Annotated in this window: 40 protein-coding genes and 1 pseudogene (1 of these 41 running past the window's edge); 14 read left to right on the plus strand and 27 right to left on the minus strand. The window is 42.6% G+C overall.

Going from position 1 to position 57,671, the window contains the following annotated elements; genetic code table 11:
• A partial coding sequence (locus HWQ40_RS00005) for an S-layer family protein (RefSeq protein ID WP_292774047.1) occupies nucleotides 1–1,308 on the plus strand: 1,308 nt, incomplete at its 5' end.
• Nucleotides 1,309–1,716: 408 nt separating this feature from the next.
• Here the strand turns inward: HWQ40_RS00005 and HWQ40_RS00010 are convergent.
• The 8 genes from HWQ40_RS00010 to HWQ40_RS00045 all read right to left on the minus strand — a co-directional run bounded on the left by HWQ40_RS00010 (nucleotide 1,717) and on the right by HWQ40_RS00045 (nucleotide 19,655).
• Entirely contained in the window at nucleotides 1,717–3,090 is a 1,374-nt protein-coding gene (locus tag HWQ40_RS00010; RefSeq protein ID WP_292774049.1) for an alpha-amylase family glycosyl hydrolase, read from the minus strand.
• 154 nt (nucleotides 3,091–3,244) lie between these two features.
• A complete protein-coding gene (locus HWQ40_RS00015; RefSeq protein ID WP_292774051.1) occupies nucleotides 3,245–5,908 on the minus strand; it encodes a CHAT domain-containing protein in 2,664 nt (887 codons plus the stop codon).
• 709 nt (nucleotides 5,909–6,617) lie between these two features.
• A complete protein-coding gene (locus HWQ40_RS00020; protein WP_292774053.1) occupies nucleotides 6,618–7,589 on the minus strand; it encodes a calcium-binding protein in 972 nt (323 codons plus the stop codon).
• A gap of 702 nt (nucleotides 7,590–8,291) precedes the next feature.
• Nucleotides 8,292–11,681, minus strand: a complete 3,390-nt coding sequence (locus HWQ40_RS00025; RefSeq protein WP_292774055.1) for an S-layer family protein — start codon at nucleotides 11,679–11,681, stop codon at nucleotides 8,292–8,294.
• Nucleotides 11,682–11,926: 245 nt separating this feature from the next.
• The gene (locus HWQ40_RS00030; protein WP_292774057.1) at nucleotides 11,927–15,142 is read right to left on the minus strand and encodes an S-layer family protein; all 3,216 of its coding nucleotides are present in this window, start codon (nucleotides 15,140–15,142) and stop codon (nucleotides 11,927–11,929) included.
• Between the two features lie 201 nt (nucleotides 15,143–15,343).
• Nucleotides 15,344–16,846: an HlyD family efflux transporter periplasmic adaptor subunit gene (locus tag HWQ40_RS00035; RefSeq protein WP_292774059.1), complete on the minus strand. Its 1,503-nt coding sequence runs from the start codon at nucleotides 16,844–16,846 to the stop codon at nucleotides 15,344–15,346.
• A 25-nt stretch (nucleotides 16,847–16,871) separates the two neighbouring features.
• Complete coding sequence (locus tag HWQ40_RS00040; RefSeq protein ID WP_292774061.1) at nucleotides 16,872–19,091, minus strand: peptidase domain-containing ABC transporter; 2,220 nt, start codon at nucleotides 19,089–19,091, stop codon at nucleotides 16,872–16,874.
• A gap of 165 nt (nucleotides 19,092–19,256) precedes the next feature.
• Entirely contained in the window at nucleotides 19,257–19,655 is a 399-nt protein-coding gene (locus HWQ40_RS00045) for a hypothetical protein (protein WP_292774063.1), read from the minus strand.
• Nucleotides 19,656–19,993: 338 nt separating this feature from the next.
• Between HWQ40_RS00045 and HWQ40_RS00050 the strand changes: the two genes are divergently transcribed.
• The 4 genes from HWQ40_RS00050 to HWQ40_RS00065 all read left to right on the plus strand — a co-directional run bounded on the left by HWQ40_RS00050 (nucleotide 19,994) and on the right by HWQ40_RS00065 (nucleotide 26,188).
• Nucleotides 19,994–21,181 carry a sigma-70 family RNA polymerase sigma factor gene (locus HWQ40_RS00050; protein WP_292774065.1) on the plus strand — a complete coding sequence of 396 codons (1,188 nt, stop codon included), beginning with the start codon at nucleotides 19,994–19,996 and terminating at the stop codon, nucleotides 21,179–21,181.
• Nucleotides 21,182–21,254: 73 nt separating this feature from the next.
• Nucleotides 21,255–22,403 (plus strand): DUF1822 family protein, encoded by a 1,149-nt coding sequence (locus tag HWQ40_RS00055; RefSeq protein WP_292774067.1) that lies wholly within the window; start codon nucleotides 21,255–21,257, stop codon nucleotides 22,401–22,403.
• A gap of 551 nt (nucleotides 22,404–22,954) precedes the next feature.
• A complete protein-coding gene (locus HWQ40_RS00060) occupies nucleotides 22,955–25,312 on the plus strand; it encodes a CHASE2 domain-containing protein (protein ID WP_292774069.1) in 2,358 nt (785 codons plus the stop codon).
• Nucleotides 25,313–25,372: 60 nt separating this feature from the next.
• Nucleotides 25,373–26,188 carry a DUF928 domain-containing protein gene (locus HWQ40_RS00065; RefSeq protein WP_292774071.1) on the plus strand — a complete coding sequence of 272 codons (816 nt, stop codon included), beginning with the start codon at nucleotides 25,373–25,375 and terminating at the stop codon, nucleotides 26,186–26,188.
• Nucleotides 26,189–26,553: 365 nt separating this feature from the next.
• Here HWQ40_RS00065 and HWQ40_RS00070 read toward each other — a convergent pair.
• Nucleotides 26,554–26,829 (minus strand): annotated as a pseudogene (locus tag HWQ40_RS00070) (IS701 family transposase); the annotation flags it as partial.
• Between the two features lie 102 nt (nucleotides 26,830–26,931).
• Here HWQ40_RS00070 and HWQ40_RS00075 point away from each other — a divergent pair.
• Entirely contained in the window at nucleotides 26,932–27,963 is a 1,032-nt protein-coding gene (locus tag HWQ40_RS00075; RefSeq protein WP_292774073.1) for a 2-oxoglutarate and iron-dependent oxygenase domain-containing protein, read from the plus strand.
• 24 nt (nucleotides 27,964–27,987) lie between these two features.
• On the opposite strand, the gene HWQ40_RS00080 is transcribed toward HWQ40_RS00075, so the two are convergent.
• The 4 genes from HWQ40_RS00080 to HWQ40_RS00095 form a co-directional block, all read right to left on the minus strand.
• Complete coding sequence (locus HWQ40_RS00080) at nucleotides 27,988–28,329, minus strand: 4Fe-4S binding protein (protein WP_292774075.1); 342 nt, start codon at nucleotides 28,327–28,329, stop codon at nucleotides 27,988–27,990.
• Between the two features lie 12 nt (nucleotides 28,330–28,341).
• Entirely contained in the window at nucleotides 28,342–30,054 is a 1,713-nt protein-coding gene (locus HWQ40_RS00085; protein ID WP_292774077.1) for an FAD-binding protein, read from the minus strand.
• Between the two features lie 88 nt (nucleotides 30,055–30,142).
• Complete coding sequence (locus tag HWQ40_RS00090; protein WP_292774079.1) at nucleotides 30,143–31,366, minus strand: glutathione S-transferase family protein; 1,224 nt, start codon at nucleotides 31,364–31,366, stop codon at nucleotides 30,143–30,145.
• Between the two features lie 3 nt (nucleotides 31,367–31,369).
• A complete protein-coding gene (locus HWQ40_RS00095; RefSeq protein ID WP_292774081.1) occupies nucleotides 31,370–32,026 on the minus strand; it encodes a class I SAM-dependent methyltransferase family protein in 657 nt (218 codons plus the stop codon).
• A gap of 146 nt (nucleotides 32,027–32,172) precedes the next feature.
• Here HWQ40_RS00095 and HWQ40_RS00100 point away from each other — a divergent pair, with 146 nt between their 5' ends.
• From HWQ40_RS00100 to HWQ40_RS00120, 5 genes are all read left to right on the plus strand, one after another.
• On the plus strand, nucleotides 32,173–32,580 hold the full coding sequence (locus tag HWQ40_RS00100; RefSeq protein WP_292774083.1) for a type II toxin-antitoxin system VapC family toxin: 408 nt from the start codon (nucleotides 32,173–32,175) through the stop codon (nucleotides 32,578–32,580).
• Between the two features lie 120 nt (nucleotides 32,581–32,700).
• Nucleotides 32,701–32,865, plus strand: a complete 165-nt coding sequence (locus HWQ40_RS00105; RefSeq protein ID WP_292774085.1) for a hypothetical protein — start codon at nucleotides 32,701–32,703, stop codon at nucleotides 32,863–32,865.
• Nucleotides 32,858–33,463 (plus strand): GNAT family N-acetyltransferase, encoded by a 606-nt coding sequence (locus HWQ40_RS00110; protein ID WP_292774087.1) that lies wholly within the window; start codon nucleotides 32,858–32,860, stop codon nucleotides 33,461–33,463. Before HWQ40_RS00105 ends, HWQ40_RS00110 begins: the two co-directional genes overlap by 8 nt.
• Nucleotides 33,464–33,718: 255 nt before the next feature.
• On the plus strand, nucleotides 33,719–36,034 hold the full coding sequence (locus tag HWQ40_RS00115; protein WP_292774089.1) for an FAD/NAD(P)-binding protein: 2,316 nt from the start codon (nucleotides 33,719–33,721) through the stop codon (nucleotides 36,032–36,034).
• 255 nt (nucleotides 36,035–36,289) lie between these two features.
• On the plus strand, nucleotides 36,290–36,496 hold the full coding sequence (locus HWQ40_RS00120; protein ID WP_292774091.1) for a hypothetical protein: 207 nt from the start codon (nucleotides 36,290–36,292) through the stop codon (nucleotides 36,494–36,496).
• 68 nt (nucleotides 36,497–36,564) lie between these two features.
• On the opposite strand, the gene HWQ40_RS00125 is transcribed toward HWQ40_RS00120, so the two are convergent.
• The 13 genes from HWQ40_RS00125 to namA form a co-directional block, all read right to left on the minus strand.
• On the minus strand, nucleotides 36,565–37,254 hold the full coding sequence (locus HWQ40_RS00125; RefSeq protein ID WP_292774093.1) for an SDR family NAD(P)-dependent oxidoreductase: 690 nt from the start codon (nucleotides 37,252–37,254) through the stop codon (nucleotides 36,565–36,567).
• Between the two features lie 120 nt (nucleotides 37,255–37,374).
• Nucleotides 37,375–38,256 carry a class I SAM-dependent methyltransferase gene (locus HWQ40_RS00130; RefSeq protein WP_292774094.1) on the minus strand — a complete coding sequence of 294 codons (882 nt, stop codon included), beginning with the start codon at nucleotides 38,254–38,256 and terminating at the stop codon, nucleotides 37,375–37,377.
• Nucleotides 38,257–38,690: 434 nt separating this feature from the next.
• The gene (locus HWQ40_RS00135) at nucleotides 38,691–40,427 is read right to left on the minus strand and encodes an ABC transporter ATP-binding protein (RefSeq protein WP_292774095.1); all 1,737 of its coding nucleotides are present in this window, start codon (nucleotides 40,425–40,427) and stop codon (nucleotides 38,691–38,693) included.
• Nucleotides 40,428–41,147: 720 nt separating this feature from the next.
• Nucleotides 41,148–42,020 carry a bile acid:sodium symporter gene (locus HWQ40_RS00140; protein ID WP_292774097.1) on the minus strand — a complete coding sequence of 291 codons (873 nt, stop codon included), beginning with the start codon at nucleotides 42,018–42,020 and terminating at the stop codon, nucleotides 41,148–41,150.
• Nucleotides 42,021–42,247: 227 nt separating this feature from the next.
• Nucleotides 42,248–44,629, minus strand: a complete 2,382-nt coding sequence (locus tag HWQ40_RS00145; protein ID WP_292774099.1) for an arylsulfatase — start codon at nucleotides 44,627–44,629, stop codon at nucleotides 42,248–42,250.
• Nucleotides 44,622–45,704, minus strand: a complete 1,083-nt coding sequence (locus tag HWQ40_RS00150; RefSeq protein ID WP_292774101.1) for a formylglycine-generating enzyme family protein — start codon at nucleotides 45,702–45,704, stop codon at nucleotides 44,622–44,624. Before HWQ40_RS00150 ends, HWQ40_RS00145 begins: the two co-directional genes overlap by 8 nt.
• 326 nt (nucleotides 45,705–46,030) lie before the next feature.
• Nucleotides 46,031–46,246: a GNAT family N-acetyltransferase gene (locus tag HWQ40_RS00155; protein ID WP_292774103.1), complete on the minus strand. Its 216-nt coding sequence runs from the start codon at nucleotides 46,244–46,246 to the stop codon at nucleotides 46,031–46,033.
• Between the two features lie 484 nt (nucleotides 46,247–46,730).
• Entirely contained in the window at nucleotides 46,731–47,543 is an 813-nt protein-coding gene (locus tag HWQ40_RS00160; RefSeq protein ID WP_292774105.1) for a class I SAM-dependent methyltransferase, read from the minus strand.
• A 200-nt stretch (nucleotides 47,544–47,743) separates the two neighbouring features.
• On the minus strand, nucleotides 47,744–47,887 hold the full coding sequence (locus tag HWQ40_RS00165; protein ID WP_292774107.1) for a hypothetical protein: 144 nt from the start codon (nucleotides 47,885–47,887) through the stop codon (nucleotides 47,744–47,746).
• On the minus strand, nucleotides 47,880–48,944 hold the full coding sequence (locus HWQ40_RS00170) for a hypothetical protein (RefSeq protein WP_292774109.1): 1,065 nt from the start codon (nucleotides 48,942–48,944) through the stop codon (nucleotides 47,880–47,882). The genes HWQ40_RS00165 and HWQ40_RS00170 overlap by 8 nt, the downstream gene beginning before the upstream one ends.
• 85 nt (nucleotides 48,945–49,029) lie before the next feature.
• Complete coding sequence (locus HWQ40_RS00175) at nucleotides 49,030–50,871, minus strand: vanadium-dependent haloperoxidase (protein ID WP_292774111.1); 1,842 nt, start codon at nucleotides 50,869–50,871, stop codon at nucleotides 49,030–49,032.
• A gap of 829 nt (nucleotides 50,872–51,700) precedes the next feature.
• Nucleotides 51,701–53,017, minus strand: a complete 1,317-nt coding sequence (locus HWQ40_RS00180) for an MFS transporter (RefSeq protein ID WP_292774113.1) — start codon at nucleotides 53,015–53,017, stop codon at nucleotides 51,701–51,703.
• 628 nt (nucleotides 53,018–53,645) lie between these two features.
• Entirely contained in the window at nucleotides 53,646–54,713 is a 1,068-nt protein-coding gene (gene namA, locus HWQ40_RS00185) for an NADPH dehydrogenase NamA (protein ID WP_292774115.1), read from the minus strand.
• A gap of 450 nt (nucleotides 54,714–55,163) precedes the next feature.
• Here namA and HWQ40_RS00190 point away from each other — a divergent pair, with 450 nt between their 5' ends.
• The 3 genes from HWQ40_RS00190 (at nucleotide 55,164) to HWQ40_RS00200 (ending at nucleotide 57,547) form a co-directional block, all read left to right on the plus strand.
• On the plus strand, nucleotides 55,164–55,835 hold the full coding sequence (locus HWQ40_RS00190) for a glutathione S-transferase family protein (RefSeq protein WP_292774117.1): 672 nt from the start codon (nucleotides 55,164–55,166) through the stop codon (nucleotides 55,833–55,835).
• An 85-nt stretch (nucleotides 55,836–55,920) separates the two neighbouring features.
• Entirely contained in the window at nucleotides 55,921–56,787 is an 867-nt protein-coding gene (locus HWQ40_RS00195) for a CmcJ/NvfI family oxidoreductase (RefSeq protein ID WP_292774119.1), read from the plus strand.
• 178 nt (nucleotides 56,788–56,965) lie between these two features.
• Nucleotides 56,966–57,547 (plus strand): carbonic anhydrase, encoded by a 582-nt coding sequence (locus tag HWQ40_RS00200; RefSeq protein ID WP_292774121.1) that lies wholly within the window; start codon nucleotides 56,966–56,968, stop codon nucleotides 57,545–57,547.
• Here HWQ40_RS00200 and HWQ40_RS00205 read toward each other — a convergent pair.
• Nucleotides 57,525–57,671, minus strand: partial view of an Mrp/NBP35 family ATP-binding protein gene (locus HWQ40_RS00205; protein ID WP_292774123.1) — the final stretch only. Its footprint extends 936 nt past the window's final position; only the last 147 of its 1,083 coding nucleotides appear in the window; the start codon falls outside the window, past its right edge — the gene reads right to left on this strand; its stop codon occupies nucleotides 57,525–57,527. The two genes, HWQ40_RS00200 and HWQ40_RS00205, sit on opposite strands and share 23 nt — an antisense overlap.

Below are 57,671 nucleotides of genomic sequence, written 5' to 3' on the forward strand. Positions count from 1 at the left end.
GTAGAACTAATTGCAGGCATCCCCATTTCTCCTTTGCCAGATGGTAGTGATTTAATATCCAGTGGATTATTTAGTGCAACTTATGGCGCTGAAAATGCTGGCAGCATAATAATTAATACTGGAAAGTTACGTATCGAGGGAGGGGCAGCAATATCAACAAGTTCTGAGGGTATACTTGGGCGTTTTTCTAACCAATTTACACCATCTACTGGAAATGGAGGAGATTTGACAGTAAACGCCTCTGAGTCCGTAGAATTAATGGGAACCTCAGCAAATGGTTCTAGGCTCAGTAGCTTATTTGCTGGGACTCAAGGGTCTGGAAATGGCGGCAACTTGACCCTAACTACAGGGCGATTGATTATCAAAGATGGGGCGGCAATAAGTGTCAGCAGTGAAGCTCGAAAAAATGCTAACTATCAAGGGGGTGTACCCGATTTAGGTCTAGCAGGCGAACTCAATGTCAGCGCTCGTTCCATCCTGCTGGATAAAGGAAAACTTCTAGCTAATTCAGTAGTGGGTCGTGGAGGAAATATTACTTTATCAGTACGGTATTTACTGATGTTGCAGCGTAACAGTGAAATATCTACTGTCTCAGGCACTGAACAGGCTGGTGGAGACGGCGGCAATTTCACGCTTAATATGCCAGATGGCTTCATCGTCGCCACTCCCAATGAAAATAGCGATATCATTACTAACGCCTTCACTGGTAGGGGCGGTAAAATTACGATTACAGCCTTTGGGGTTTTTGGTATGGTAGTGCGTGATCGAGAAGAATTGGTGAGGTTGCTAGAAACTAACGATGCAAGCCAATTAGACCCACGTCGGCTGCCAACAAATGACATCACTTCATTTTCACAGACAGGCTCTTCCTTGGAAGGAACAACAGAACTACAGTTCACTAGAGTAGAACTACCCACAAACCTAGTAGATGCTTCCCAGCTATTTGACACTATCTGTAGCCCTAGAAGCAAGCAACAAGCTAATTCATTTATCATCACTGGACGCGGCGGTTTACCACCCAATCCCAAGGACATTCTCTCTCCTGACGCAGTGCAAGTAGATTGGGTAACTCTCAATCCCAGCACCAGAAACCGCAAGAGTCCACCTGTTACTATCAACCCTACCGCTACACCAAAACCCATTGTAGAGGCTACTGGGTGGGTGATAAATGCCAAAGGGGAGTTGGAACTTACAGCGAATGCACCCACCACGCCTCATGGTTCATGGCAGAACCCTGTATCTTGCCGTGCTGCTTCTTATCGCTCTCCTAAGAAGAGCGTTATGTCAAGTTCGGATGAACACTTATAATTAAGCTACCCTGGTTTTTGGCCACCAGTAGTAGCAAGTTAGACCAGAGATTAAATCATGTTGTTTCATCAGTTCTTGACAACGAAGCACTAACAAAGCTTCTGACTCATCTTGTTAAAAAACGTACTACTAATTCACGTAAAGCCGAGTAGAAACCTGCTTGATTTCTAATTTTTTTAATTTTTCTTTTTGCTTCTGCTCAACTTACACCAATTTGAAAAAAGAATGCAACAGATACATACTTCCAAACCTTTGTTCTGTCTGGCTTTCTTAATTTTGAATTTTGAATTTTGAATTGGTATTACCTTCCCTGAGTCATTTTGTGCTTTTTAGTCTAAAATCCAGATGATAGCGTTGACGCCGTTGCGAAAAAATGGATAAAGTCGAGCTAAGAGCAGGAGGGAACATCTACACTTGACATTGATTAAAAGGTTCTCGAATAAAATAGAGTGCATCGCGTTTTTGAACTTCCATACCGCCTCTATTCCAGCTTCCCCAACGAGTTATAAATTTTTTCCCGCGATCGCGACGTTCAATCGCAACAGTAAAATTATTACGGAGTTCCCGATAACATCCATCCAAATTCGTCAAGGTCAAATCCAGTGCTGGGATATTAAATTTATTCTCCCCTTTATTGACAACAAAAAATCCTTCACTGCCCCGCTCCATTAGTAATACAGTCGGACTATCAATGGCTGCTAAGACATTTTCTTTGATATTTTTTTTCTGATTTCCTCGTTGATGCATAATTTGGCGGAATTTGACACCATATTTAATAAAAGCAGCATCTCTATTATCCCAGTTCAGTATTAAAGGAGTGCCACTTTCTCTTGCCAGGATATATGCTGTTGCGAGGAAAGAGTCAGAAGGATCGCTATAGGGGTTAATGGCATTGGAATTAATCTCGCGGATAGTATCGTGGTTTCTGCCAAAAGTGACGCTACGCGGATCGTTTATGCCTGTGGGAACTCGCAGAGAACGCAAATCTCCACCAAAGCTGAAGGCATTTTTCATTGAATTGTAGAGAACAAAATCTGTGACAGCAGCAATCCAGTTATAATTTTCTGCACTGGTGTCGCTATCTGTGATTACCTCAAGATAATTCCATGCTTTTCCTTGACTTTGTTGATCCACATAGCTGATATACTCTTTGACAACATCTGCTGGGATATGCTTGGCAGCATCAAACCGAAATCCATCAATTCCTAAATCTAGCAATTTTTTTAAATGAGCTTTTTGGATTTTTTTAACATTATTAGTAAATCTCAATTCTGGAAGTCCACCTAACCAACAATTAATTTCTGAATCTCTGTTGCCATCACTATAATTAATGCTACAAGATTTTTTACCTGGACGGTTTAAATCCGAATTAAAGTCATTTATAGAAAGACCTGGAAATTTAGTTAAATCTTCAAAATCATCATTGCCATCTAAATTAGCCATGTGATTGAAAACAACATCAGCAATCACTTTGACATTACAACCGTGGGCTTGACTAATAAGTTTTTTTAAATTGAAGAGTGAACCTCTACCTTCGATAATGCTGTAGTCTATAGGCTGATAGCGTGCCCACCATTCTGGAGCAGGATTAGATTTTTGGGCTGGAGAAATTTGAATGTGAGAATATCCTTGCTTCCCTATTTCACATACAAACTTTTCGATATCAGTGTACTGCTGGTCAAATGCATGAAAAATCGCAGAAGGTTTTTTTCCTGCTAATGTCTTAATCGGGTAAATACAAGTTGTGCAGATTACAACTGCACAGATGAAGATAGTTTTCATCAAAGATATTACTCCTAAACCATATCGTGTTTTACTATTCCATAAAGTCTCCTGGGAAAACCTCAAATTCTTCTTTGTCGATTTCTGCGATCGCTTGTCGTGATAAAATATAAATCCATTCTTCCTCACAGTGGTGGGAAGTGGATAGAGTTTGTCAAAGCCAGTTACCAACTAAAACATAAGGTGCCCAGTAGCCAGGACGACTGTAATTAGGATAATCTTTTAACAACTTTACTTGGGCACGACGCAAGGCTTCAGCCTTTGTCACCTCAGTTTTAACTAACTCACGATAAAATTCACCAATTAAGATAGCAGTAGATTTATCATTGATATGCCATAGTGAAGCCAAGGTACTACGGGCGCCAGCTTTCACGGATGCTCCTGCTAGCCCTAGCGTGGCGCGATTGTCACCAGTAGCAGTTTGGCAAGCACTTAACACCAGCATTTCCAAAGCTTCTGAGCGAGTTTGATCCCGACGGCGCAGTAGGCTATCAAATTGCGTGACGTTGATCGGTCCATCATCTGCAAGTATAAAAGTATTCTCAACACTGGAGCTAAATTGACCGTGGGTTGCCAGATGTAACACATTAAATGCCACAGTATTTACCTTACTCTCTAGGTTTTTGCTGTTGAAGTCTCGATCTAGTAACTGGGTGGTAGACGCGATCGCTTGGGAAATAGAGTCGAATTCTGCTTTAATTTCTGGTAGCGGTGGAAATTGCTGTTTAAAGCCTTGTGGTGGTTGCACTAACCCGGCAGCTAGGACATTGAGTTTTGTTTGTGTTAAGGGTTTGAGTGCGAGTAACTGAAGTCCTAAGCTGAGTGCTACAGCATATTTTTCTACCAGATATTGCTGACCGTCATACAATATAGCCATTGGCACATTTCGCAATATTCCATCCAGTACAAATACAAGGGTTTTGACGCCACTATCTTTTAAATCTGACTCAATTTCTTTGATTAACCACCCATAGACTTCCTGTGATAACGCCTGCACTTCCTCAGCCCGATCGGGTTCTAATAGATACTCTCTGAGTTGTTTTATAGTACCTTCTACCTCATTCTGGGACTTATTTACTGTATAATTACGCAGTGGTTGTTTAGGAATTTTGACAATCACTTGGAGTTGATCGGGCAGAATAATTGGATAAATAATTGCGGCTGTGGGATTATCTTTATCTACCACTGTGTCAAGCAAAACAGTTTTGGTATTAATGCAAGCTTCCCGGAAAAAGTCGTCTAATTCCGCTAGTTGCAGTGCTTCAATCCTCTGTCTAGCTTTGTCTAGGGTTGGTTCGCTCGGATGAGTTTGCTGAAACTGCAACAATAATTCTACGGACTCTCGATATACAGGTTCTACACTTTCTTTAAAGGAAAACTGGACATCTCGATTCACAACTACTAAGTCATTACGGAGAGTCTGCAACTCACCGATCGCAGTATCATAGCTGGCAATAGCGCCCTCAATCTCTCCCTGCTTTTTTAACAGGCGTCCTAACTGCCAATGCCAACGATAAGCTATATCTGGGGCATTGATTGTTTGGGCTATGTTCAGTGCCTGTTGGGTGAGGTTCTGGGCTATGGACCATTGTTTAGTTTGTTCGTATACACTGCCCAGAGTCCCTTGGGCAAAGCTCTCGGCTCGTTTATCTGCCAAATCTTCAGCTTGTTGCAAGGCTCTCGCGCAGATTTGAGCGATCGCTTGCGGTGTAGTCCCGAATTTCATCAAGCTTTGAGCTAGATTAATCTGGGCATAAATAGTTGTCACAGAAGCAGGTAGTTGTGCAAGTTGAGTTTGGATTTGCGGCAATAGTGTCTGCACGGCGGCTGTTTGTCCCGTGTTTACTAGTAAGTTCAACTGATTAACTTCAGCCTGAACTTTGCTAATCGGGTTAGGAGCGATCGCAGCAGCTTGCTGATAAAACTGTATTGCACCCTTAAAATCTTGCTGTCCTTGTGCCGTGTTACCTAAACTGAACAAAGCCGCGCTGATATCCTGGGGAGAATCCAATTTTTGGGCAATTGACAAACTTTGCTGTAATACCTGACGGGATTGATTCAAATCTCCAGCTAGTTGCAGAGCATTCCCAAAAGACCGTAATTCTACTGCTTTACTGACTGAATTAGGTTTTGATTGTAACTGCTGCTGCAATTGAGTCAAGATTGTCAAACCCCGACGGTAAAATCCCAAAACTTGCCATGCTTGTGCTTGATTGATGCGATCGCGGGTAATGCCATTGCGATCGCCTAATTGCTTATAGCTGACTTCCGCACGTTGCCAGGTGTTAAGTGCCTGTTCAGCTTGTCCCAAGTCTAGTTGAATACTACCTTGAATATCTAGAATTGGAGCCAAAACCTGAAGATTTTCGGCAGGAGAGGATTTTTCGACCAACTTCAAGCTATCTGTAATTGCCTGTTTTGCTTGTATCAAATTACTCAGTTTTTGATATGCCAATGCCAAATTACTTAATGCTACAGCTTGCCGCAATTCATTGTCCTGGCTGCCATAACTTTTAACTGCTTGTTGCAAAACTTTAACAGCTTCTGCAAACTGTCCTGCCTCATACAGCACTTTCCCCTGTTGCAGCAAGTCTTGTGTTTGTGCAGGAGGATTTTGGATTGAGACTCCAAGAGTTGCGATATGTTTTGTCTCTAAAGTTGCAGCAACAGGAAAAGCAGTAACGCACAAAAAAGCTGTCACCAGAACCAAGAGTATGAAAACAGGCAACTTATGGATTTTAAAGGGAAGAGTGAACCATATATTACATCCGTTACATATCCGTTGCCACTGATTATTTTTATAACTCTTGAGTTTCATCGTAATTCCTCCTTTGATCTTGAAGTAACGAATTATTAACTACAAGACATGGCAGAGGGAATAAAAGAACTTTGCACAGATTGAGCCACAAGCATAATATCACCGTTACCATCAACGATCCATCCTTGAGTCTCCACAATCTGATTACTAGATCTGGTAAGAGATGGAGTAGATGGCGTTGCCTAATGTTTCATCGGGATAATTTGAGCATAAGACTGGTTTCCACAACAGAATATGGCAGAGGCAAACACAAGAGCAACACTGAAAACACCTACTAACCTTAAAAACCCAATCTTATCTTCTCTAGTTGCCATATCAAAGCCAGCCTTAGCAGCTACTTTTTGATACGCCCAACAGTGTTGCAACAGTTGAGTGAGTTCGATCTTTGGTTAATTTAATTTCATCAGAGATTGTGTCTAGATCGGAGTTAAATTTTATAAACTTAGAACAACAAGCTTAATATTGCTAGTAATATCTTGTCCTAAAAGACACGCTACGCGAACACTAATCTACGAAGTTTGATATAGAAAAACCTAAGATTTGACAGTACTATTTGATTTTTTGATTTTTGAAAAGATACGTAGGGGAGCCAGTAGCATGGATTTCCTGTTTGAGCAGAGTACTGGCGTTGCGTTAGCGTTTCGCGAAACGCACCCTACAAATACTTAATTTTGTTCAAAAATCAAACCGGATTGCTATAAGTCCTGTTTTAAACCAAAACGATGTCAACACTAGGAAGAAATCCGATCCCTAAGTTGGTTTGGAGAGAGGCAAATTGAACCGATGCGATCGCATCAAACGGAGATTTATCAAAAGACAAAGCACCTGTGCTGTTGTTATAACTAAACTGACTGGTAGAACTCGCACCAAATCCAACTTTAGAAATCTGAATTTTATCTCCTTCAAAGTACTTAAAGTCTGCAATGTAATCAATTCCATCAGACAGAGAGTCGAAGACAAATTTATCAGCTCCACTTCCTCCCACAAGGTAATCGTTGTCTTTACGACCATTTAAAATATCATTGCCATCGCCTCCGTAGAGAGAGTCACTCCCACTACCTCCGTCAAGATAGTCATCGAAAGCCCCGGCATCCAAGATATCATTGCCACCATTACCGTATAGGGTATCAGTGGTGTTGTTGAAGGTAAAATTATCAACTCCGTTACTGCCTTTGAAGGAAACTTTTTCGATATTATTGAAGGAGAAGCTGTAGGGATTGCTGACATTAGAGTAGTCGACTACGAGTAAATCAATCCCCGTGCCGCCATCTATATAATCATTAACTCCAGACCCAGGATTAAGGGTATCGTTACCATCGCCTCCATAGAGAGAGTCACTCCCACTACCTCCGTCAAGATAGTCATCGAAAGCCCCGGCATCCAAGATATCATTGCCACCATTACCGTATAGGGTATCAGTGGTGTTGTTGAAGGTAAAATTATCAACTCCGTTACTGCCTTTGAAGGAAACTTTTTCGATATTATTGAAGGAGAAGCTGTAGGGATTGCTGACATTAGAGTAGTCGACTACGAGTAAATCAATCCCCGTGCCGCCATCTATATAATCATTAAGTCCAGACCCAGGATTAAGGGTATCGTTTCCTCCAAACCCAAAGATACTATCAGTAAAAATACTACCGATAATATTGTCATCTCCGTTAGTTCCACTGTAGGTTGGCATTTTAATTATTCCTCTGAGTAGTAAAAGTAAAAGGTTTTAGTTTTTTGGTTTCAGTAAGGTCTATCTAGGGTGATATTTCATCATATAGAGACGCAATTGGAAGTCTGGTTTTAATTCGACTTTATCGGTTTTGTTGGTAACGAGATACCTATAACAAACCGCTAAATAGGGTCTACGCTATCCCTGAAACCTTTAAGAGACGGTAGTTTTACTTAAAAAGTATTTGCCCAAGAACCAGGGTTTTTGCTGAATAAAGTTGAGCTAAGTGAATCTCCCTGCTGAACTCATATACGATGAGTTTTATTTTTTATGCACCCCAAGCAAAAATTTTTTGTTATCGGTCGATAGACTTCTTGCAGAAGTAAGGAAAAAGGCTAATACCATTTCACTTTCAGGTTGATACAAATAGGGAGCAGGGGAGTAGGGAGAAAGAGTTAGAGACAAATCATTTGTATCAAGTATTTTATGAAATGGTATAAGAAAAAACCTTTTTCCCAAACCACCACAGAAGTTGTTGGCACGGTGATGCCAGTATTGCCCTGCCTCCTTTGACAGGTGTAAGTAGGTAGGCATAAAAAACCGAACTATGTGAAGATAAGTAAATACGGAGAATAAATCTGCCGAGGTGACTAAAATATATGAGCGCTCGTTTAAGAGTATTCCTGAGTTCGGAATTCCTCCCTTGAATCTTGGAGTAACGAATCATTGACTACAGGACATAGCAGAAGGAATAGAAGAACTTTGCAGAGAGTGAGCCACAAGAATAACATCACCATTAGCATCGACAATCCATCCTTGAGCCTCCACAATTTGATCGCTAGATTTGGTCATAGATGCAGTAGATAATTTATCCGTGACTCTGGCTGTTGCTTGTGCGGGCAAATCTACCCAATCAGTAATCACTGCTCGTCCCCGCAACGGTTCATTAGGACTTTGGGGTAATCCACCGCGTCCTGTAGCGATAAAACGACTGGCATTTTGTCCTCTTCTGGGACTGCAACCTTGGGCAATTTGTCGGGATGCATCCACGAGGTTGGAGGGTAGTTGAATTAAGCCGCGACTGGGGTCAGTATCTGGACTGTTAATAGTTACTTCTCCACTCACTCCCAATTCTGAACTCGCTGTAATGTCACTATTTTCGGTTGGGCTTTTTTGTGGGACAATACCGAAAATACCGTTTGTTGTAATGTCAACTCTACCACCAATCCCTGTAAAGGCATTAGCAGTGATATCGCTATTTTCTTTAGGAACGGCGACAATGAAAGGGCTATTAATGGTGATGTTACCGCCATCGCCACCGAATTCGCTACTGCCGGCAGTAGTAGAAATTTGACTATGATTGCGTAGTAATAATAAGTCTTGCAATTTCAGGGTAATATTACCACCATTCCCCGATCTGGTTATGGCAGCGATCGCTCCTTGATTATCCAGGCTCAGAGAACGAGCTTGGATCTCAAGGTCGCCTGCCGTCCCTGCACCGGTACTACTGACAGTGACTTCACCTCCATCCCGGACACTCATCTGCTCAGTTTCAACCTTTAAACTTCCCCCACTACCAGTACCTTCTGGCGTAACCGCAGCGCTGATTTGGCTGTTAAAGTTACCATTTGGTGATTTTCCAACGACTTCCACAGATTTCGACGCATGAATTCGCAATCTACCTGCATTGCCCTGTCCAGCAGTTCCAACCGATACTATTGCACCACCTCTCACACTCAAGCGATCGGTTTCAATTGTTAAATCGCCACCGTTGCCTCTGGGTGGAATCACTGTTTCGTCTGCGTCTACTTCAACACCTGCATTGATACCTGTAGCAAAGAGATTATCAATAGGTGTATCAAATACCTCTACCTCAGAAGCATGAATTGTGAGATTACCAGCGTCGCCTTGACCAAAAGTAGCGACTTGCACTTTGCCTCCATGACTGACACTCAAGCGTTTTGTCTCAATGGTCAAGTTGCCACCGCGACCCTCACCTTGAGTGTTTACCTGAGCAAATAAGCCAGCAGGATTTTCAATATTAGATGTAAACGCTTTGACTTTTCCACTGATTTCCACTGACTCGGCAGCGTGAATAGTCAAATTTCCTGCAAACCCTTTACGGTAAACACTGCTTCCCACTTGACTATCAATGATATTCATAGTGACAGTTTCAATGTTTATATTGCCAGCATTCCCTTGTCCAAAAGTACTGGCAGATAGTTGTCCATCTCGGACAATCAACTGATTGGTATTAATTGCCAAATCTCCTGCTGTTCCTGTACTCGATGTTTGAGTCAACAAGCTGCTGGGAAAGGGAAATAGACTATTACTATTAGTAGCAGGTCCAATCAGTTTAACTGATTGGGAGGCATTTACTGTCAAACTTCCTCCAGCCCCACTACCGTTAGTTCGAGCTGAAATCGCTGCTCCATCTTGGATTAACAACTGATTGGTATTAATCGTAATCTTTCCTGCGGACCCTGTGCCATAGGCGTTAGAACTTATTCTGCTAGGATACCATCTATTAGGAAACTGTGGAAGAATAGCAGTACCGACTAGCTGCACTGATTCGGCATTTACTGTTATACTCCCTCCAACCCCTTTACCTTCGTTATCGGTTATGATTCCGGCTCCATTTTGGATAAATAACTGTCTAGTGTTAATCGTGATGTTTCCGGCGTCTCCGACTCCATTAGATGCAGCAAACATACCGGTATAACCTAAAGAGGGATTATCTGGAATACCGATTATTTGCACTGATTCTGGGGCATTCACGGTCAAATTCCCTGCCACACCTTCACCGGAAGTAGAAACTGAGACTTGCCCCCCGTCTTCGACGAGCAACCTAGATGTATTAATTGTTAGTTTTCCTCCTTCTCCTGTGGCGTCAGAACTACTCTGAGTAAACAAGTCGCTGCCAAACTGGCCACTAACTGTCAGACCTGCCACTTGTACAGATTCTGAGGCATTTACTGTTAAATCTCCCGCCGCTCCTGCATTGTATGTACCAGATGAAATCTTTCCCCCTGCTAAGATTTGTAACTGCCTAGTGTTAATTGTCAGGTTTCCTGCATCTCCTGTCCCAAAAGTTTCAGCAAATAAACCACTGCGAATTCCAGTAGGTGATTCTCCAACGACTTGCACTGATTCGGAAGCATTTACACTCAATCCTTTTCCAGGTAATGCTCCTAAAGTGCTGGCTTCAATCTTGGAACCTCCATTGACTGTAACTCCTTTACCCCACACCTGAATAGCGCCGCCACCTTCGCCACTGGTACTAACCAAGGCTTGATTACTGAGTGAGATATCGGCTTTAGCTACACCATTAGGAACAATCAAACTCAAATTATTACCATCCACATTCAGTCCGACTGTCCCCTCACCTGCAATTCCTGCCAATTCTACTCGCCCACCCGGAGCATTCAATTGACCTTCGTTGAGGGCAATTTCTCCACCCACTAATAGCAAACTCCGAGCATCAGGTACTCGTAGACCAAAGATATTATCTCCTGCTGGTGCAATTGAACTGTTTTCAATTTTGCCAGCCTGAAGTTGATTGAACAACAACGCTGAAGGATTAACTGTTAGTAACGAGGAAGGAGTCTGAGGATTAGTTGCACTAAATTCTAACCCATTGCCAAACACAAAAGAATTCGCCGTAGTCCCTACAAAGGAACCCGCTACATCTAAGCGTGCATTGTTCCCAAATAAAATGCCATTGGGATTGATAAAAAACAAATTTGCGCCACCATCCACCCCCAATGTGCCGAGAATATTGGAGATATTACTTCCTGTCACCCGTGTGAGAATATTGGAGATTCCCGTGGGATTGGCAAAATAAACACGCTGCAACTCCCCCACATTGAATTCCTGGAAACTATGGAACAGGTTTGCACCGCGAATTGCGCCACCATCAATGCGGTCAGCCGGAAGTCCTTTAATATTGACATTGGGAGTGATTCTTGAAGAGTTATTACCCAATGTTCCATCAGGGGTAATCTGGGCTAAGGCGTGATTTTCATCACAAAATATGACATGAGCAAGCACTCCAATAATGCTAAAAACTCCTAATAAATCTGAGTGCCAATTCCTATCTTTACAGGTTGTCATATCAGAACTAGCCTCGCTTGCTCATTTCCTACCTGTGAATATGCAATTTTCTTACGCCACGACTTCGAGCCACATCTTTAAGGGTTTTCAGCTAGCCGTCCTGATACGTTTTTCTACAATTAATATCAGCAGATATTTTAACTAGATCGGAGTAAACTTTTTAAAACTTAAAATTAGGTAATGCATCTGATTGTTTTGATCGCTCTTGGTTTCATCGTAATTCCTCCCCCGATTGGAGTAACGAATTATTGACTACAAGACATGGCAGAGGAAATAGAAGAACTTTGTGCATATCGAGCCACAAGAATAACATCACCATTAGCATCGACAATCCATCCTTGAGCCTCCACAATTTGATCGGTAGATTTGGTTATAGATGCAGTAGATGATTTATCCGTGACTCTCTGTGTTGCTTGTGCAGGCAAATCTACCCAACCAGTAATCACTGCTCGTCCTCGCAACGGTTCATTAGGACTCTGGGGTAATCCACCGCGTCCGGTAGCGATAAAACGACTGGCGTTTTGTCTTCCTCTGGGTGTGCAACCTTGGGCAATTTGTTGGGATGCATCCACGAGGTTAGAAGGTAGTTGAATTAAACCGCGACTAGGGTCAGTATCTGGACTGTTGATAGTTACTTCCCCACTCACTCCCAATTGTGAACTCGCTGTAATGTCGCTGTTTTCGGTTGGGCTTTTTTGTGGGACAATACCGAAAATACCGTTTGTTGTAATGTCAACTCTACCACCTTTACCAGTGAAGGCATTAGCGCTGATGTCGCTGTTTTCTTTGGGAACAGCGACGATGAAGGGGGAGTTTATGGTAATGTTGCCGCCATCGCCTCCAGCTTGGGCAGTACCTGCTGTGGTTGAAATTTGACTGCCACGACGTAACAGTAAAAGGTCTTGCACATTCAGGTTGATATTTCCGCCATTACCTGAAGCAGTAGTAGCTTCAATGCTACTGTTGTTAAGACGAATCGAATCAGATGTAATTCCTATATCACCAGCTGTCCCCTGTCCAAAGTTGCTGGCAGTTATTTCAGCTTTATTCATCACAGATAATGAACCAGTAGTAATAGTAATATTGCCGCCCTTGCCTATTTCTTCAAATAGCACTTTGTTAAAAATGCTGAAGATACCAGTATCACTCCCAGCCAAGAAGACATGTTCATTCGCATCAATCATCACACTACCTGCATCTCCTTGACCAGCTGAACTGGTAATTATTTGAGCGCCGTTGGTGATATCAAGTGAGCCTGCTGCGATCAAAATCTCTCCTCCCTTGCCTACTCCTCTGATTCCGACAGCACTCACTGCGGCACTAAACAATCCATTTTCGTCCACACCATCAAACAAAACACGATCGCGAGCAGTTATTGTCACACTCCCTGCCTCTCCTTGCCCATAAGTAGCAGTGTCTAGTCGAGCGCCATTAACGACAGCAAGTGCGCCTGTAGTGATCTTGATGCTTCCTCCCTTACCCTTAGATCCAAATTCTACAGCACTAGCAACAGCACTACTCAATCCATTACTACCCAATCCATCAAGAAGGACAGTATCACCAGCAGTAATAGTTATATCGCCTGCATTCCCCTGTCCAAAAGTAATAGCATCTATTTGACCGCCATTTGTGACAGAGAGCGAACCTGTGGTAAAAGTGATGCTTCCTCCTTTACCTGAAGCATTAGCTTCCAAATTGCTTAGAGCACTCCCGCCATTGAAGGATACAGTATCACTGGCTGTAATTGTTAAACTTCCTGCAGATCCTTGCCCAAAGGAGCTAACAGATAGTCCAGCACCATTGGTAACAGAAAGCGCCCTAGTCTTAATATTGATATTGCCTCCATTACCGATTGCGCCAAATTCCACACTGCTGAAGGCACTACTGTTTGCTCCATTGCTACCTATCCCATCAAAGACAACGGTATCACGTGCAGTTATCGTTACACCTTTTGCATCTCCTTGACCACGAGTTAAAGATTGTAGTTGAGCACCATTGGTAACGAAAAGCGAACCAGTGGTGATACTGACGTTACCTGCTTTGCCCACTGCACCAGATTCTAGTGAGCTACCTGCACCACTATCTGTACCATCAAAAGAGACAGTATCACGCGCAGTTATATTGACATTACCTGTATTCCCTCGCCCAGAAGGATAAATACTAGAAAGTATTTGAGCGCCATTAGTGACAGAAAGCGATCCAGTGGTGATATTTATACTGCCTGAATTACCTTTAGCAAAAGGTGTCACAATACTAGCAACACCACTATCTGTACCATCAAAAGAGACAGTGTCACGGGCATTAATCGTTATACTGCCTGCATCTCCCAGCCCAAAGGTATTAGTTAATATCCGACCACGATTAGTTCCGAATACTGTTTTACTAGTAACATTAATACTACCTCCTCTACCTACAGATCCAGGTGTTACAGAATTAACAATAAAGCTGTCATCTTTGAGATTGACTGTTTCAGTAGCATTAATCTCAATATTTCCCGCTTTGCTGTTAACTGAAGCTAATCCTGGTGATATCCCGGCTCGTATACGGCTTTCTTCTGCAAGCCCTATGTTACTGGCATTAATCGCAATACTGCCACCGTTATCAGCACGAACGTTAACCTCAGCACTATTGAAGAGCGATACATCACTTCGCTTTAGTATATTTGGAAAACTCAAACTCAGTTTGCTACCATCTCCATTCAACTCAATCGTTCCTGCACTTGCTAATCCTCCTAACTCAACCCTCCCACCAAAAGCATTTAACCTTCCGCCATCCATGCTGACATTACCGCCCACTAGCAGCAAACTTTTACCATCTCCTACTCGTAAACCAGATGCATTAAAACCTGCGGGATCTATTCCTGCTGGTGCGACTGAGTTGTTTTGAATCGGTGCAGTAGCAATTTGATTGAAGAACAATGCCGAAGGATTAACTGTTAGTAATGGGGAAGGAGTCTGAGGATTAGTTGCACTAAATTCCAACCCATTGCCAAACACAAAAGAATTCGCCGTACTCCCTACAAACGAACCCGCCACATCCAGTCGTGCATTCTTCCCAAATAAAATGCCATTGGGATTGATAAAAAACAAATTTGCACCACCATTCACCCCCAGTGTGCCGAGAATATTGGAAATATTACTTCCCGTCACCCGTGTGAGAATATTTTTAATTCCCGTGGGATTAGCAAAATAAACTCGTTGGGATTCTCCGACATTGAATTCACGAAAACTATGGAACAGGTTTGCACCGCGAATTGCTCCACCATCAATCCGGTCAGCAGCACTACCTTTGATATTGACTTTGGGAGTGATTATTGAAAAGTTATTACCCAATGTTCCATCAGGGGTAATCTGGGCTAAGGCGTGATTTTCACAACAAAATATGACATGAGCAAGCACTCCAATAATACTAAAAACTTCTAATAAATCTGAGTGCCAATTTCTATTTTTACAGATTGCCATATTAGAACCAGCCCCGCTTGCTCATTTCCTATCTGTGAATATGCAATTTTATTACGCCACGGCTTCGAGCCACATATTCAAGGGTTTTCTGCTAGCCGTACTGATAAATTTTTCTACAATTAATTTCAGCAGATATTTTAATTCGATGAGAGGAAAGTTTTTAAAACTTAAAGTTTAGGTAATAGTTCCCCAAATAAAAAGTTATAAATCACTAATCAACCTCGCCTTACGGAGAAAGAATTGCAGCACAGTTTCTTCACGGGAAATAATATCAACCCTACCCTCCATACCCAATTGAATATGACACTGGTTTTTCCCTTTACCTAAAACTAGAGTTTCCGGTTCAATAGTCACTTCATAAAAAGCACCTGGTGCAGTAGCTTTTGGGCTAGTAGTCCCATTCATAGATGCATTTGTGCCATTCTTTTGAGGAGCGATCGCATCTGGAGAAATCGTCTGCACTTGACCATTCAGAGTACCATAATCTGGATAGGGGCAAGCGCTGACCCGCATTTGGACTTTTTGACCAATTTTTAACTTACTTTGATCTTCAGATGCCACGGCAGCTTTCAAAACTTGAGGTGCATCAGTGGGGACAATTTGCAATACTTCTTCGCCAGCCCGCACAGTTTGACCTGGGTTTCGCAGATTGAGTTGGGAGATGATACCATCGGCGGTAGCTGCGATCGTGGTTTGAGCTAAATCTATTTTGGCTTGTTTGAGTTCGCTAGTATCACGCTCTAACTGCTTTTCAATTTCAATCCGTTGGTTAACTAAGGCTTGGCGTTCCTTTTCTATTGTTGCTTTGTTGCTTTCCCCTCCGGCTTTTTCTTGAGCAATTCGCTCAGTAGCAACAGTTACTGCTGTATTACTTGGATTTACGGCAACTTGGGCGCGTTGTCTTCTGGCCATGACAGCAGATACCGCTTGTTGTAACCGTTCAATTGTCTGTTTTTGCGCCTCCACTGCTGCTGCTTGCGCCTTTACCGCTTGCTCTTGCTGTCTGGCAGATAATTGTGCTTCTTCCAATTGATCCTGAGATAGCGCCCCAAGGGCAGCTACACTCTCATATCGCTTCTGTTTTGACTGGGCTACACCTAATGCAGCTTCAGCAGCATGGAGATTTGCTTGTGCTGTTTTTAACTGTGCTTCCCCAGCCAGCAATTCTTTTTCAGCAATTCTGACGTTGGCATCAGCTTCTTGGAGTTCGGAAACAGTGGTAAGATTTTTATCTTGATATTCGCGACGGCGACCGCTCAATTCGGCTTGGGCGCCAGTAATAATCCGGTTGATGCGGTCAGTTTCGGCTTGAATCTGGCTATTAAGGGAACTAATCTGGGCATTGATTTGCACTAGTTGTAACTTAGATTGTTGAATACTAGTTTGCAATTGGCTCTTTTTGGTTTGCAGACGGGAGTCATCGATAGTTGCGATCGCATCTCCTTTTTTGATAAGTTGATTTTCTTTGACATAAATGTGCATAACCTGGCCTTCAGTCGCCGCTTGCACAATTCGCAATTCACCCGCCGGACGCACAACCGCCTGTGCTTGGACTGTAACCTTATACTTACAAATTGCAGCAAGTGGCACAGCTAATCCGAGAACGCAGAGAATAAACATTCCGCCCCATGTTGTCCAACGAGTAATTGGTGGGAGAAATTCGTTTGTTTGAATTGGGGGGAGAAAATTTGTGTTGCTAACCATGATGTCTTACGAATTACGAATTATCTTAATTAATGGTGGCAGTCTTGCCGTTATGATGAGCCGGGGAAGATATTAGCGCCAACCCATTATGAGAGGTAAAAATATCATCTAAGAAATCTAAATGTTCGCCAGGTAAAGAGCGCAATTCTTCTGGTGTACCTTGGATTTTTAAGCGTCCTTGTTCTAAAAATACAATTAAATCTGCTCTCTGTATCACCTTGGGACGGTGACTAATTAAAATAGTCGTTTGATTGTGACGATAGGATAAAAGTCTATCTAGTACTTGTCTTTCGCTTACTGGGTCGAGTGCGCCTGTGGATTCGTCTAAAATTAAGATTGGTGGCTGAGTAACTATGGCTCTGGCTATGGCTAATCTTTGGCGTTGTCCACCAGAAAGATTTGCCCCAAATTCTCCTAAAACAGTTTGATATTTATCAGGGAGTTTGCTAATAAATTCATCTGCACCTGCAATTTGACAAGCTTTGACAATTTCTTCAAAACTAATATGGGGATAGCTAAACTGGAAGTTATCAATAATCGAACGACTCCAAAAGTGGGGTTCTTGGGGAACTAATACCACTTGTTGACGTAGACATTCTAAGGATAGGTCTTGCTGATTATAAAGACCATAACGAATATTGCCAGACTCGACTTTATATAAGCCAGTCATCAGTTTTGCCAGGGTACTTTTACCACAGCCAGATTTGCCAATTAAAGCAATAACTTTACCGCCAGGAATAGTTAAGGAAAAATCTTGTAGGAGGTCAACTCTACCTGCATGATGAAAGTTAAGTTCAGTGCAAGTAATATCTGCATTTCCAGGAATTTGTGCCCAAGGCTTTTTAAAATCATTTTCGGATTCTGGGGTAGCGTCAATCACTTCTGTCATGCGTTGAAGGACTATCTGGGCTGTGATAAACTGCTCTACTAAGCCGATGGCAGCACCTAAGAAGCCAAGAAAGTTGCCACTCATGCCGTTATATGCCATTAATTGACCGATTGTTAAGCTGTGATTAATGACTAAATAGCTACCCATCCAAAGAATGCCAATACTAATGAAGGTGGAAAGAATACCAGTAACTGTACTGCTATACAGTCCCAGTTTCATCACACTCCAGCCCAAGTTGGCGAGACGACCATAATTCCCTTGGTATTCTGACCAAGCTTGGGGAGTGGCTTGGGTAGTTTTTAATACTTGGATACCGCGAAATGTTTCTACCAAAAAGCCTTGGTTTTCTGTACCTGAAACAATTAAATTTCGGGTTTTCCGCCGCATCACGGGTAAAAAAAGCAGGTTAACACCCGTGACAATCATAAACGCAACTATGGAAGCTAGAGTTAGTTCCCAACTGTAAAAGAGCATAAAACCCAAGGAAATTACAGCAATAAAGAATTGACTGGGTAATCCGAGGACAATTTGGGAAACTAAGTTATTAATGGCTTTGACATCGGCAATGCGGCTGACAACTTCCCCACTGCGTCGTCCTTCAAAGTAGGATAGAGGTAAATGTAAAAGTTTGCGTCCGTATTCTAGAATTAGTCCTAATTGTAATTTTTGACCGAAGTGACCGATGAGGTGAGATTGGACTAAACTAATGGCGCTTCTAATTAAGTTCATGGCGATAACGCCAATGGCGACGGTGGTTAGTAGTTGGGTATCACCTCGTACTAAGACATCATCGGTGAGGAGTTGCATCATAAAGGGAGATGCCAAAGAAAGCAGTCCAATGGCGATGTTAATGGCGATCGCTTGGGCGAGAATAGAGCGATAAGGCCAAACCCGTTGCAGATATCTTCCCAGTCCGCCAATTTTATCTGATTCTTGTTGATAAAAACGACTCTCGTCTGGAGTCAGCAGTAACATTACGCCATTATTCCAACCTGCCATTAACTCTTGACGGGTAAGATGACGAATACCAACACCAGGGTCGGCAATGACGTATTTTTTGCCTTTTTGTCCGTATAATACAACCCAATGGTAGCCTTTCCAGTGGATAATCGCTGGTAGGGGAGCTTGATCTAATTGGTCGATTAATTGGGGACTAGCTTTAACTTGGCGGGCATTGAATCCTAGTACTTCTGCACCCCGCTTCAATCCCAGCAAGGATGTTCCTCTAGAACCAGTACCTACGGCTTCTCGAACGCGGTTGAGGGTAAATGTGCGCCCGTAGTGTTTGGCAATGGTTGCAAGACTTGCAGCACCGCAGTCTTCTTCACTGTGTTGGAGGACTATTTGGTATTTCATCTTCTGGTGTGATGATTGGCGAGAAAATACAATCGAGTCCTGTGACCCGATTGTATTTAGTGTTTATTTTTTTTCATTCAGATTTTTGAGTAGTTGGCTCTTTGATCTGAACCGAGACAGGACAATATAACCTGGGAAATTCAAATCATTAAATCGACTTGATAATTACAAATCAGAGAGTGGCACTTGGAGCGAGAAAAGGCCAATGGTGCTTAGAGGTTTAGCAGCAAGTACAGTATCTCCTTGCAGAGTAAAACTTATTGTGTCTGTTGCACCCAGTTGCTGTGATAATGCTGGTTTAAATTGGGTTATTGAAGAATTATATAAAATATATTCTCCATTATAATTACCGCTTTGTCCAGGTTGTAAAACTTGCTGTTGTGGCACTACGTTCTGTCCAAAATTATAAAAACCTCTCGTACTACCTGAATTATTGGTAACTGTAAAACCTCCCATAATTTCAGAGGCTTCATCGTAGCTTAATTCAGATAATAAATTGTCATCCTGGTCATCAAAACTGATAGAAAAAGAATCTTTTCCTGCTTTAGAAGTTGTTTGTAGCATGATGCAAATCTCCTAACAATACTTCAATGTTAATTAGATGATGCAGAGATAATTAGGTAACTTTTAAGAAGTTGCATATTTGTGGGATAAATTTGCGGCTGTAACTATCGAAATTTTGTTCTGTATTTGACGAACTTATTCAATGATTCCGCTATTGCCCAAAGAAAGCATCTTTTTAAATGAACTTCTCTGCATATCACTCTCTACGATGACTTTTAGTCTTTATGCACTTGGATCGGAAAAATTTTGAAAAATCTGTAAAATACTTACGCAGCAAGGAATTAACTTTTGGCTGTATGGCTGTATTATAATTGAAATCAGCTATCGGCAAGTATTCCATGCAACCCCGACAGGGCATTGTTGAAATCTTTTCTACCTTTGTGCAATTTGATGTAGATCAATTTAGTGGTTGGGCAACAGATGCCAAACTGCGACGCAGTATGAAAGTTTGCCTGGAGGAGTCGTCAACTGAGAAATCAGATACCTTTTGGGCACTTTACTGGTATAAAGTTTGGCAGACTCAATCTAGTGCTGTGGCACTTGCACATATTTCTGCTTATTTACAAGAGGTGTGCTATTGGACTTCTAGAAAATTTACCCTTAACTTTCCCACGCAGTCGTCTGTAGCAGATTGTTTTCAGATGGCGATCGCTAATACTAACAAAATCCTCAAAAATTTCAATCCTCAATACAGTTCGCATTTAAAAGCTTACGCACAATTAACTTTTGAATCGATTATCAAAGATGCACTGCGCTTACAGCGGGAAGCAGACATTTGCTCAGACTGGGCATTATTGCATAAACTCAGCCGCAAACGACTAGTGCAGTCATTACAAAATGCCGGATTGAACGCCGAAAGCATCGAGAGTTATGTTTTAGCCTGGGAATGCTTTAAGGAACTCTACACAGGTGACAATACAAAAATTCGTCAGCTTCCCAAACCAGATGCTCGGACTTGGGAGGCTATTAGTAATCTTTATAATGCAGAACGTTTAAGCCGATTGAGTTCACCCACTGCCGCAGTCAATCAGCAAACCATAGAAACCTGGGTATTATCTGCTGCTAAAGCTGCCCGTACTTTCCTGTATCCTAAGTTTGTTTCCGCAGACGCTCCCCTCAAAGAAGACGATCGCAATTTATTAGATATATTGCCTGTAGATTTGCAAACATCTTTACTAACGGAAATTATTGAGCAGGAAGAAGCTGTGAATATGCGATCGCAGCAAACTCAGTTAAACCAAGTTTTGTACAAAGCGATCGCTGCACTCGATGCTGAGTCTCAAAAAGTACTACAAGCTTACTACGTTCAACAACTGACTCAACAAGAAATTGCTGCACAGTTAGAAATTAAGCAATATACTGTTTCCCGTCGCCTTAGCAGCATTAAAAAGTCATTGCTTTTGACTCTCACGCAATGGAGTCAAAACACCTTGCATATTTCCCCTAAATCCGACGTAGTAGATGCCATAAACACAAGTTTAGAGGAATGGCTGAAAGTCCAATATAGCCATACCCAGCTTCAATGAGCAGACAAGATATAATTTTGTCTCTCCCCTCTCCCTAATATGGTCTTTATATGAAGCCATTCTAAAATTATTTATGTTGAACCCACCTGCCCCATTCACCATTGACTCACAGCTATACTTGGAAATTACCCAATCTCCAGAGGCGCAAGAACAACCATACTCAACAGCTGGTGCTTGTCAACGTGGGTGGATAAATCAAAAATGCTTGCAAGCATTTTTGCCTTGGTTCAAGGAGGAAATTGCTCCCACCGCCAGGGTTTATCCTAACAGTGCGGCATTGCCGAGTTTTTGGGAAGTAGTCAATGGTACAGCTATTACTTTTGATCGCGATCGCCTTGTATTAATTCCCACCCTGGCGATGGATGACGATGAGTTACGCGTACCGCAAGAATGGGTAGATATTCCAGAGTGGGTTGCTGACTATTACGTAGCAGTACAAGTTAATCCCGATGATGGCTGGATGAAGATTTTCGGCTACACAACCCATCAAATTCTGAAAACAAAAGGGATTTATGATGCTGGCGATCGTACTTACAGCTTGGAAAGGGAAGATTTAATTCTAGATATTAATGTGCTGTGGGTTACACGCCAACTTAATCAGCCAGAAGCCTTACGTGCCGAGATTGCACCTTTAGATTCTATTGCCAAAATCCAGGCAGAAAACCTTTTAGAAAGATTGGGCGATCGCGATGTGAAATTTCCGCGTTTGGCAGTTCCATTTTCACTCTGGGGTGCGCTCTTGGCACATAGCGGTTGGCGAAAAAAGTTGTATGAACTGCGTCAGGGTTTACTCATACAGCGATCAATTCCGCAATGGTTACAGACAGGAGTAGCCAATTTAGCTCAACAGTGGGGATGGGAAAAAAGAGAATTCGTTGTGGTACTTACGGGAATGCGGAGTGCAGAACCAGTTCTAGGCTTGTCTCGGCAAATAAAAGTTGCAGAGCAAACATACGAGTTACGCATTTTCCCAAAAAGCGCTTCTGAGGACTATGTTTGGCGTTTTGAATTGCGAAATACAACTCTTGATAGTCAAATTCCGGCTGGGTTTAAGCTGCGACTACTAACGGAAGACTTACAAGCTTTTGAAAATAATCAAGATACGGCAACAACACCTGTAGATATGTTGTATTTGGAAGTAATTTTGGAACTAGGAGAAGGATTGGTTTGGGAAATAGAACCCACACCTGAAGACTATGACCGAGAGATTTTGCGGTTTTAAGTGTTACCTTCAAAAATCTTCACGTTTAGCCTCTATTATTTGCTCTTACACTGAATTTAACTACACACAGTAGGCAATTCATTTAGCAACCAAGATATATACAGCAGGGTGTAAGGGCACGGTAGTGCCCATTGGTGTCAACTTAATCTGAAACCCTTGTCAAGACGTGATATTGAGTTCATTCGCTTATGGTTACTCACAGCGTCACCCCACCTCGGTTTTGTCTAAAGCCAAAACCGCCCCTCCCCGATGCCTTGGGGCTACGGTGTACACACAAGTCAAATTACCCCCCTCAATCCCCCCTTGTAAAGGGGGGAAGCCGGAAATCGAGTTCCCTCTTAAAGGGGCTGGTGAATTGTCGCCCACTAACTAACCTTGCAAAGGGGAGAAGCCGGAAATCGAGTTCCCTCCCCTTTGCAAGGGGAGGGTTAGGGTGGGGTAAAGCGTATGTGGGACAAGCGTTTGAGCTTAAGTTGACACCAATGGGCAGTGCCCTGCCCCTACGGGTGTACTTCACATAGATACAACTCAACATCTAGGGAGAACTAGCTGTGGACAAGTTAATCATCTTAAAGTTAGGGGAGGGAAACTTTGAACAAGGGTTTACCGTGACTCTACAGATTGGCGATGAAAATGTCCGCCCGACTGTGGAAATCACAGGTGAACTTCCCTCCAACCCGGAAATTCTCCGCGTTTATCACCGTTGGCAATCTATTTATCGTAATTTAAAGTTGCCATCTCGTCCGATTGGTTTACCTAAAGAACTTAACCAATTTCCTAGCCTAGAATACTGCCAGCAAGTGAGTGAGGAATTTAAAGTAAGTTTTAATACTTGGCTTGCTTCCGATTCCTTTCGTTCCATCCGCGAGACATTGTTAGAAAAACTCATGCTTGCGGATAATATCCGTATGCTTTTACAAACCAAAGACCTGCGATTACAGAAATTCCCCTGGCATCTTTGGGATTTGCTAGAACGCTATCCCCAGGCAGAAATAGCCCTGAGCGCTCCTGCTTACGAACAAGTCAACCTTAACCGCATAGCAACTACATACGACAAAGTAAAAATCTTAGCGATTTTGGGTAACAGTCAAGGTATTGATACCAAAGCAGACCAGGCGCTACTTAATTTGTTACCCAATACAGATATTACTTTTTTAGTTGAACCACAATGCCTTGACCTTACTGACCAGCTATGGGAGCAGAATTGGCAGATTCTATTTTTCGCCGGACATAGTTCCACTCAAGAAACGAATCAAACAGGAAAAATCTACATCAATCAAACAGAAAGTCTAACAATTAGCCAGTTAAAGTATGCCTTGAAAAAGGCAGTAGAACGAGGTCTACAACTAGCGATTTTCAATTCCTGTGATGGCTTGGGATTGGCATGGGAGTTTGCAGATTTACATATTCCTCAAATTATCGTGATGCGAGAGCCTGTACCCGACCGGGTGGCACAGCAGTTTTTAAAGTATTTTTTGGAAGCCTTCGCGCGGGGAGGTTCGTTGTATTTAGCCGTAAGGGAAGCACGAGAAAGGTTACAGGGACTAGAAAACCAATTTCCCTGCGCTACATGGTTGCCTGTCATCTTTCAAAATCCGGCTGAGATGCCATTGAATTGGGGGAAATTGTTTAAAAATACACACAATCTTCCTGCATATTTGTCTCAAACCACGCCTGTTAGAGGAATCACAAATCGGCTTGGCTTCTCATTGATTTTACTGACGAGCATGGTAGTAACTGGAATATTAATCGGGATACGGTATTTGGGCGTACTGCAACCATTAGAGCTAAGTGCATTTGACCAATTAGTACGCTTGCGTCCTCCTGAAAAACCAGACTCACGCCTACTGATTGTCACTGTGACTGAAGAAGATGTGCAGGCGCAAAAACCGGAAAAACCTCAAGGTTCGTTGTCAGACAAATCACTTGCCCAACTGTTAGAAAAATTAGAGGCATATCAACCACAAGTTATTGGTTTGGATATATACCGAGATTATCCAGTGGGTAAGGATTATCCAGCATTGGCAGAAAGGATGCGAAAAAGCGATCGCTTTGTCGGGGTATGTCAACTCAGCGATTCTCAAGCAGGAAAACCAGGTGTGAAACCACCCCCAGAAGTTTTGCCAAAGAATCTAGGTTTTAGCGATATTGCCATAGATTCAGATAATGTCGTGCGTCGCCATCTGTTAGCGTTAAGTCCTGCGCCCTCATCTCCTTGTACTGCACCCTATGCCTTGAATGTTCAACTTGCGCTGCGTTACCTGTACACCAAGGGAATTCAGTTGCAATTTAACCCTGATGGCGCGTGGCAATTAGGGAAGGTGACATTTAAACCAATAGAAGCTCATACCGGAGGTTATCAAGGAGTTGATGCTTTTGGACACCAAATTTTATTAAATTATCGTTCTTTTGGTTCACCAGAAGCGATCGCACCAAGTATGACCTTACAACAAGTGCTAACGGGTAAGCTAAATGCCAATGCAGTCAAAGACAAAATAGTCATTATTGGCACAACAGCAGAAACTTTTGGTGATTACTGGTTAACTCCCTACATCACTCCTCAAGGAAAATTACAGGCAATACCAGGAGTATTTTTACAAGCCCAGAAGGTCAGTCAACTGCTCAGGGCTGCTTTGGAGGGACAACCTCTGTTGTGGACTTGGCCACTTTGGGGTGAGGTAATTTGGGTTTGGGGTTGGTCTTTTTTAGGCGGTTTGTTTACTGCTTATCTGCACCGATTCATTTACTTAAGCTTGGCAGGAGGAATAGCCATTATCAGTTTATACGTTAGCTGTTTTATATTTTTAATTGTATATAGTTGTTGGGTTCCCCTGATTCCTGCTATGTTGGCTTTAGTAGGTAATAGTTTAATAGCTACAACTTACTTAAATATGAAATTTAAAAATTAATAATAATGCCAATTTGAAGCATGAAAATCGCCGTTCAGCAGACAGGAGTTAGGAGGTTTTATGAAAAGCTATTGGCAAAAAATACAATTAATCGTGGTATTGGGAATAACTTTGTTAGGAATTATTGGCTATTCTCCAATGATTTGGATGACACCAGCTGCGGCCATTCCTAAAAAATTTTCGCCTCCTCCACCTCCTCCAGACAGGGGTGCAGCAGGCGATCGCGGCGGAGCTGCAAGTCGTGGTTGTGGTGTTAGTAATCAGTCTGTTATTGCACTTGTACCTATATACGAAGAGAGACTCAAACAAGGACAAACAGAAGCTGTTTCTGTTACTAAAGTTTGGGGCTTTACGGCTGAAAAATCTCCAACTTTTTGGTTTTTTGTCCCCTATAAAAAATCTACAATTGATTCCATCGAGTTTGTTCTCAAAGATGAGTCAATTAAACCAAGTCAAACTCTTTACCGAACAATAGTAACAATACCAGAAGTACCAGGAATTATTAGCATTCCCTTAAGCGCAAATACTCCCCCATTGCAAGTAAACAAGATGTATCACTGGTTTTTCAAGATAAAAGTTATTTGCAATCCACAACAACCCGTAGAACAAGAGTATGTAGAAGGATGGGTGCAACGGATCAATCTAAATCCTAAATTAGTAGATAGCTTGAAGCAAGCAACTCCTCAGCAACGGGTAAACCTTTATGCCGAGAATGGTATTTGGTACGATGCCTTGACTACTTTGGCTGAATTACGTCTTAGCAAACCTGAAGATCCAACTCTAGCCGTGGAGTGGATGAATTTGCTTAAATCTATAGATTTAGAGAATTTAGCTAAACAACCTCTGATAAAATGTTGCCAAGGCAATACAAAGTAGCACAGCAAAGCAATAGACCTCTTGCAAAAGTCGGTCCAGGTAAATAGACCACGCAGTAGGGGCACAGCATTGCTCATTGGTGTCAACTTAACGCGAAATGGGCGGTTAGAAACCGCACGCCAGGCGCTTCTCCCAAGGGGAGACGCTGCGCGAACAAGTCGGCGGAGCCGCCCAACGCACTGGCTCGTCTACACAAACAAAACCCACCTCCGTGGGTTTCAAAACTTTGATTTTCCGTTAGTCCGCGGCGGCAGACTTTGCCTGTGTAGCCGCGAATTCCATTCGCCAAGGCTTCAGTTGACACGTATGAGCAATGCTGTGCCCTTACGATAGATGTGGTTCAAATACTGGGACTTAAACAAAAATCAAGCCCAAATATAGCCTAAACTGGCTTTATAAGAAGCAAACAGGTCACGATTAAGAGTCAACCAATCAAAAAACCTGAAAGACATAGCTGTTCTGAAAGCCTCTAAAGCTTCAGTAAAAGTGGTCAAAGGTTTGTTAGCCCACCTGCGTCTTAAGCCACCAGTGAGTTGATGCCAAAGAATAAAAGTGTAGGCACAAAAAACTAAAATAAAATGTCGAAGTAGGCTTGTTTTATCTCGAACTTGATATTCTTTAAGTTCTAGCCATCCTTTGGCTCTGGCTAAAGTTAGCGATCGCCATACCCAAAATTATGATTATCGATATAATTTTCTGTGTAGCCTAGTTATTAGTCTACGCACAACTAGGAGAACCTGAGTATGACAATCTTGCAAGTTGTAGACAAAGAGTTTTCAAAAGTTCCCGTCATTGATATTAGTGCGCTGATTTCTCAAACCAACAACTCTTCTGATGTAGTTTCAGACCAAATCAGACAAGCTCTCCATGATTACGGTTTCTTCTATATCATCGGACATGGAGTTGATGAACAACTACAAGAGCAACTAGAACATCTCAGTCAACAGTTTTTCGCGCAGGATGTAAAAACTAAACTGAAGATTCGTATGGCTCTTAGTGGTAGAGCATGGCGAGGATATTTCCCCGTGGGTAAGGAATTGACATCAGGTAGACCTGACTTAAAAGAAGGTATTTACTTTGGTGCAGAACTAGAAGAAGACCACCCACTTGTGAAAGCTGGTACACCAATGCACGGTCGCAATCTTTTTCCATCCAACATTCCCCAATTTCGGGAAACAGTGCTGGATTATATAGACTCAATGACCAAACTCGGACATACCTTAATGGCTGGTATTGCTCTGAGTTTGGGATTAGAAAAGTCCTACTTTGTAGACCGTTATACACAAGATCCATTGATATTATTTCGGATTTTCAATTATCCTCCTCATTCATCATTATCTGAATCTAAATGGGGCGTTGGCGAACATACTGATTATGGTGTATTAACTATACTCAAGCAAGATAATGTCGGTGGATTACAAGTTAAATCAAAGTCTGGTTGGATAGATGCACCTTTTATTCCTGGCTCGTTTGTGTGCAACATTGGGGATATGCTTGATCGCATGACACAAGGACTGTATCGCTCAACACCCCACCGCGTTCAGAACCTATCAACAAGTCATCGCCTTTCGTTCCCGTTCTTTTTTGACCCCAATTTCAACGTTGAAGTCAAACCCATTGAACTGAAGGATGTAGTAGTGAATGATGATAAAAGCGATCGCTGGGATAAAGCCAGTGTTCACGAATTTGACGGAACTTATGGCGAATATCTCTTAAATAAAGTCTCCAAAGTATTTCCAGAACTACGTCAAAAAGTGCTTGAAAGTGCTGAATAAAAACCCACTCCCCAAACACCCAAATTAACTTTGATAAGGACGTGGCAGTTGACGCAGCTTATGAGCCGTATCCAATTCACTATTGTTTTTTTTGCCATATCCCCAACCCAAGAGGCTACGATATTCACCCATGATGCCACTTTCAATTAAATCATCCTCATTGACTGCAACATTAGTATGAGATTCAGGCGCAACATAGAGTGCATCCGCAGGACAATATGCCTCACACATGAAACAAGTTTGACAGTCTTCCTTGCGGGCGATCGCAGGTGGTTGGTTAGGTACGGAGTCAAAGACATTGGTAGGACACACTTGGACGCACAAATTGCAATTGATACAGAGTTTATGGCTGACAAGCTCGATCATGACATGCTCCTGCTACAACTTTGATACAGAGGGTGTGGTTTGAGTGGTTTGTACTGGTGGTGTAGCGTAGACGCTTTGCGGCTTGTCGCCAGACATTGCATCCGTAATCCAATCACGCCTCACCCAAAGCTTATCCAAGCCGCCTGTTGCTTGGTAATAACGCTGATTTGGATCGGTTTCGGGATAGTCCACACGAATATGTTCGCTGCGCGTTTCCGTACGATGTAACGCGCTAAAATATGCCCATCGTGCTACAGCCGTCAGAGCAGCTGCTCGACGAGAAAATTCCACATCGCGCACTGTATCTTGTTTCGGGTTCCCTTGTACTTGCTGCCACAGCGTTTCTAATTTAGCGAGAGAATCCAAAAGTCCCTGCTCAGAACGCAAGTAATTCTTCTCTAACGGGAACATCTCAGCTTGTACACCATGCACGATTGCCTCACTATCGAATGTTTCAGAAGTGGGTGAGGGTGACGATCGCAATCCCACTTGACCAGCAGGACGCGCAACCCGTTCATTTGCTTGAGCGCCCAAACTTTTCGCAAAGGTAGCTGCCCCAACTCCAGCCCATTGCCCTGTAGAGATTGCCCAAGCAGCATTGGGGCCACCACCTCCAGAAGCTAACCCGGCTAAAAATTCCCGCGATGCAGCATCACCGGCGGCGTAGAGTCCAGGAACCTTTGTACCGCAACTATCATCGGTCAAACGGATTCCACCTGTACCACGGACTGTACCTTCTAAAATTAGTGTTACAGGCACTCGTTCTGTATAGGGATCAATACCAGCTTTTGTATAGGGGAGAAAAGCGATGAAATGAGACTTTTCAATCACTGCCTTGACTTCAGGTGTAGCTTTATCCAAACGAGCATAAACGGAGCCTTTCAAGAGGGCATTAGGGAGAAAGGATGGATCGCGACGACCATTGATATAGCCACCCAGATCATTGCCTGCTTCATCAGTATAACTAGCCCAGCCAAAGGGAACACCCCTTGTCACTGTGGCATTGAAAGCCGTCGAAATGGCATAGTGATTAGAAGCTTCCATACTAGAAAGTTCCCCACCAGCTTCCACTGCCATCAGCAATCCATCACCTGTATTGGTATTGCAACCTAATGCTTTACTCAAAAATGCACAACCGCCATTCGCTAAGACTACTGCACCAGCACGAACGGTATAGGTACGATGATGCTGCCTCTGCACACCTCTTGCTCCAGCTACTGAGCCGTCGTCAGCCAATAAAAGCTCTAGAGCGGGACTTTGATCAAAAATCTGTACACCTACACGCAAAAGGTTTTTGCGAAGTACCCGCATATATTCAGGGCCATAATAACTCTGACGCACAGATTCCCCATCTTCTTTAGGGAAACGATAGCCCCAACTTTCCACTAGGGGCAAACTCAGCCAAGTTTTTTCGATAACACGCTCGATCCAACGTGAGTTAGCGAGGTTTTTTCCTACGCGATAACGCTCCGATAAAACTTTGTCCCAATTCTCTGGAGAAGGAGCCATGATGCCATTGCCACTAGCTGCCGCCGCACCACTCGTACCCAGAAAACCTTTATCAACAATGATGACTTTGACTCCTTGGGATGTGGCTGCCCATGCTGCCCATGCTGCGGCAGGGCCACCACCAATTACCAGTACATCAGCAGCTAATTGTAGTTCATTTTCACTATGGACTGCTAGCAATTCTCTTTCCTCAATAAAGTTTCCACAGTATTCCACAGTACGGCAGAATTCAGAAGCGCTCCAACTTTTCGCTGCATCTCTGCATAAGGCAAATTCATTTATACATTCACCAACGCACAGAAAATTAATAAACAGAAGTCAACAATTTATCGATCGCAGCCCGAAACGCCGTTGCGGCACCAGCACTCATGTCACGAGGGGCGCAGATGCGATTTCTCAAATATGCGAAAGCGATCGCCCCCACAGCAGCGAAGATAGGATCAACACTGCTATTTTTACCACCAGTCCTTCCACCCGGTAAAGTTTCGCCATTGCCATGAATGAGATAATCAGCCAGTTGTCGCAGGTGAAAATCAACAGCGTCCTTAACTGTGGTAAAATCACCATCTGCTGCTAAACCTTGGACTCCAGAATTTTTGATAATATCTGCGATCGCAACTTCCCGATTATCGCTCAATCTCTCAGCTGCTTCGGCTCGATATTGAATTTTCTCACTATCTGCCACATCCAGAGGTAAAGAATTTCCAATCGGTTCCACACCCCATCTGCGACGCAACAGTAAATTATTGGTAATATTATCCGACTTCACTCTGTGATAAGCAGAACGCTGATTAAGTGCGTCAAACCAAGCATTAATGCGAGGAAAGCGAGGATTTCCTTTGAGGTGATATCCCCGATACACAGGTAAATTAGCCGCCAATCTATCTAAATGGGGGCTATACAAAATGTCAACTAAGCTAAATGTACTGACAAAGTAGGGGCCTGGATATTTAGCCAAAGCTTGCTCAAGTTCATCTAACTTCGCCTCAAATGCTGCTTGTAAGTTTGCCAACTCATCAGCATCTACAGGTGCTTCTCTCAGGAATTTGTACGCAATCTCTCTAAAACCGTTAGTTTCAGCCTCCTCAACCAACTGTCTAGCAACAGCGTTTTCCTCTGAATTTTCCGGCAATAATGCAGGACTAGGAAACCTTTCTTCTAAAGCCAAGAGAATATCTTTAGATTCATATACTAAATTCCCCTCAATCTTTGCTGCTGGGACAAGGGTTGTAGGAACTAAGTCAGTGTACCATTTGGGTTTATTACTTAAATCAATAAACTCCGTTGCAAAGGGAATTTCCTTTTCTTCCAGAGCAAACCAAACTCGTTCGCAGAAAGGACACCAGGAATTAGTATCTCGATAAAGCAAGATTGGCGGTTCTGTATTTGGGGGAAGTTTATGTAAACTACTGGGTATTGGTGCAGTAGAAGGAGATTGTCCTGTCCTCTTTACCCTACGCGCAGGGGTATTTTTTCTAGCAGTTTCTAAAACTTCTTCCCAACTCGATACTGTGTTTTGAATAGACATTTTTTACCTCGCTTTACTAGGAATGCCGGAAAACACAAATAACTGTTGCTCTTTGGGTGCAGCCAAGTTTTCACCAAGGTATCGATGAAGACCAACACCCATATCTCCTGTAGCCGTAAGTTTAAAGTTTATTTCCTCAAATCCAGATGCACTTAAAATTTTCCGCACATTGTCAGACAAGGGAATACCGTTGGAGTGTCCACGAGTCCAAATGACAAAAGCACCTGGTTTACTCAGAAAACTCAGGTTATCTAGTAAGCGATTGAGTTCAGCTTCCTGTGCCAGATTGCCAAAGACACCACACACAATCACGATATCTGCTGGTACTGCTCCTACATAGTTAGTGGCAAGAGTTGCATCACCATTGATAAACTCAATTTGCTTGGCTAAACCCAAAGACTTTATAGTTGTTCGTCCACGCTCAACTAACTGGGGGCTGAGTTCAACAAGTCGTGCATATACATCATTTATTCGAGGGTGGTTTTTTAAAGTTCCTAGTAAATCTCGTCCATCACCCGCACAAACACTCACTATTCGGATAGCGCCATCTGGTAAGGCATTCAAGCTGTAAGCAATATATTCCTGCACGATTTCTAGACGCTGCTGCAATTTTGGCTCAGTATCGTATAGGTCGTGCCATTCATACCAATCTTTTGGCATAAGGAGTGATTCCCATTTGATGCACACTGTGTATTCAATAACTACGGTTACTTTATAGAGTAACTGTATTTTGTGGATGAAGGCAGAGTATCACAGACATTCATATAAAATCAAGTCTTATTAGGAAGGCTCCTAGCCTATTTCGTATGAGTGAAACTGTCTACATCGAAACTAGTATTTTGGGCTACCTTACAGCCAGATCAACCAGAAATCTGATTTTGGCAGCAAACATAGAAATCATAAGAGAGTGGTGGGAGTTTCGCCGAAGTGCATTCACGCTCTACATTTCACAAGTTGTTTTAGATGAGGTGGCACGGGGAGACACCGAGATTGCCGTTAAGCGTCTGGAGATTCTCAACGGGATGCCGTTAGTAGAACTCAATCAGGCTGTACAAAACTTGTCAGCAGAATTTCTCGCACGAAGCAATCTTCCTGCCAAAGCCTCAGATGATGCAGTTCAGATTGCGGCAGCAACCGTTCATCAGCTGGATTACCTGCTAACGTGGAATTGTAAGCATATAGCAAATGCTCAAATTCAAAGGAAACTTGCATAAATCAGTCTTGATTTTGGATATCAGTTACCCGTAATCTCCAATCAAAACTTACAGCTTTTTAAGGTCTGATCTAGCCTTCTCACTTGCTATAATTTAAGTGCCAAGACTATATGCCATACCATGAAATATCCTCTCCAGACACAATCTAAGCCCGTTTCAGGCATTGCCGCTAAGAAACTGCTGGAAGCGATCGACTCTGGCGGCGCTGTGGTTAATGATCAGATGCTTGCCCTGGCCAAACGCCTTACCACTCGCCGTCGCCGCAAAGCTCTGAAAAATGGCTAATTCCGGTAAATTTGATGGAGTTGACTTTTGTAAACTCGATATTGAGCTACTAACCCCTGAACTGCGGCAACTTGGTCAGGGGTTTCGCTGTGTTAGGGGAGAATTTGTCACTTATTGGAAACAGGGGCGAATCCAACGGGAAGTAGATTCCTATCTGTGTCAATGTTGGATGGTGAGGGTGGAAGACGCTCTAGCAGGCTACATTACGCTTCTGGCGGATAAGTTACAGGTGGAGGATGCGCTCTTGGCGCGAGAAAGCGTGAAATATCGTACTTTTCCGGCTATCAAGATTGGGCTACTCGCGGTTGATCGTCGCACAAAAGGGCTTGGAGTGCGGTTGGTGGAATGGGCAATTGATTATGTGATTACGGAAGTGGTGCCTGTTGTTGGGGTAAGATTCATTACAGTAGATGCGCTCTACGATGCAGATGTTGAGCCAACTTATGATGCGTCTGGCTTCTACGTTAAGTTAGGATTTGAGTTTGCTGATCCTACTGAGCCTCTACCACCTATTAATCCATATCTCACAATGTATCTGGATCTGAAGCCATTGATAGAGGTGTTGGCTATAGAGGAAATGGATGAAGACTGGATATAGTCGCTGTGAATTAGTGAATGTTTAAGTCTTTTCTCAATCCTTTCATAACAATCTTTTGGCACAAGGGATGACTATTGTGTAATCCAAAACTACTGTTAATTTATCAATTAAATGTATTTAATGACTAAAAGCAGGTATTATAAGAATTTATAATAAATCAAGTCTTAATTCTTTTAGCTGGGTTGGAAATGCGTTTAGTCCCGGTAGATAGACTTGATGAAACAGGCGTAACTATTGATTTTAACTAAGACCGCCATGAACCCTAGTTTTTTAACTGCCCATACTCCAACCACGATCGCTATTGTTGGCGGAGGTTTTAGTGGTTCTCTAGTCGCTACCCATCTATTAAAAACTGCAACCCAACCCCTTACCATTAAGCTGATTGAGCGTAGTCATCAAATTGGCAAGGGAATTGCCTACAGCACAGATACCAACTGTCATTTGCTGAATGTCTCGGCAGGCAACATGAGTGCATTTGCCCATGATCCGGGGCATTTGTTACGTTGGCTTCAGCACAACCGCGATGAGTTAGTAGCATTTTTGCCCGAAGAAGTCAATGCCAGTACATTCATACCTCGTAAGGTCTATGGTTTATACATTCAATCGGTTTTGGCAGAAGCAGAAGCCACAGCACCTAGTGATGTGCGACTAGAACGCTTGACCGATGAAGTGGTAGGGGTACAGCCGGAAGAAAAAGGCGCAATCATTTCTCTACGTAGTGGTCGCTGTTTTGCCGCAGACAGAGTTGTGTTGGCATTGGGGAACTCACCTTCTGCACCCCCCGCCATGCAAAACGCCAACAGTGATGATGAAAGTTATCTGCGGAATGCTTGGTCAGCTGATGCCCTAGCAGACCTTGATGCTGATGCACCTGTGTTGCTAATTGGTACAGGACTGACGATGGTGGATATGGTTTTATCTCTGAGCGATCGCCAACATCGGGGTAAAATTTATGCTGTATCCCGACGAGGATTATTTCCCCTCAAACATCAAGCGGCTCAACCTTATCCCTGTTTCTTGACCCCAGAAAATTCACCAAAAAGTGTACGTGGCTGGTTACGTCGGCTGCGTGCCGAGGTGGAAATTGCTGCTGCCCAAGGCTACGACTGGCGAGCAGTAATTGATTCTCTGCGTCCCATGATTCAGAAAATTTGGCAAAAACTACCAACAGAGGAACAGCAACGTTTTTTGCGTCATCTGACACCCTATTGGGATGTGCATCGTCACCGCATTGCCCCCAGAGTGGCGGATGTTGTAACTGAAATGCTGGATTCTGCTCAACTCACCATTGCCGCCGGGCGGATTCGGGAATATCAAGCTTTGCCGGACGGTGTAGCAGTGACCGTGTGCCAGCGCAAAACTCAAACTAATCATATCTTGCACGTTCGTCGGGTAGTTAATTGTACAGGGGTAGCAGCAGATTATCGCCGATCGCCTCATCCTCTGATTACTAATTTGCGATCGCAGAAATTAATTCGCCCCAATGCCATCGGTTTAGGATTAGATACAGATACCCACGGTGCTTTATATGCAGCAGACGGTAACGTTTCGACGCTGCTTTATACCTTGGGAACTCCCCGCAAGGGTGACTTGTGGGAAACTATCGCTGTACCAGAATTACGGGGACAGGCGCAGGAATTATCTAAGGCGTTGTTGCAGTCGCTACCAGTGCGTGTGCGTCCTATTCCGACGATGCCTTTATTAAGCGTAACTGATGTCTACGACGGGCTACGCCTACGCAGTGCAGAGATACCCCAGTCAACTTTCCTATTTCGGCAATTTTTTGACCCTGAAACTAGTAGTTACACTTATTTAATTGCCGATCAGCAGACAGGAGATGCTGTTCTAGTCGATCCTGTATTAGAGCAAGTTGACCGTGATTTACAATCATTAGATGAATTGGGATTAAAGCTACGCTACTGTCTAGAAACTCACCTTCATGCCGATCACATCACAGGAGCAGGCAAACTCAGGCAACAAACAGGTGCTCAGGTAATTGTTCCCCAGAATACTGCTGTGACAAAAGCCGATCGCTCCCTTGTCGGTGGCGAAATCCTAGAGGTGGGATCGGTAATCATCGAAACAATTTCCACGCCAGGTCACACCGCCAGTCACATAGCATATTTGGTGAACAAAACCCATCTGTTAACTGGTGATGCCTTATTTATTCGTGGTTGTGGACGCACAGATTTTCAGGGAGGTGATCCTGGAACTTTATACGATGTAGTGACACAACACTTATTCACCTTGCCAGATGATACCTTGGTGTATCCTGCCCATGACTATAAAGGGCGTACAGTTTCCACTATTGGCGAAGAAAAGCGGCTTAATCCCAGATTTAGCGATCGCAGCCGTAGTCAATTTATTACCATCATGAATAATCTCAAATTGAGTTATCCCCAAAAGATGAATGCAGCAGTACCAGCGAATGAATACTGTGGTGATTTTATTCCTCAAGAAAGCTTAGACCAGGCTACGAGTTCGGCAACAGATGAAGAACAGAAACAAATAGAACTCACAGTCATGACTAATACAGAAATCTACAATGATTACTTTGCTATGTATATCTAAGATGAATTCTAGTAATAAATTTACCTGAGTCGTTGGTTTAGACTACGCGGTAGTTGAGCGTAGTCTAAACCCAAGCAACTGAATAGTCGAGAGTTGAGCGTATTTGTGCTGAACGTAGTCGTACCCTTTCAGGGAAGCAAGCTGCGCGTAGCGTCCCGTAGGGAAGTAGTCGAAACTCATCAGCTTTTGGGTTAAATTATATCTGTTGAGTAATGGCTCTAGAATGTTAGATATTGGCTCAGTTAACATACGCCTATGTCACTCCAAGAAATTAAAGAACAAGCTTTCAATTTGCCGCCCAATGAGCGACTAGCTCTGGTAAATTTCATTGTTGAATCACTCCAAGCTGAACTAAGTCTTCAGACAAACCAAACACAGACAGAACAAGCTTCTGTTTATATTCCTGGCAGTTCTATCAAGGGGGAAGTTAGGTGCAGAACAAGAACGGACAGCTTTAATTAGTCGAATGCGCGGATTCTTGAAAGTAGTTTCTCTATAGTGTAGGCAGCCCAATACTTCAGTTTTACTCATTAGAATTTTTCGACCCAAGGTCGCAATTCCACTTCCCATGTCCAAGCATTGCGAGGTTGGCGGAGAATGTTCAGGTAAGTTTGCGCGATCGCATCTGGATCAAGTAAACTATCTGGTTGATTATCTGGTTCTATCCGGGTAGCAGAACGAATTGCTCCATCAATCACAAAATGCGCTACATGGATATTCTGAGGAGCCAATTCACGGGCAATGCTTTGAGCCAAACCCCGTAAAGCAAATTTACCCATTGCAAACGGTGCAGACTGAGGATAACCCTTAACACTGGCGGAAGCACCTGTAAAAAAGATAGCTCCCCCACCCACAGCTAACTGACGTTTTGCCGCCGCTTGTGCTACTAAAAAGCCACCATACGCAGTAATTTCTAGTGTTTTGGCAACATCGGCTGGGTCAAGTTCCACAAATGAACCCCGAACGCGCCAGCTAGGATTATACACAACCAATGTTGGTACTCCTAGTTTTTGTTCGACATCTGTAAATAGTTGTTCAACTTCATCTAGTTGAGAAGCATCAGCAGTAAAACTGACGGCTCCAATTTCATCAGACAATGCTTTGAGCTTATCAATTTGCCTTGCTGCTAAAGCAATAGTAAAGCCTTCTTTTGCCAATAAACGGGCTAGTGAAGCACTGAGTCCACTACCAGCCCCAACAATCAATGCAATATTTGTCATACCCTCAATTTCTCCCTTGTAATTTGAACCATAATTTGACCAAACGGTCACGAAATACTTCAAAAGCAGTTAGGACATTCCCCCTTTTCCAGGGTACATACAAAAAAACCAGTAAAGACATCAAGAATTGCAAAGGGTTAAAACAAAAGTAGAGCCAATAGCCAACATTGATTTAACAACCTCTGGCTCAATCCCTAAAGGCTTTAAACAAGTAATTTGATTCATCATTTCGAGCATACTATATTCTTTAATATTAAACCCTTGTTCATAAGCGAACTGTTTCACATAGTCGATGTTTTCAAAGTGATAATTATTAATAGCTCGACCTGAGACATTACTTGCAGTTCGATTTAGTCTTTGCAACCCAGGACTAATTTGCCGTAATTGATTCAAGCCATCAAAAGTGGTTAGGTCAGGTGTAATCCATACACCGCCGTAAACTTGCAGTATCTCACGAACATTAGCAAACACTTTTTGCTTTTCTGCTAAGGTTAGGTATGTTAACAATCCTTCGCATAAAACAACTACAGGTTGGTTTTGATGTAAATAATTTACGTTCAAAGGAAACTGACTAGGTTGATTAGTAGCATCAATTGCTTCAAAATACAAATTCTGCCGTTCTCCAATCAATCGTTTTACGAGTTGCTGCTTCTGACTAATCATTGCAGGTAAATCACTTTCAACAAAAGTGATATTTTGATTTTGAGACATTGCCATACCACGAGGCAATAATCCAGATGCTAACTCGATAATTTGGGTAGTCTCAAATTGCAAGTGTTGAGATATTACTTGATTAACAGCTTTGTAACGAGCCTCAACAAGAACAGACACTTCACTCGGCTGACTTAATTTTTTTTGTTGCAGTTGTTCTATGAAGCTTTCGGCATTAACTAATTGAGCTAATTCCTTGCCATAAAGGATATCAGTAAACTGCCTAGTATAAGCTACCATCAAAGCTGTTGGACTAATTGCATCAAAAGAGCTTGCTTGTGATTGAACCATCTGCTACCTCACATATAGTTTTTTATCTGATCTAATATTTGTGTATCTAATATATAATACGGTAAAACTATTGACTTAGCGTATTTGCCAAGCACGTTTTGGATATAACCCTTGAAATAGCATTAACTTTTGGTCAGGGTATGATTCAAAATTTGGTCATCCGGGGGGTAAAAGCACATCCCTCAAATGATTAACATAACCAACAATTTACCAAAGCTATACTAAACAAGCTCCTGACTTTTTGTCAAAATGAGCAACAGAGATATTTTTGTAGTTAGCGCTCTTTTATTACTCACAAAAACATCGCCTTCATCATGATCCAGTTAACGCAATACAAGGTTTAGTCCATCAACATCAAGAACTTCTCTGTGTGCTTGAGTCTCAGGCTCTTTCATACGAATTAGACAGCTAGGGCCTGTACCTTAAACGATATCTTATATTTTTAGTTGCATATTGTACAAATTCGAGTAAGTACCATTCACCGCGATTAACTCTTCATGCGTTCCTTGTTCATCAATTCCATTATCCGTTAATACTACAATTCTTTGTGCGTTTCTGACTGTTGACAGACGATGGGCTATAACTAGTGTTGTCCGGTTATCGGTTAACTTCTCCAATGAATCTTGAATGGCCTTTTCACTTTCATTATCCAGATTGCTCGTCGCTTCATCAAAAATGATAACGGGTGGATTTTTTAAGAAAGCGCGTGCAATACTCAACCTTTGCTTTTGGCCTCCTGATAATTTTACGCCACGCTGACCAATATCCGTATTGTAACCATCCGGTAATGTCATAATAAAATCATGGGCATTCGCTTTTTTGGCTGCTTCAATGATTTCTTCCTGGCTTGCCTCAAGCTTACCGTAGCGAATATTTTCTAAAACTGTCCCAGCAAACAAGTACACATCTTGTTGAACAATACCTATGTTCTTTCGTAATGAGCGTAAGCTGATATCTTTAATATTTTCACCATCGAGTAGTATTTCTCCATTGCTTACTTCATAAAAGCGGGGAATTAAGGAACATAGGGTTGTTTTACCAACACCTGAAGCCCCCACTAAGGCAACATATTCGCCAGCTTTTATACTCAAAGAGATGTTCTTTAATACATGGTCATTGTCTTCTTTATACTTGAAGATTACATCTTTGAATTCCACATTTCCTTGAACATGATTAAGTTCGATCGCATCTGCTGAATCTTGTATATCCGGCTCCACCTGCATAATGTGCATAAATCGGTCAAAGCCAGTGATACCTTCTTGATACAGTCTGGCAAAGTTAACAAATCTCCGAATTGGATCAATGAGGATGCCAATATATAACAAATAGGTCACTAAATCGGCTAAACCCAAAGAAGTATTTACAATAGCAACACCACCAAAGACAATCACTACAATAGTCATCAGTTGCGTAAAGACATTTATCCCCTCATGAAAGTAGGCTTCGCTCTTATAACCGTCTCGTCTGCTCTCAACAAAACGGGTGTTTGTGTATGCAAACTTCTTCTTTTCCCTTGTCTCGTTGGTAAACGATTGTACTACCCTAATACCTGCCAGCGTGTCTTCTACTTGTGCGTTAATATCACCAATTCTTTCCTTGCTTGTTCTTAGGGCAATATTCATTTTCTTATTGAAATATATGGCATAAACTATCATGATAGGAAAGAAGAGAAAGACAATTAAAGTCAGATTAACGTTAACAGTGATTAAAATAATAAAAGCACCGACAAACTTCACTAACCCGATGACAATATCTTCAGGACCATGATGATACAGTTCACTGATTGATTCCAAATCATTGGTGATACGGGTCATCAACTGACCTGTTTTTTGTTGATCATAAAAACGAAACGATAGCTTTAGATAATGGTCAAATAAGTCACGGCGCATATCACTTTCCATCATGGTTCCCATCATGTGTCCCCGATAGTCAACAAATGTGTTGCACAAAGCATGAACCACAACCAAAGTGAGCATGACTGTGCCGACTGTATATATTTGACCGAGCGCATTGGGTGCATTTACTTCCAAGACATTTTTGGTAATGTATCTTGCACACAAGGGAAGTAACAACGTAATTACTGAAACAATAAATGCACATACGATATCTGCAAAAAGCAATCCTAGATATGGCTTGTAATACGACAAGAATTTCTTGTTTCGAGAACCCATAAAGTTTTTCCTCAAACAGCTAAGGCTGCATTGTAATGGTGGACAAACAACGAAATCAGGCTGATATAATTTGTTAGTTTTTTCGCTAAGGTGATCAAAAATCAAAAAGTGACTATGTGATACTCACGACTCCAAAACAATGAGCGGCGTAGGGTATCCCTTCCCTAGCCGCTCAAAACAAAACGACCACAGACGAAAGATCCCTGTAGCCGCATAATTTCTTATGAATTAAACGGCCACGAGTGTGGCGTACACCCATGACCGAAAATGTTCCTTCCTAGTGCATGAACAAGTGCGGTAGAACAAACGCACTGACGCATTTATATTGCACTCTGCGACAGCGTAATGCTACACACCTATTCCATAATCACTATTGGAGGCAATACACCCATACATCGATATGTAGCAAGGGTCTAACCACTAGCCACTGCGATATACACAGCGACGGGAAGACAACTAGAGAGCTACGAAACCGATACAATTACCGGATGCTCACAGATACCTCAAATAGTTCAGCGACCGTTCACACGACCTGAAGGCATTCTTTTGGTTAAAAGGCTCACTCCACAAGCGAGCAGGCCACACTACATGGAGCAGCATTGGTCAGCTCATACATTTTGTAGATTAAAGCTGTCATCTTTGCGTCTCCTAAAAAATTTCAATCTTGTGTAGTATACAGTAACACGCAGATTATTAGAGGTCAAGTCAGTTAGGAGAATTTCAACCCTCTACCTGCTCTATCTCTACACCCGTTCCTTGGTCTAATTCTATGAACTTTGGCCCGGCGATCAAAACTACGATCATCATTAAAATACTCGTCACCATGATGATGCTCACCACGCTGGGATCTTCAAAATTACTTGTAGCTACTAATAATGCTGCGGCAAAATTACGTTGAGCTGTTCCTACTCCTAGCACTCGTTGAGTATCGATACCAGGGCCGCCCAAAAGATAACCTACGCTAAAAGAGAAGACTATGAAAACAGCACAAACTAAGATTGCACCTGTTTGTAATAAGCCAATGATATCGTTAGTGTGAACTATCAGCCTAACTACCAGACCTAAAAGCAATCCAGCATTAGATAATTTGAACAAAATTGGCTGGATAATGGGGGCGATCGCACTCAATTTTGCTTTGATGAATAACCCAATGATCAATGGGCTGACCATCATTAACAATAAGGGTTTGGCAATGTCCCAGGAGTTAATTTGTACACCTTCCACCACTAAGGGCAGTACAATCGGCATATAAAAAATTGTGCCCAGCATTAGCAACATCATTAATCCCACCGAGAAAGCTATATTGCCTTTGACTATGTGGGCAAGTTTAGGTAGTGCTGGAGGCCCTGATGCTACTGCCATGATCAGTAAGCCATCTCTGAGTGGTTCACTTAAATGTACTACTTGCAATAGTAAATATACAAAAAGCGGCACTAGCACAAAATTTGTTAGCAGCGATGATATGACTAAGCGGAGGTTGCGGAGTGGTTCCCAAATCTGTTGTACGGTGAGACTTAACCCTGCACCCAGCATGGTGAACACGATAAATGTGAAAAGTGCGAGTTTGTCGATTAATGACAAGATTTCGTTCATGATTTTTTATCTCACGCGGAGGGGCGGAGGGGCAGAGGGGAGAGGGGCAGGGGAGATGAGAGAGCAGGGGAGCAGGGGGCAGGGAGCAGAGGAGCGGGGAGATGAAGGAGATGAGGGGACAAGGGGACAAGGAGATAAACAAAACTCCTAACTCTTAACTCTTAACTCCTAACTCAGCACTCAACACTCAGCACTCAGCACTCCTAACGCCCAATGCCCAATCCCTATTACTTCAATTCCAGGGTGACTTGTTGTAAGTTGCCGGTGAATGCAAAGGGTGTTTGGTAAGTATCTACCGCAGGTGTGCCAGTATCTTGACCAACATCAAAGGTTTCATCTAAACCAAATCGGTAGCCTATAGTTTTATCAATGCGGCCTTCCGCAACCTGCTGATCGTTGATCGAGAGCTTACCACTACCACCTGCCCCCGGAGCGCCACCATCATAAGTAAAGTCAAATTTGATTTGGGATTTGCCGATCGCAATTGGTTGGGAAGATTGAATGATTGTGCGATCGCTATTTAACAAGTTGTAAGCAAAGGTGGGTTTACCTTCTTGCAAGAAGAAACTCCAACCCGCAAAACGTCCGCCTTGGGTAACTAAAACGCCTTCAGTACCATCTTTGGCAGCATCCACATCGGCAGTGATGCTAAAGGAGCGATTCTTAATATTGGGAGCGCTACCTTCGGGAATCCCTGCAACAGATGTGTAATAAGTAAAGCTATTGCGTCCTGTGATTAGGTTGGAACGGATTTTGACATCGAACCGTTGAAGTAAGCGATCGTCCAAGGGCAGAACTTTGTACTTCTTTGCTTCCTTCAGAAATAGATTTTGTAATTCTGCTAACTTGTCAGGGTTCTGCTTGGCTAAATCGTTGGCTTCACTGAAGTCTTTGGTAATATCGTATAGTTCCCAATTATCTTCATCGAAGGTGGTTTTGGAGACACGCTCCCAAGGTAAGCGTCCATGACGGGCGGCTGCTACCCAACCTTGATCGTAAATGCCACGATTGCCAAACATCTCAAAATACTGGGTTTTGTGATTAGATGGTACCGCAGGATTATTAAAGCTATAGACAAGGCTAGTACCTTCGATGGGTTGTTGTTTTGCACCGTTGACAACCTCTGGTTCTTCAATCCCCACAGCTTCCAGAATTGTAGGCGCAATATCAATTACATGATGGAATTGGCTCCGTACTCCACCACGATTTTTGATGCGCTCGCCCCAAGCCACAACTAAACCATTGCGGGTTCCGCCGAAGTGAGAAGCAATTTGTTTTGTCCATTGGAAGGGGCTATCCACTGCCCAAGCCCAAGCTGCATGAAAATGATTGAAGGTTTTTGGCCCGCCTAAATCATCTAAAGCCGCGAGAACTTCTTGAGGACTTTCTGCTACGCCATTAAAGACTTTTAATTCATTAACACTACCTGTTAAGCCGCCTTCAGCACTTGCACCATTATCCCCGGCGATGAAAAAGACTAAGGTGTTATCCAATTCACCAAGTTGATCAATCGTGTCAATGACTCTACCAATTTGTGCATCGGTATGGCTGAGGAAACCTGCAAATACTTCCGCCTGACGCGCATAAACTTTCTGCTCGGTGGGAGTGAGGGAATCCCAAGCCGGGAGTTCCGCCGGGCGAGGAGTCAGCTTAGTATCGGCGGGAATTACACCAAGGGCTAGCTGACGAGCAAAGATGTCTTCGCGTAATTTATCCCAACCTCGATCAAATTTACCCTTGTACTTGTCAATCCATTCTTTGGGCGCATGGTGTGGGGCATGGGTAGCGCCAGTGGCAAAGTAGGTAAAGAAGGGTTTATCAGGAGCGATCGCTTGTTGGGTACGAATCCATTTAATTGCATGGTCTGCTAAATCGGGGGTGAGGTGATAATCAGGGCGATTTGGTTTTTGAATATGTTGGGTATTTTCCACCAAGGCTGGACTCCATTGATTGGTATCACCGCCCAGAAATCCATAGAAGTACTCAAAACCTAAACCTGTCGGCCAGCGATCAAATGGGCCTGCTGCACTGGTTTCATAGTCTGGGGTATTGTGCCATTTGCCAAAGGCTGCGGTGTTATATCCATAATTTCGCAATACTTCAGCGATCGTTGCCGCACTTCTAGGTAAAATCGCAGTATAACCTGGATAGCCTGTGGCTAACTCCTCAACTACACCTGTATTCACAGAATGGTGATTGCGTCCCGTGAGCAATGCGGCTCTGGTAGGAGAGCAGAGTGCTGTAGTGTGGAATTGATTATAACGCAATCCCCTTGCTGCTAGACGGTCTAAATTAGGCGTATCGATCAGACCGCCAAAGGTGCTGGGTTGTCCAAAACCGACATCATCAAGCAACACCAGCAACACGTTTGGTGCATTTTCTGGAGCCTTAATTGGTTTGGGGAAGTCTGGTTCGGATTCTTTGTAAGTCAGGCCAATTTTGCCTTTAAAAGATTGTTGGGGTAATGGCAATTTCTCGCCATAGTCTGCCCAAGCAGGTAGAGGTAAGAGGCTGGAAAATATTAGCGTTAGGGCTGTCAAAAAGGCGATCGCACCAGAAGTTAACTTCAGAGATGCATACAAAGAATCTCTCTTGTGAGGATCAGTCATACAATTTTGGATTTATAGATAGTGTGCTGGAAGGCAAATTTTTAACTAGCCGAAACCCGATATGAGTAGTTCCCGTATCGGGTGATTCTGACTCCCGCGCCGCCGGACGGTAGCGGCTACAGTAATTGGGAGCGCAGAGATACGATCCCCCCTTGATTACGTGTAGCTTTGGTTCATCGGGCTTGTTGGGATCAAAGCTTTGATTTAAAGCAATAGGATTAATTTGATGGAATTTGCGATCGTGTCCAACTTGAAAGAAATCAGTAGTCCATTCCCACACATTGCCGGTCATGTCATAGAGTCCATAACCATTGGGTGCAAAAGAACCGACGGGAGCAATGCCCAAGTGACCATCGGCTTTGGTGTTGAAAAAGGGAAAAATTCCTTGCCAAGTGTTGGCTCTATGTTCAGAATATTGATTGCCCCAAGCATAGGTTGCACCATCCAAGCCACCACGGGCGGCATATTCCCATTGAGCTTCGGTGGGTAGGGATTTTCCTGACCATTTGGCGTAAGCTAGGGCATCTTCGTAAGCTATGTGAACAACTGGATAGTTGGATTTGCTAGCAATCGCACTGTCTGGGCCAAAGGGATGTTGCCAATTCGCACCAGTAGTCCAATGCCACCAACTCAGAAAGGAAACTTGCTTGACACCTGGTTTTGCCATCTCAAACACTAGGGAACCCGGTAATTGCTGCTCATCGGGTAAATCGGGAAACTGTTCTTGAGATAAGGGACGCTCTGCAACTGTCACATATCCTGTGGCTTTGACAAATTCACCAAATTGTGCATTTGTTACCTCATATTTATCAATACAGAAGTTAGTCAGCGTTACATCTCCAGGCGATCGCTCCTCCACAAAACTGGAATTATCAGACCCCATTTTGAACGTTCCTCCTGAAATCATCGCCATACCTTGGGGACAGGGATTGACTGTGGCTGCAAATGCGGTTGTATTGATGAATAAGAGTGCGATCGCTATTCCCTGAATGAATATTAGTGTGAGAAAGCAATGTTTTTTTATATCTCTAATATTCTCAATTTTGTTACTTTTAATTGAATGCCTGTAGTTCATGAATAAGATTCAACTTTTCTTAAAACTTATATTATTTTAGATTTTAGATGAACAATCCCCCTTTTCATCGTAGTTTTCGTTAATCTATTTTTCGCATTATTTATTGTCGAAAAATCCGTATTTTTTATCACTAAATATTAAAAATGTTTTCAATCTTTGATATTATGCGCGAACTGTTAATTCTAAACTCTAATCTTAGGCTAATTTACAATAAAGATATTTATGTTTGACAAAATACTAAAAATTGATTGACTTACCGATGTTTTACCTAATATTGATAAATTACATCTTGTGAAAACATAAGTCAAGCACTATTCAGAAAACAATCAATAGACATCAAGACTGATAACTGTAGATTTTTTCAAGGCCTTGTAACAATTATGACTCCATGCAGATTGTAAAGTATGATGTATCAAGCACTTTCCTACATCTTGACGACGATAATCGGGATGAGTAATTACATTCTCAATTAGTCCATAGGGACGATCACCTCGCGTCAGATTAGGGACGATCACCAAAAGACAAGAGGCAATTAATACCAATTCAAAAAATGTTTACGACAGATAACCCGACCCGCACTGACGCGCACCCTCCCCAAAGCATCGGCTACGGTGTACACACATCTTGGTAATGAAGCCCAAACCCTGGATTTACCCCCCTTAATCCCCTCGATGCATTGGGGGAAATATCCAGTTCTCCCCCTTACCAAGGGGGAGTTAGAGGGGGTCAGAAGGACTTGTGTGTACACCGTAGCCTTATTCTTGGGGAGGGTTGGGGAGGGTTATTATCTATGTGCTGCATTCTTTTTTCAAATTAGTATAAGTTTCTCTCTCTGTCTGCTACAAAGCAATTAATCTCGCGATCAGCTACGCTGGGCGGAACGCCATCACTCAATATTCCGTTCCATATTTCCTGAAGAGTTGATGCGTTAGGTAAAGGAGCATCCGTTGGGTTCAGATGTTGGTACAGGTTTAGCAGTGGTGATAATTCATCTTGCTGAATGCTGCATATTGAAATATCCATAATTTATGTGTGGTTTGAAATTGCCTTGTAAACCCATATTTCAAACTTAGCCTCAGAGGAGAGATTAGTTTTTAAAGAGCCATAATGATTGATACAAAATTCTTCAAATTCATTTATTACTTGATGAAAGATATCATCTGATACTCGCCAACATAAACCGTATGCTCGTGCTTTGAAAAAACTTAGTATCTCTTCAACCGTATTGCTAACTCTCCATTCCTTAGCTACGAAATAATTTGATACGTAACCTTTTCGCTGTAAATATCCTTCTACATCTATCTTTTGTATTGCTGTATTAATACTTGACGATTTTTGCTTTGCTCCTTCATACTTAGATAGTATATCTCGAAAATATCTTTCAAATTCTCGTCTAGCTGGTGGTGTAATCCACTGACAATTGAGATAAAAGCCTTCAGACTTCAGCACTCGATCAATATTGTCTAAAAATACTCTCCAATCAGAAACAGTATGGATCATGTGGACAGTCAATACAACATCAAAACTGTTGTCTGGAAAAGCTAATTGTGAAGCATCACCGTAGATTAGGTTCAAATTAGGAGGAGTGACATTTAATTTTTGACGCAACCGATCAAGCATTTCTTGAGAAGCATCAATGCCTGTCACAGAATAACCCCGTTTAACAAGAGGAATAACATTTAACCCTGTGCCAACACCTGGTTCTAAAAAAGAGGTTTCAGGCGTAGCACAAGTAAGGTTAAGAATAAAATCGGCAACTTCCTCTGCAACTGATTCTGTTAGCCAGCGTGTTTGGTCATAGATTTGTGCAATATAGTCATAGTAGTTGGATTTTTTCATATCTATACGCTTCAGTCGAGTTATACTTTTGCATTTAATTTATTGTCCTTGTATTGTGGCAGGAGTGTAAACAATTGATATCAATAAAATTACTTTCCAAACTAACTTTCTCGACCAACTAATCATAAGTAATCATAATCTCTACTATGTCTGCTGCTTAGAGAATTGTGGATTAATAAGTATAAAAAAATACAAATATTTTAGCGATCGCTCTTTGGAGAAAAACTTTTTGGTTTACTGAAAATGCTTTTACCAACGCTGCCTATTGCTTGAGCGACTTCTGAGGCTGCCTGTGTGGCGGCAGCAGGAACTAGCACTGACAGCACCACATCAGATTTAATCACCAGTTGTTTGAATGAACTTGAAAGAAGTTATTTTTTCTCCTTCGTAAGCTAGGGCTTGGTCGCCTGCTTGGGCAAATGCTTGGGCGAGTTCAAGCAGCTTTTGTCGCTCTTGCTCGTTAACGATACCAGCCGGAGGCGGCATTCGTTTTTCTTTAATTTGGCGCACCGTTTCGTGTCGTAAGGAGAGCGCTTGATTTGGATAACTCAGCATTAATAAAGGATTTTGTTTAGCTGCGTTGTCTGGACTATGACAAACAATACAAGCGTGTTGACGTAGATTAACCTCAAATGCACGATAAGCAGCATCAACTTCAGCGACGTGTGGGTTTGATGGAGAAAACAAACGGGTATATAGTGTTACATAAGGTTGCTTCTTACCATGAGCATCATTCCAAACCCACTTACCATCCCATACATGATTTACTACTGGTCTTTGTGAGTCAACCACAGCTGAACGTAGCGCCCCTTTGAGCTTTTTCTGTTCTAGAAACAAAAGTAATTCAGTACTTTGCTGGTAAGAATTCCACTTTTTCGATGAGTGCCAAAAAGGATAAGGATAAGCACCAATATCAAGCTGATTGCGGAACTGAATGGGAAGGTGAATCACAATTAAATTGTTTACCTGTTCAACTTTTGGTTCACCTTTGAACATAAAAGTGGCTAGGTATATGCGACGCCAAACTAACGGATCAAATTCAGTTGTTTGATTATCTTTGAGATTGTAATTACCGACTTTGCTTTGAGCACCCCACAAGAAGGGTGCATTCATAGTTTCGCGGAGAGTTGTTAGCTTAGCAAGTTTGTCAGCGCATGAGTTGAAGGCAGCTAAATTTTTAGTATCAGAGACAACGGGACAAGCAGCAATAATTTCTTTACCTAATTTCTTAGCTAGTTCTATGTCCGGCGATGCTTCTTGTGCTGATACTATATTTTTGGGATTGAGTGCTTGTGTTGTAGATATCAAGAACGCGATCGCTACCGCTATGCTTAATAACAAAGATCGCGTAGGCGCAGCCTGCCGCAGGCATCGAGAGTAAAATCTCCGAAGATCAGACATTGTAGAACTCTGAAACTAAATAGGATTTAAGTAAATGTAGAGACGCGAAATATCGTGTCTCTATATTTTCTAAACAGTCAAAGCTTTAAACTGTGATTTTTGTACCATCAAACTTGGTGAACGTGAAACCTTCAAATTTTTCGCGGAACGTTAGCTTTTCATCCTTAAGAATGCTGATGGCGATCGCTTCGCCAAGGGCCAACGACGCTGCTGCATCTGTGCGCCAGTGAATCCCAGCACTATCACGACCCAAGCCAATATTTGCCGCCAGTTTGTTCAATTCGCCGCCTACCGTCAGCAGTGGGCCTTGATAGGGAATCAACTTGGTGGGATCTTTGGGATCGGGTACCACCGGATTCGGAATCACATAACTCTCATCAAATAGTGCTTTCAAAATCGTGACACTGGCACCTGCGGACACCGAAGCGCCCCCTGGATAAGAAGAGTGGAATGGTGCCCCTTCAGGAAAAGCTTGCGGTAGCAGATAGGATTTGTTTTTGCTGAAGAAGCGGTCTAGTACTTCTGAGTTAAAAACATCGGGGTGAATCGGATAGTTTGTTTTATTCACCTTGTTGTTGTGAACCAACCCACCATAAGCCTCTGCTCGCAGACGACGGTGAACATAGTACTTTTGCCAATAAGCGGCTCTGATTGCATGTGGAGCAACCCAAGCGATGAGAGATTGTGAATACCCTGGACCAAATGTCGCAGAACCACTCGCTTGGGTCTTCGAGTTGTTATAAGGATTACCAGGATTGTAAGGTGAGCCAACGCCACCAGCTAGGAGGTCATTAATGACTGGCTTGGCGAGTAGAATTAGAGCAGCATTTGCATAGACGGGTGGTGGCGTGTGGGCAATCTCTGACTGGTCGCGCCCGTTGATAAAGTAGCGACGGGTTGAGTCAAATTTAATCGTTCGACCAGGATCGCCACCATTTTGCACCAGCAACCACTCGTTATAGTTGGTTTGAAAACTGTTTTCGGGAATAGCTAGGGGAACACGGTTAAGCTGAACATAAGTATGTGTTCCTGCGGGCACAGGACGCAGTAAAAACTGGGAGACGTATGGGCCCACATCTACCCCTGGTAGTGTGTAGTAACTCGTTCCACCAGAGGCATTAACGTAAATCACAGTGCCTCGAAATAGGAGTTCGGGTGTAACCTGTCCGTTCTGTTTAGGCCCTTTGAATGCTGACAACCGATTCAGATCCTGAACTGCTGCCAGAATCAGCGGGTTAGTTGTATTATTGCGGAACTCGCTAAAGGGTACATCCTGCAACAGTTGTTGCCAAGCAATTTCGAGGAATTCAGCCGCCTGCTCTGCACTATCGAGGGTAGGTGGCACTGGAATTGTCAATTGGCTCGGATTCAGCCCACTCAAGCTAACCGCTAATGGACCGAGCGGTTGTACCAGCTTCCGTTTGCCACCCAGGATGATCTTTTCATACTCATTGGGATCATCGGAGTTCAACGCATTAATAAAAGATTGATAAGCCTTCAGATCCACTTCGCCCAGCTTGTTATGGGGTAATCCTCGTGTATCCGTCGCAATTTTGTTAGCATACTTCGCCTCATCTCCATTGGTGGGATGAAGAGGAATAGGAATTTCCGAATTAACCTTGGCTGCTCTTGTACGTACTTGAAAAGCTCTATTACGAAAGTTGCTATAGTTAAACGTTGCAGGAGGTTTTTGGGCCTGGACAACATTTCCTCCTTTCTTCAAGGAAAAAGATGAGCTGAAAACCCCTGCCACAACACTAGCTGCACTAAACAAACCGACGCGACCGAGAAATAAACGTCTGCTGCCGCGACTGAGGAATAATCTTTTACTACCTGCGCTAGTTTGAGGTTGCTTAGTTTTTGTTATTTCACTATGAGCCTGAGCATTTTTTTCAGAATCTTGATGAGAATTTGGATCTAATTGCATGAGATGTTCTCCACTGGAAAAAAATAATGCAAAAATCTAGTCATAAGTGAATACATGAGCATCTGAAAACTAGAACAACTAGCCATACACGAAATGCCCACCTCTAGAGAAACAGGGAAATCGAACTAGATTTGGGATGATATCTGGGGTTACTTTACTGGAAGGTAACTTACATAGGAGTGATATCAGTTTGGTTAAACACTTAATAATATCTGTAGGTTGGGTTGAAGAACGTAGAACCGAATGCGAACAGCATCTCGTAGAGAAGGGGCTTCCCGCAGGGGAACCCAACATTTGATCCTTATTCATATTGGGTTTCACTGCCGTTTAATCCAACCTAAATTGATAAATTTTATTAGAAGTAATCACCCAAACTTGATATATTCTCCTGACAGTAATATCGGCATTCAGTGCTGGTATGATGCCTTGATTGCATGGCTGTTATACTTTTGTAGTTGTAATTAGTGTGATCGGATGTTGCCGGGATTAAAGCACAGCTAAAACCACCGCTTGCTTCCAGTCAAGCTAGATAACACTGTAAATCTATCGATTTACCGTATTTTGTAGATATTAAATCAGACTTTCTCACAATCGGTGATAAAAATCAAGAGGTTTTTACAATAAACTTAGCAAGAGCGTGAAAGCCCCAGAGGAACAGGCGCACAGCCTCGTATTCTCTGCTTGAGACTGTGGATGAAACGCGACGCGGTCGGTTTTGATCAAGTATCAAAGGCGGTTGTTGTTGAAAGGTTGAGTTGAGAGAACTAGACGTAGGTGTAGCCCGTCCGTCGTAGACATCGCTTCCAGACAACATCCCATAAAAACGGATTTAGCCTTTATTGGACTGGGTAATTAAGCCCAACTCTGCATAAATTGGATGCACTATTTTTCTTATTTTGGGCAGTTGTCTACTAAAGAAATATGCTCCTAAAATACAACAAGCACCGCCAAATAATAAAGAATTATCAACACCAAAGTAACCTGCTAATGCTCCGAAAAATAAATTACCAAAAGGCAGTATTCCTAAAAAACCAGTTGTAAATATACTAGTTACCCTACCTCTTTTATCTTCATCAAGAAGAATTGATTGCATAAAGTTACTGATTGAAGCCAAGGTTAGAGTATTATTCATGCCGATGATAAACATGAGTAGTAGACAAATCTCTAAATTTGTTGACCGAGAAAAAACTATTAAGCCTAAACCTAAAAGTGCGGCAGAGATTGCTATAATTTTTCCCAGTCCCATAACATTTTTTCTAGAGATGAGATAAATACCTGAAACTATGGAACCAAAAGCCGAAGCTGTCATCAAAAAACCCATAGTTTCAGCGTTACCATTTAGTACTTCTTGAGCAAAAATTGGCACTAGATTGACATGAGTCATTCCCATAAAACAAATAGTAATTTGCAATATCAATAAATATTTAATCGGCAAAAATTCGTATGCATAAACAAACCCTTCTTTAAGATTTTTCCACATTTGGGGTTTTTGAGCCAAGGAATTATTGATAACTGGGTTGACTTTGATAGTTAAGATTGCAGATACAAATGGTAGATAGCTGATACTATCTACTAAAAAACAGGAAGCTGCACCAGACCTGGCAATCAGTAAACCCCCAATCATCGGGCTAACAAACTTCGCTGTATTAATCAAGAATGAATGGGAAGCCATTGCACTATAAGTATCTGATTTCTTATCCAAAAGTCTGGGAATAATTACCTGGCGTGCTGGTAAATCGAAAGCTTTTACAATTCCCTGAATCGTGCCTATGGCAATAATCCATGCAACATTGATGTTATTGCTAAGAGTTAAAAAGGTTAAGATAGAAGATAGCAGAATAGATACTAGCTGAGTAGTTAATAGAACATATCGTAAGTTCCAGCGATCTAGCAATACTCCTACCAAGGGTGTAATAATTAAGCCCATAGCTTGATTTGTAAATCCAGCTACACCTACCAATACAGCTGAATTAGTTAGTTGATAAACTAGCCATACCAAAGCAATTTGAGTCATCCAAGACCCAAAAAAAGATAAGCTTTGTCCAATAACGAAACAAGAAAAATTTACAGATTTAAGCGCAGGTGGAAGTTCAAAAAAAAACTTTGGCTTGTATTTTTGGACTTTTACTCTATTACTTGGTATCATCAGTTTTTACCTATTTGAAAATTATTGCAACCCTGTTTAATTTTTCATCCTTTGTTCGTTGTTAGGACTTACGTACAAGAGATCCCCTAACCCTCTTTTGTCACTTTTGGAGAATACAATAACCCAAAGGTTTATGGGGCTTTGGCTTTCACTTTTTGTCTATAAATTTTGGTTAGAATCTGGATTAGATTATTGTTTTCCGAGAGTGACAAACCAGGGTTAAGGGGGGATAGACGTTTCTAGTTGTTAGGGCGTAAGTCCGGTTGTGTTCCTTTCTTTGCCTGCGCTTTGCATTCACTCTGTTCATAGTGCTTTTTCCTTTAACCTATTACCCTTGGATTAAGATAATTTGCACGGATGAGGACATTGGTAGAGACATTGCATTTCAACGTCTCTACTAATTTTTTTGATGAAGTTTTAGCAGACTTGCATATCACCAGCCTTGAAATAGTATTAGTAAACCTTAATATTAGTAAAGCAGAAAGTTTGTATGCTTAGTATTGAAGCAAAAAAAAGCAGCACTATGAGCAGAATGATTATCATACCACGTTTGGTCGAATAGCCACAACCCCTACCGCTAAACAGCAAGGGTTTGAGGTGGTTGATGCTCAATTAAACACAGTTGACATCACAGCCAAGCGCGATCGTATTGAACAGGCCAGCGTTTATCGTGTCCAAGTTGTTTGGCTGCCAGATGTGGCCAGTAAGGATTGCGGAGTAGCTCACGTCCTAACAGCACTATATCAGCTACTTCTGTACGAATAATCTCGTCTGCTTGTTCAGGGGATGTAATTAAACCTACGGCTCCTGTATGAATATTAGCTTCGCGGCGGATGCGTTCGGCAAACTGAGTCTGATAACCAGGTTTAATTGGGATATTAACGCCCGGTATGATACCGCCTGATGAATTGTCGATCAGATCAACTCCTAAAGACTTGAGTTTGTCGCTTAAAGCAATACTTTGCTCAATGTCCCAGCCATTGTCTACCCAATCGGTGGCAGAAATGCGTACCCAGAGTGGATGTGTCTGAGGCCAAACCTCTCGGACTGCTTGAACTACTTCTCTAAGCAGACGAGTCCGGTTTTCAAAGCTGCCACCATAATCATCTTGACGGTGGTTAGAAAGGGGTGAGAGAAATTGGTGCAGTAGATAACCGTGGGCAGCATGGATTTCTACTACCTTGAAACCAGCTTGGAGAGAACGTTTGGCAGCTTGAGTAAAGGCGTCAATAATTTCTTGAATTCCCTCAAGACTGAGGGCTTCTGGAACTGGGCTATCTTGGCTAAAAGCGATCGCACTACTCGAAACCAAGGGACGCCAACCTTCCTGAGATTCATCCAGCACTTTCCCTCCCTTACTCGGTTTGGCAGTGCTGGCCTTTCTACCTGCATGAGCAAGTTGAATACCTGCAACAGCGCCAAAGTTATGAATTAATGCCACAGTCTTGGCTAAAGTTTCTATGTGTGAATCTGACCAAATTCCCAAATCTTGCGGGCTAATGCGTCCACGCGGCTCTACAGCTGCTGCTTCTGTGAACACTATACCTGCACCGCCAACTGCGCGAGAAGCTAGATGAATAACGTGCCAATCATTAGCATATCCATTTGTACTGGAATATTGACACATCGGTGAAACGGCGATGCGGTTGCGAAAAACAACTTCACGAATCTTGAATGGTTCAAATAGATGTGCCATTAATCTTGATTCCTTCTCTTGCTAGGTAAAATAAATTGGGGAGGGATTTGCAGCATAAATTCGATTTTGCATTAGACGGCTGGAGATTTTCTCTTCCGTACACTGAAATGAGCGATAAACGCCACAGCCAACAAAAAGAATCCCAAAGCACAAACGCCTGATTATGTCTAGCTATTTATTTAGTTACACTAATAATTAGGTATGCATATTTTCATAAAGACTGTATAATATTTTAAAGTACATTAACCCGACCGATAAACTGTAGTATATCATCTAACTGACGTAGATACCTGCCAGTGAATTATTTAACTGCACTAATCAGAAAACAGAATGGTTTCTTTTATCGATAGTGGGCGATCGCTCATGAACAGCTTCTGTTTTATTGCTTTAGTTTGAGTTGTGCAATCTCAAATAGTCTGCATGTCACGATTATTACAAGGAAAAAATTTCATGAGCAACATACAACTATACTTCGCCAAAGCCTCTACCTTCTCTCAACGTACTCGCGTCGTCTTACTGGAAAAAGGTATTGACTTCACCCCGATAGAAATTGACTTACAAAATAAACCAGATGGGTACACGCAGATTTCGCGCTATGGTAAAGTTCCGGCTATCAAACATGGGGATATTGAAATTTACGAGTCCGCCATTATCAATGAATATTTAGATGAAGTTTTTCCAGAACCACCTTTGTTACCCCGCGATCCCGCAGCTAAAGCGATCGCTCGGATTTGGATAGACTATGCCAATATTCGCCTTGTCCCAGCTTTTAACAAATTCTTACGCGGTAAAGATAGCACCGAACAAGAACAAGGACGAAAAGAGTTCACAGAAGCACTTCTATATATTGAACAAGAAGGATTAGGCAAAGGTGATTACTTCTTAGGAGATCAGTTTAGCCTAGTTGATATTAGCTTCTATCCTTGGTTTGAACGTTTACCACTCTTAGAACACTTCCGCAAATTCGCACTACCGGCAGAAACACCTCGGTTGCAGACATGGTGGAATCTGGTACGCGATCGCTCCTCAATCCAAGCAGTAGCAAATCCTGCGGACTTCTATTTGGAAAGATTCGCCAAAGTTCTCGGTGAACCGATTCCCGTTGGTGCAGCACAAAAATAGGACACAGGGGCGTGGTGATAGGAGTAAATCATTAACTGTTGAGTATTGACCAAATAATTAACCAAAATCCAAAATGGGATAACCTATGAGCTTAAATAACCAAGTTATAGACAGACCGATTTCCCTGGATCTGCCATCCGTAGAGGCTAACCTCACTTACCTGATTCCAACGGCAGAAAAACCTGTTAACTATACTTATGAACCGCCAGCCGGGATTCCCCGCACGAATGCAACTTATCAGACACACAAACTGCCAATTTACAATGCTCGTTCTATCTCAGAAAACATCTCGTTAGATAAAGAAGGATTCGCCTTTACTGGACATATTACTAATGTCCGCAACTTTTATGATGAAGACGAAGTGCGCCGTGTCTACTATCCAGAAGCCGAGCAATTGTTAAAAGAGGTGACAGGCGGAACTAAGGTAGTGATATTTGATCACACCCTGCGTAACGCCGGTCAGTCAAAGCCAGGTGAGAATAATATTAAAGAACCTGCCAAGCGGGTACACAACGACTTCACCGCCAAATCTGGCTATACTCGCGCCCGTTTGGAACTAGCAGCACGAGGCATAGATGACATTGATACGTTACTAAAACAACGATTTGCCATCATCAATGTTTGGCGAGCGATCGCCCAACCAATCCAAGAGTCACCATTAGCAGTGTGTGACGCACAAAGCATTGCAACAACAGACCTTGTGGCTGGTGATTTAGTGTACCGCGATCGGGTTGGTGAGACATACGGAGTCACGTATAACTCCCAACATAAATGGTTCTACTTCCCGCAAATGCACAGAGACGAAGCACTATTTATCAAATGTTTCGACTCCGCAGAAGACGGACACGCCCGTTTTGCCGCCCATACAGCCTTTGAAGATCCCACCAGCCCAGCCAACGCTCCCCCACGAGAAAGCATCGAACTACGAACATTCGTCTTTTACCCCGCATAGATAGATCACAAAAACTTGTCTCAAACTCCTACTCTCTGCGCCTCTGCGTAAAACAAATTACAGCAGTTTTCATGTATTTGAACCACACCTGTCGTAGGGGCGCAAGGCCTTGCACCCCTACCGCGTGGTCTATTTACTTTTGGTTTGCTAATCTAGCGATCGCCCACATAAACTTAAAATGAGCCAAATTGTAGAAGAAGTTCTGGCAGCTAATCTTAGTTACACTGATAAATTCGGTGATAAAGGTAATCTCACCATACCCCCATCTCGTCGGTTTGCAATTCTCACGTGCATGGATGCTCGACTTGACCCAGCTAAATTTGCTGGACTAGCTGAAGGAGATGCCCATGTAATTCGTAATGCAGGTGGACGTGCTAGCGATGATGCGATTCGCTCTTTAGTGATTTCTTACAAATTACTTGGTACGCGTGAATGGTTTGTAATTCATCACACTAATTGTGGAATGGAAACTTTCACTAATGAAATCATCAGTAATTTACTTTCTAGTAGCCTCAAAACAGCCAAGCTAGATGAAATAGGTTGGTCAGATATTGGATCTGGGTCGGGATCAAGCGAAGGCAAGTTTATCAATTGGTTGACTATTGATGACCAAGCTAAAAGCGTTTATACAGATGTACAACGGATTCGTTTGCATCCATTAGTTCCAAGTGAAATTCCGATCTATGGCTATATCTACGATGTCAAAACAGGGCTATTGATTGAAGTTCCTGAAGCTACTAAGCTTGGTCAAGCTGCGTAGTTTTATTGTCTAACGTAAAAGTAGTATTTAATGAAATAGCTATTTGTGTAAAAACCTCCTTTGTTGGGGAAGCGTATTCACTTATCGCAATCGGATTTCCAGTATCACTACCGCTACAAATGCG

This window comes from Nostoc sp. NMS9, from assembly GCF_017114995.1.
GTDB lineage: Bacteria > Cyanobacteriota > Cyanobacteriia > Cyanobacteriales > Nostocaceae > Nostoc.

Bases quoted from the DNA above. Each gene is read 5' to 3' on its own strand.
- HWQ40_RS00195 (WP_292774119.1), top strand. From the start codon at position 55,921: ATGAGCTTAAATAACCAAGTTATAGACAGACCGATTTCCCTGGATCTG.
- HWQ40_RS00170 (WP_292774109.1), bottom strand. From the start codon at position 48,944: ATGTCTGATCTTCGGAGATTTTACTCTCGATGCCTGCGGCAGGCTGCG.
- HWQ40_RS00040 (WP_292774061.1), bottom strand. From the start codon at position 19,091: ATGAAATACCAAATAGTCCTCCAACACAGTGAAGAAGACTGCGGTGCT.
- HWQ40_RS00055 (WP_292774067.1), top strand. From the start codon at position 21,255: ATGTTGAACCCACCTGCCCCATTCACCATTGACTCACAGCTATACTTG.
- HWQ40_RS00175 (WP_292774111.1), bottom strand. From the start codon at position 50,871: ATGCAATTAGATCCAAATTCTCATCAAGATTCTGAAAAAAATGCTCAG.
- HWQ40_RS00190 (WP_292774117.1), top strand. From the start codon at position 55,164: ATGAGCAACATACAACTATACTTCGCCAAAGCCTCTACCTTCTCTCAA.
- HWQ40_RS00075 (WP_292774073.1), top strand. From the start codon at position 26,932: ATGACAATCTTGCAAGTTGTAGACAAAGAGTTTTCAAAAGTTCCCGTC.
- HWQ40_RS00015 (WP_292774051.1), bottom strand. From the start codon at position 5,908: ATGAAACTCAAGAGTTATAAAAATAATCAGTGGCAACGGATATGTAAC.
- HWQ40_RS00130 (WP_292774094.1), bottom strand. From the start codon at position 38,256: ATGGTTCAATCACAAGCAAGCTCTTTTGATGCAATTAGTCCAACAGCT.
- HWQ40_RS00090 (WP_292774079.1), bottom strand. From the start codon at position 31,366: ATGTCTATTCAAAACACAGTATCGAGTTGGGAAGAAGTTTTAGAAACT.
- HWQ40_RS00045 (WP_292774063.1), bottom strand. From the start codon at position 19,655: ATGCTACAAACAACTTCTAAAGCAGGAAAAGATTCTTTTTCTATCAGT.
- HWQ40_RS00050 (WP_292774065.1), top strand. From the start codon at position 19,994: ATGCAACCCCGACAGGGCATTGTTGAAATCTTTTCTACCTTTGTGCAA.
- HWQ40_RS00160 (WP_292774105.1), bottom strand. From the start codon at position 47,543: ATGAAAAAATCCAACTACTATGACTATATTGCACAAATCTATGACCAA.
- HWQ40_RS00035 (WP_292774059.1), bottom strand. From the start codon at position 16,846: ATGGTTAGCAACACAAATTTTCTCCCCCCAATTCAAACAAACGAATTT.
- HWQ40_RS00150 (WP_292774101.1), bottom strand. From the start codon at position 45,704: ATGAACTACAGGCATTCAATTAAAAGTAACAAAATTGAGAATATTAGA.
- HWQ40_RS00145 (WP_292774099.1), bottom strand. From the start codon at position 44,629: ATGACTGATCCTCACAAGAGAGATTCTTTGTATGCATCTCTGAAGTTA.
- HWQ40_RS00140 (WP_292774097.1), bottom strand. From the start codon at position 42,020: ATGAACGAAATCTTGTCATTAATCGACAAACTCGCACTTTTCACATTT.
- HWQ40_RS00030 (WP_292774057.1), bottom strand. From the start codon at position 15,142: ATGGCAATCTGTAAAAATAGAAATTGGCACTCAGATTTATTAGAAGTT.
- HWQ40_RS00110 (WP_292774087.1), top strand. From the start codon at position 32,858: ATGGCTAATTCCGGTAAATTTGATGGAGTTGACTTTTGTAAACTCGAT.
- HWQ40_RS00065 (WP_292774071.1), top strand. From the start codon at position 25,373: ATGAAAAGCTATTGGCAAAAAATACAATTAATCGTGGTATTGGGAATA.
- HWQ40_RS00010 (WP_292774049.1), bottom strand. From the start codon at position 3,090: ATGAAAACTATCTTCATCTGTGCAGTTGTAATCTGCACAACTTGTATT.
- HWQ40_RS00125 (WP_292774093.1), bottom strand. From the start codon at position 37,254: ATGACAAATATTGCATTGATTGTTGGGGCTGGTAGTGGACTCAGTGCT.
- HWQ40_RS00105 (WP_292774085.1), top strand. From the start codon at position 32,701: ATGAAATATCCTCTCCAGACACAATCTAAGCCCGTTTCAGGCATTGCC.
- HWQ40_RS00115 (WP_292774089.1), top strand. From the start codon at position 33,719: ATGAACCCTAGTTTTTTAACTGCCCATACTCCAACCACGATCGCTATT.
- HWQ40_RS00135 (WP_292774095.1), bottom strand. From the start codon at position 40,427: ATGGGTTCTCGAAACAAGAAATTCTTGTCGTATTACAAGCCATATCTA.
- HWQ40_RS00095 (WP_292774081.1), bottom strand. From the start codon at position 32,026: ATGCCAAAAGATTGGTATGAATGGCACGACCTATACGATACTGAGCCA.
- namA (WP_292774115.1), bottom strand. From the start codon at position 54,713: ATGGCACATCTATTTGAACCATTCAAGATTCGTGAAGTTGTTTTTCGC.
- HWQ40_RS00120 (WP_292774091.1), top strand. From the start codon at position 36,290: ATGTCACTCCAAGAAATTAAAGAACAAGCTTTCAATTTGCCGCCCAAT.
- HWQ40_RS00200 (WP_292774121.1), top strand. From the start codon at position 56,966: ATGAGCCAAATTGTAGAAGAAGTTCTGGCAGCTAATCTTAGTTACACT.
- HWQ40_RS00180 (WP_292774113.1), bottom strand. From the start codon at position 53,017: ATGATACCAAGTAATAGAGTAAAAGTCCAAAAATACAAGCCAAAGTTT.
- HWQ40_RS00020 (WP_292774053.1), bottom strand. From the start codon at position 7,589: ATGCCAACCTACAGTGGAACTAACGGAGATGACAATATTATCGGTAGT.
- HWQ40_RS00080 (WP_292774075.1), bottom strand. From the start codon at position 28,329: ATGATCGAGCTTGTCAGCCATAAACTCTGTATCAATTGCAATTTGTGC.
- HWQ40_RS00100 (WP_292774083.1), top strand. From the start codon at position 32,173: ATGAGTGAAACTGTCTACATCGAAACTAGTATTTTGGGCTACCTTACA.
- HWQ40_RS00025 (WP_292774055.1), bottom strand. From the start codon at position 11,681: ATGACAACCTGTAAAGATAGGAATTGGCACTCAGATTTATTAGGAGTT.